A 57671-nucleotide genomic window follows, 5' to 3' on the forward strand; every position below is an offset into this window, starting at 1 on the left:
TGCCAAGAAACTAGAAAGTTTGGATGTGACTGTTGCGGAATGGGTGATCCTTAGGGAAATGTATTCTTATAAAACCAATACTTCCCCGAGTGTAATCGCAGAAATCACCGGTCTCAGTCGGGGAGCCGTTTCGAAACTGATTGATAGGCTATTAAACAAAGGTCTTGTGAGTCGCGAAGAAGCAAGTGAAGACAGGCGTTACCAAGATATCAAACTGACCAAAGCCGGTGTAAAACTTGTTCCCAGACTCTCAGAAGTTGCCGATGAAAACGATTCTACTTTTTTTTCTCTTCTATCCAAATCAGAAAAAGAAGAACTAAGGAAGACTCTCATAAAACTAACTTCCGCCCATAAACTAAATTTAACCCCCATCGAATGAGGAGAAAACAATGAAAGACCTAATCACAAAACTAACAGAAGCGCAAAAATTTGCGATGTCCATCCGTCCGAAAGTAGGTGGGTTTCCTATCTTAGCGGAAGTTCTTAGGGAAGCCGGTGTTCTTATGAATCGATGGTATCTACCGTCCCTCCAAGCCGTCTACCAAATGAAAGAAGGCTCTGTCGTCCAACAAGGAACACCACTTGTCACAGGAGTCCATGAGATTCCGAAGTTTCACCGCGATAATCTAATCAATGCTATACGTGCCGACCAAGAAGGAAAAAGTACATTCCTCGAATTTTTAAAAGCAGCTTGGGAAGCTGGTGTTGTCGGGTATGATGTAGATTTTACGAATCGAAACGTAATATACTATGGTGCTTTGGGCGAAAGTTATTTAGAAGAGTATCCGGCAGTGACGTTCGAAAGATAATACTGGTTATACTTCGAGATCCCTGATGTTTTAAGTCCAATTTTCTAATTTAAGAGATTGGATTCTAAAAAACTCTTTTTCGTTATTTGTGACGAGAATTCCGTTTTTACTTGTACGGTTTTTGTTTGATTTGGAAAGTGTAAGTCCTGTCTTCGGAATGGATCAGCACTTGCGAATAAAATCCTAAATCCAGAGAACGAAACTTCGAACGAAAGATGGAAGCTTCTTCATCAAAGATTTCTTTGCGGCAATCTGAGACTAAACCTTTCCATTTTTCTTTGGAAACTGAATGGTATAAAAAGCCGTTGGCGTTCGGGGGAATGGTTCTATTCTCCCAATGGATCTCCTCTTGGAAACAGAGAATCCCTAATCTTGTTTTGATTCGAAATTCCGATTTCCATTTGGGGTTAGGGAACTCGATGGGCAATTTTGTATTATTTTCTATAAATAAAAAATAGCCTTGGAACTTATCATCTTCTTCCCGGGAAAGACTTAAATAGGTTGGGTATCCGTCTACGATCTGTTTGTCGGACTGGGTGCGGTTTTGAAAGCTACCTGGATTTAAGGCCCGAAATCCAATATAAAATATCAAAACAACAAGGACTAAATCAATCAGGAGAACAATCTGCCTCCATCTTGTTTTTTTATTTTTATCCCCAATTTGTTTGAGGTATTCTCTAAATTCTTCGGGAGAACGAGAATGGTATCCTTTTCCCATTTACACTAACTCCACAAGGGATTTTAGAATTTGGTGGGCCGAAGGATAGGGTTCTTCCAACTGTTTGGAATGATCCAAAAAGGATAAGGCCAATTGTACAGATTCGGGAATACTCAATTCCAAACTAAGGTATCTTGCTAAAATCCCTGACAACAAATCTCCCGTTCCCATCGTTGCCAACTTGGGATTCGGAGATTCCCAAATATAGGAGGGACCATCGGGACAAACAAGTAGACTCACAAAAGATTTTAATAACACATACACCTTGTTTTGTGGGCAAAATTCAATTAACGTATCATAGGCGGACTGGATGGAACCGTGAGTTTTACCCGTCATTCGATTCAGTTCACCCACATGAGGAGTGAGGAGGATTTGGTTTCCCTTGGGGAGTTTGGTTCCAAAACTGGGAATGGCTCCCGCATCTAGAATCAGTTTTTTACCTTCGGGGAGAGTCCAACCTTCTAAATCTTGCGGGTACTGGGTAAGGCCAGGTCCCACTACGATCGTTTTTGTTTTCGTAAAAAAGGGATCACTGGTAAGGTCTGAAAAAGAAGAGGTTTTTGACATTTTAGAAAGATCTTCTTTTAAAACATAGGAACTGATTTGAGAAGAAGGGGAGAAAATTTTACTGATCCCACCACCGAGCCTGGAAAAGGCTTCTTCGGAAAGTAAAATGGCTCCTTCCATTCCTGTTTCTCCACCATAAAAAATGGCAGAACCGGCGCTATATTTATGGTCTTTATTTTTTCTTTTTAGGGACTGGATTGCCGATTCAGGATCTGGTTCCAAATAATAACGATTGGAAAATGTAACTTCATTTAGGTGGGTTTTGATGGGAAATCCAATGGACTCGTAGTATCTGGGAATGATAGAATCCTTTTCATAAATAAACCCTACATTTTCCCATTTTCTTGTCCCAAGTTCTTCAATGGAATCCGCATACACAAATACATTGGTTTTTTCCTCTTTTCCCAAAATGTATGGATTCCAACCACTGGCTGTGTCGAGAGACAAACGGTAAAAAAAGACATCCGATTCATTGATGGTTTCTATCAACTCTTTCAGTTCTTCGGAAAGTTCTCCTTGGAACCCAGTGCCAAGCAGGGCATCCACGAGAAGGACGGAATCTTCTTCCGCTTCTTCCCATTCCTTATAAAACTCATCTAAGTTCCCAGTGGAACCGAGTGTTTTTGAAACTAAAGATTCGTAGAACTTTCCCGCTTCGGATTTGTTTGGTGCTGTGGAAAAACATTTAACTTTATATCCTTCTTGGTAAAGGGTGTGGGCAAGGGCATATCCGTCCCCGCCGTTTCCGCCAGTGCCGCAAAGAATCCAAATGGATTCGGCAGTTTTCCATAAATCTTCATTGGCATGGAAAACAGAAAGGGCTGCCATCCCCATTAAGGTCTCTTCATGAAACCCAAGGTCTCTTATGGCAAGGGAATCTAAATGTTTCGATTCTATATTGGTGAATAGGGGTTTCTGTTTCATTTAGATCCAACGATAAACTTCGAGAGCACCTGCACGAATCCGTACCGAATAAATATTATCAAAGGCATCGGTGTAGGTTTCTCTCCACTGACCGCGTGGACTAGAAAAAGGAATTCGTTTGTTATTGATATGGTTTCCATCTTTGTCATGGACTTGGAGCCTTGCCGCATTCCCTCCGTCCTCTGTTTCCCAAATATAAAACTCTCCGTTGTTACGAATGGAAAATAAAATCTCAGATGGGTCTTGAATTTCTTTTAAAAATTCCGAACTTTTGGAATCAAAAACAAAACGAAAAATCCTTCGGAATTTAAATCGTTTGTCCTTTTTGGAATAATAACTAAAAGAGCCGAGAACATACTCTCCTTCTGGATGGGGAAGGAGTTTATCGAGAGTGATATCAAATTCTTTGGCATCATTACTTGCAAATATATCAAGTCCCGATTCTTTTAGATTTCCTTTGAGTTCTCCTTCTTCAAAATACGAAAGTCGCATTTCCTCGGCAATCCGATGGTAAACAAATAGTTTGTCTCCATCTCCCGGTAAAATATACTCAATATAACGAAATGGCTCTGTATTTTTTCCAGAGGCCCCTAACATAAATTTCACGACACCTTTTTGAGAAATTTGTACAAGAAACGATGGAAGCACCGTTGTCCCTTGGGTAGAAAAAGCACCACTGTAGGTTTTATAGAGATTTTCCGACCCTTGAGGAAGTTCCATTCCCTTGGTGGAAATTCGGTTTTGTACAATCAGGTCGCCGTCCTCATTCATGGCGACAATGCCGATCCCACCAAATCGGAAAGGATAATGTGGAATTCCAGAAATGGATTTAAAATCGGGGTTTCCTATGGTGGCATCGAGCCTTCCGTTTCTGTCAAAAAGTTTGATTACCGCTTGTTTATTGTCAGCAAGTGCGCTAATATTTGATGAATTAGGGATGGTTAAGGGGACGTTGGTCAGTACTTGGTTTACCACCACACCTTCAAAACTCTCATTGGTCCCACCGAGGGGGATTCGAAAGAGGATTTCTTCTTTCAGGTTCTCGACTCGGAATCTAAGGCAGGAAGTGGAAACGAATAGGGTGAGAAGGAAATAAAAGGTTCGCATGGTGCAACATCCATTCCCTAATTTTTTATTTACAGGACAACTCGCTTTTCCTAGCTTGACAGTAGACATGTTAAATTTTAGCATGAGCTGGGTCTCTTATACAGATTCCTTTGGGAATCTTTTGGAAATGGTTTGGTATATACCGAGGAAAACATCAGAGAACTTATTTTACGCGTTCTCGCTCCACCTCTAGCGCTTTTTTCGCTCCAAGTACAGAATCGGAAAAACCACGCCCTCATTGAGATAGAACTTGATCATCTCACAGACAAAACTGGCTCTGCTAGTTTGGAAGACTGTGAGAATGTGTCTAGGAGACTCAAAGAGGAGCTGGATTTATGGGGAGATGAATTTGATTTCACTCTCCAAGTCTCCTCCGCGGGAGCAGAACGTGTTTTGCGCCTGCCGGAGGATTTAAGTCGTTTCCAAGGACTTTTAGTTAAACTAGAAGTACCGCTGGAAACAGGGAAATGGGACAAACGATTGTATCGTTTGGGACCGGTTTCGGGGGATTCTGTTGAGCTTACGCTTTACGATCGTAAAACTCGACACAAAAAGAACCAAAAATCGGTATTGATGCCCATCGCAGAAATACGAAAGGGAAATTTGTATTTAGAAATTTAAGACTATGGCGACAAAACAAGCAACGAAAGAAACTGGGCTATTCGAAGCCATCCAACAATTCTGTCAGGACAAATCTCTTGATAAAGACCTCGTATACGGTGTCATCCGCGACTCCCTTCTTGCCGCCTATCGCAAAAAAGTCGGTTTAGAAGCGGAAACAGATGACCGTTGCCAAGTCGACTTTGGATCCGACAACAAAAACGAAATCATCATCTCCGTACTACGTGATGTGGTAGAAGATAAAACAACAAACCCTCTAGAGATCTCTTTGGAAGACGCGCAAAAATTGGACCCAAAAGCAGAAGTGGGAACCCAAATGAGAGTGTTTGAAAAACCTCAAGACCTTTCTCGGGTTCTTTCCAGCCAAGCCAAACAAATGGTATTCCAACGTTTGCGAGATATGGAAAAAGAATTACTCTACCAAGAGTATAAATCCAAAGAAGGGGAACTCACTCACGGGTACTTCCAACGTTGGAAAAAAGACATCATGTCCATCGACCTGGGTAAGGTAGAAGGGATCATGTTAAAAAAAGACCAAAACCCTGGGGAAAAATACCGCCAAGGGGATCGTCTGAAAGCCATCATTTCTCGTGTAGAACTTCGTCCCCGCGAACCAATGCCTGTCATCACACTCTCTCGTGCTTCGGGTGACTTTGTGAAAAAACTCTTCGAAATGGAAATTCCCGAAGTTTATGACGGCATCGTAGAAATCAAAGATGTTGCCCGCATTCCATCTTACAGAACCAAGGTGGTTGTTACCACAAGTAAGTCTGATGTAGATCCTGTGGGAGCTTGTGTAGGAATGAAAGGGGTTCGGATCCAAGCCATCGTTCGTGAACTTGGAAACGAAAGAATCGATATCGTCCTTCATTCAGATGAACCTAGTGTATTCATCGCCAATGCGATCTCACCGGCAAAACCAGTCGAGGTACATGTGGACAGAAAAAGAGGAGATGCTCTTGTCATCGTTCCTGATGAATCTCTTTCTCTTGCCATCGGAATCAACGGGTCCAACGTAAAACTTGTATCCCAACTTTCCGGTTTCAAAATCGACATCAAAACCGTATCCCAATACAACCAGGAACTAGCTTCACCAGAAGCTCGTGAAAAACTGGATCGACTCTTCAATGCCCAACAAGAAGCAATGGAAGAATCAGAAGACCAATATGATGGTGCTTCAGAAGAAGGTGATGAGGACTCTGAGTTCACTCCACTTTCTGAAGTTCCTGGTCTTACCCCAAGGATCGTTGGCCTTCTCGAAGCCGGCGGGATCAAAAATGTGGAAACCCTTCTCGAGTTCAGCCAAGAGGAACTTTCGAAAATTTCCGGAATCGGGAAAACGACAGCAGAGCAAATTTTACGCCTGCTTCGTGAATCTATCGAATGGGTAGAAGAGGGTTAAGTTTTAAGGCATAATATGGAAGAGCAAAAATCGATTAAAGAAACCCTCCAGCAGGGAGCCAGTGGTGACAAAACCAAGAAAAAACTTGTCATCAAGAAAAAAGCGGCACCTGCAGATGAGAAAAAAGAATCCAGTGCGAACACGCAAGCACAAGAAACAGCAAAACCTGTTTCGACTCCTTCGCAAACTTCGGACAAAAAGAAGGATTTGAATGAACTCATTCGTGAGGAAGCTAAAAGACAGGGACTCGGTTCCGGTCCGCAAGCTCCTTCCCAAGCATCACCTATTGTGTCCCGGCCAGAAAGAAAACCGGAACCACAACCAGAACGAGAAAGACCTCCGATGGATCGTAAACCCGAATCCATCCTTTCTGGTGATACTTCTTCCCCTAACTACCGTTCCGGCGGTGGTTCCGGCCAAGGTGGCCAACAAGGGGGAGGAAACCAAGGTTATTTTAGAAAAGAAGATCGTAACCCTATTGTATCTCGTCCTACGACTCCGCGTCCGCAAAGACCGGAAGGACAGGGCGGCGGTTACCAAGGAAATCGCGGGCCTGGCCAAGGTGGTGGCGGCTACCAAGGAAATCGCGGACCTGGACAAGGTGGCGGTGGTTACCAAGGAAATCGCGGACCCGGACAAGGTGGCGGTGGTTACCAAGGAAATCGCGGACCTGGACAAGGTGGCGGTGGTTACCAAGGAAATCGTGGACCTGGACAGGGTGGCCCCGGTGGTTACCAAGGAAACCGTGGAGCTAGACCCATCGGCCAAGGTGGACCTGGTAGTGGCACGGGAAGACCTCCTGGCGATGCTCCGTTTGGTGCACCTGGTGGACCTCCCGGTGCCGGTGGTGCCAGCGGTGCCAAAAAGAAAGTATTCGATAAAGAAAAGGGCGGAAGAGAAGAAAACGAAAACACAAAGTTTTTCAAACAATCTTTCCGCAAACAAAAGGCACAAGCAGCTGCGCTTGCAGCAGTCCCTAAAGAAATCTCCATTTTGGAAAACATCCAAGTGGGAGAGATTGCTAAAAAATTGAATTTAAAACCTGGTGAAGTCATCAGTAAACTCATGAAAATGGGGATGATGGTGACCATCAATAACGTGATCGATGCAGAAACTGCTTCTATCCTTGCTGACGATTACGGTTGTAAGGTGAAAATTGTTTCCCTTTACGATGAAACCGTCATCGAAGAAGAAAAGGATGATCCAGCAGATTATATCACACGTCCTCCTGTTGTGACGATTATGGGTCACGTGGACCATGGTAAAACGAAACTCCTTGATACCATTCGATCTTCTCGAGTGGCAGAAGGAGAATCGGGTGGAATCACTCAGCACATCGGTGCTTACCAAGTAGAAACAGAACGCGGAAAAATCGCCTTCCTCGATACACCTGGTCACGAAGCCTTTACTTCGATGAGAGCACGTGGTGCCTCCGTAACCGACATTGTTGTGTTAGTGGTTGCAGCCGACGACGGGGTGATGCCTCAAACGATTGAAGCCATCAACCACGCCAAAGAAGCAGAAGTGCCAATTATTGTTGCGGTCAACAAAATTGACCTTCCAGCCGCTAACCCAGAGAAGGTAAGACAAGAACTCTCTAACTACGGTTTACAACCAGAAGAATGGGGTGGAACAACCATCTTCTGTGATATCTCTGCTAAAAGTAATATTGGTATTGATAAACTTCTTGAGATGTTAATCATCCAAGCAGAACTTCTGGATCACAAAGCCAACCCAAAACGAAAAGCAAAAGGAACCATTGTGGAAGCAAAACTCGATCCAGGTCGTGGTGCTGTGGCTACGGTTCTTATCCAAAACGGAACTCTTCGTGTAGGTGATGCATTTGTTGCAGGAGTGCATGCGGGACGTGTTCGTGCGATGTATGACGACCTTGGTCGTTCCATCAAAGAAGCGGGCCCATCCTTTCCAGCTCTTGTGACAGGACTCGATGGGGTCCCTGATGCAGGTGCTCCCTTTGATGTGGTGATTGACGACAAAGAAGCAAGAACCATCTCTCATAGCCGTCAAGATTATGAAAGACTCGGCCAATCAAAGAATGCGGCTACTCGTGTGACACTCGACAATATGAGTGAGATCATCAAACAAGGTGCTCTCAAAGAACTCAAAGTGATCATCAAAGCAGACGTTCGCGGATCTACAGAAGCGGTGAAAGAAGCACTAGAAAAACTTTCGACTGCCGACGTTCGCCTCAATGTAATCCATGCGGGAACAGGTGCGATTGTGGATTCTGATATCATTCTCGCTTCCGCATCGAATGCAATCGTGATTGGTTTCCATACTCGTGCGAATCCAAAAACGGTTTCCCTTGCTGAGAAAGAAAAAGTCGAAATCAAATACTACAGTATCATCTACGATGTAGTGAACGAAGTAAAAGCGTCCATGGAAGGAATGCTCGAACCGGAAAAAGTGGAAAACATCATTGGTAAAGTTGAGATCAGAGATGTATTCAAAATTTCCAAAGTGGGTAACATTGCAGGTTGTATGGTGAAATCTGGTAAGGTAACCAAACAAGCCTATGTTCGAGTTGTTTCGAGCGAAACCGGTGAAATCACTTGGGAAGGTAAGATCAAAAACCTCAAACGTATGAAAGACGATGTGGCTGATGTTCTGACTGGATTTGAGTGTGGTATCTTACTCGATGGATTCAATGACTTCTCTGTGGGTGACGAAATCGAAGCATACGAGATTCGCGAGATTGCTCGTAAACTGTAAGGTAGCGTAAATGAATCCTATTCGAATGAAAAAACTCGAATCGGAGATCATTCGCCTTATCTCCACGGCCATATTGGAAGGTAAGGTAAAAGACCCTCGGGTTTTTTTGCCGAGTTTCCACCGAATCGAAATTAGTGAAGACTTAAAGTATGCGAAAGTATACTTTACTGCTCTTTGTAATAACAACGAAAGAAAAAAACTCACACAAGGGCTTGTCTCTTGTGCTGGTTTTTTATCTTCGCTTGTCGGTAAAAATTTACACTTACATACCAATCCAAAATTTAGTTTTGTCTGGGATAATAATTACATCAAAAGTTTGGAAGTGAATCGTCTGATTGATGAGTCTGCTCCGAAAACTCTTTTTGAAGAACTCCATCCAGACCAGTCCGAATCTAATACGGATTTAGAAGAGGATTCGGATACTTAAATATCCTTTTCATCCCAAACAAAATCTGATGGTGATGGAATTAACCAAGAGTAAAGTTAAGGAACGTAAAAAAAGAATTCTTTTTAACGTTTTTGTTGTCTTGCAACTTACTTTGATTTGGTGACAATTCTTATGTCTAAACCCTATCATTCTGGATTTTTATTTGTTTATAAACCACCTGGAATCACAAGTTCCGATTTGGTTTTGAAAACCAAACGGATCTTAGGTCAAAAATCCGTGGGCCATACAGGAACCCTTGACCGGTTTGCAGAAGGACTTCTCATTTTACCATGTGGGGACTATACTGCTTTCTCCCAAGTATTTCTCGGAAAAGATAAAACTTATCTGGCCGAGGTAATCGTGGGACTTCGCACCGATTCAGGTGACCCAGATGGGGTTGTGGAAGTGGATGAAAGGGAGACGATCCTACCTCGTTTTGAATCCGAATTTCCGATCAATCGTTTGGATGCGGAACTAGAATCTCTCACCAAACAAAAGACGCAAAAAGCCCCGAAAATTTCTGCACTCAAAGTCGGAGGAAAACGTCAGTCCGACCTTTTTCGAGAAGGTACAGTGGTAGAGGAAAAAGAACGTGCCATAACCATCCATTCCGTAAGGGATATCCAAAGGACGAAAGAGGGGTTTTCCTTTCGAATCCATGTAAGTTCTGGAACCTATATCCGCAAAATCATCTTAGACCTTTCTGAAAAATGGGGAATACCTCTTTCTCTAGGGAAACTCGTCAGAGAATCCATTGGTGAATACGATTTGAACGGGGTGAAGACCTTCGACCAAATTTCTGACAAGGACCTCAAGAATTGGAAAGAAGTGTTCCCGCTTCCCACACGCATCGTGGATGAAACTGAAAAAAAAGCTGTGATCCACGGAGGATACATCTGGGACAAACTTCCAAAACCTGTCGAAAACGGTTTTTATATCGTGGACGCAGACGAAAAAACCATCCTTGCTTGGTGTGATTACGAAGGGAAACCGGACCACATTCCTTACCGGTATCGGAAAGTATTTTTTGACCCTTCTGCAAAAATTATGTTTTCTAAATGAGACCTTATTAAAATCTGGACACTAGTATGATCACAAAAGAACAAAAACAGCAGATCATTGCTACATTCGGTAGCAAACCAAACGACACAGGTTCTGCAGAAGTACAAATCGCTCTTCTCGACTCTCGAATCAAAGACCTTACTGAGCATTTCAAAGCGAACAAGAAGGACTTCCACTCTCGCCGCGGTCTAATCGCAATGGTGAACCAGAGAAAGAGTTTGTTGGAATATTTGAAAAAATCCAACGTAGAAAGTTATAAAAAGCTGATTGAAAAACTCGGCCTTAGGAAGTAATTCCTATGGCTACAGAGTTCACTGGTTCTTGGGGTAGAGACTCTATCACCATTGAGACCGGCAAGTGGGCAAAACAAGCTCACGGGTCGGTTGTATACAAAACCGGAAATTTGGTCCTGCTTGCCACTGTTTGTGCAGCTGACGAACCAAAAGAAGGACAAGATTTTTTCCCACTCACTTGCGAATACACGGAGAAAGCTTACTCGGTAGGTCGTTTTCCAGGCGGTTACTTCAAACGTGAAGCAAAACCGGCAGAACACGAAGTTCTCCTTTCTAGAATTTTAGATCGTCCCATTCGCCCTATGTTCCCTGAAGGTTACTTCTCGGAAGTTCAACTTCTCGTACAAGTATTATCAGCAGACAAACAAGTTTCTGTCCAAGGTCATGCGATTAACGCAGCTTCGGCGGCACTTTCTGTATCATCGATTCCTTTTGCGGGTCCCATTGCCGGTGCTCGTATCGGTCGAATTGGTGGTGAGTTTATCTTAAACCCAACGAACGAAGAAATTACAAAATCCGATTTGGATTTGGTTGTTGCGGGAACTAAAGATGCCATCGTCATGATCGAAGGGGAAGCAAACGAAATCTCCAAAGAAGATATGATGGCAGCCCTTCGTTTTGCACAAGAACAGTTGAAAGTGGCTGTGGCAATGCAAGAAGAGTTGGCTAAGAAAAATGGAACTGTCAAAAAGGAAGTTGTTTTAAAAGCTCCTGATAAAGAACTCCATGCAAAAATTCGTGAGTTCGCGTTTGATCGTTTGACTGCTGCTAACAAAAATGCAGACAAAGCAAAACGTAACGATGACATCAAAGCCATTAACAAGGAAACAGTAGAACATTTTAAAACTCTACTCGCTCCAGAAGATAAATCAAAAGATATCAAACATTTTTTACATGAATTAGAATATGAAGTAGTCCGCGAACTTGTGCTAGGCGAAGGAATTCGTTTTGACGGTCGTAAAACCAACGAAATACGTCAAATTTCTTGTGAGATCGATGTGCTTCCTGGACCTCATGGTTCGGCAGTTTTTACCAGAGGACAAACACAATCACTTGGGGTCATGACACTCGGAACCACTTCCGACAACCAAAGATACGAAACTTTGGAAGGTTCTAAAGAGAAGAACTTTATGTTGCATTACAATTTCCCAGCTTTCTCTGTGGGAGAGGTGCGACGTAACTCAGGTCCTGGCCGACGTGAAATTGGACATGGAAACCTAGCAGAACGTGCGATCAAAAAAGTCCTTCCTTCTCAGACCGATTTCCCTTATGTCATTCGACTAGTTTCTGAAATTTTAGAATCCAATGGATCTTCCTCAATGGCATCCGTATGTTCGGGAACCTTAGCCCTAATGGCTGGGGGAGTTCCGATTTCTGGTCCTGTGTCTGGAATTGCCATGGGTCTTTTCAGTGATGAAAAAGGTCGTTTTGCAGTTCTTTCCGATATCGCCGGTATCGAAGATCATTTTGGAGATATGGATTTCAAACTCGCAGGAACCAAAAAAGGGATCACTGCTTTCCAAATGGATCTAAAAGTCAACGGACTTGGTTTGGAAGTTTTACAAAAAGCCATCGAACAAGCAGAAGTAGGTCGTGACCATATCCTAGGGGAGATGAACAAAGCCATTTCTTCTGTGAAAGGTAATTTGAGCCTCAATGCACCACGCATCACTCAAAAACAAATTCCAAAAGATCGAATTGGTGAACTCATTGGCCCAGGTGGTAAAATGATCCGTGCGATCATCGAACAATCTGGATCAGAAATTTCTGTGGATGACACAGGTAAAGTGACCATTGCTTCACCAAGTGAAGAGTCTAAAGCAAAAGCCATCGCCATGATCGATGGGATTTTTGAAGAAATCGAAGTAGGAAAAATCTACGATGGCGTCATCAAACGAATTGCTGATTTTGGTGCCTTCGTGGAAATTCTTCCTGGTAAAGAAGGTCTCTGTCATATCTCTAAATTGGATGTGAAACGAGTGCAATCGGTTCGTGATATTGTTTCCGAAGGGGACAAAATCCAGGTAAAGGTAATTTCCGTTGATAAAATGGGAAAAATCGATCTTTCTCGTAAGGATGTTCTTTTAGACAACTAAACAGTCCCCAAACAACTGTTTGGGGGGAGTAAAACCAATGGCATCCGTCATCGAGTGTAAACGAACCGTTTTACCCAATGGGTTAACGGTTCTCTTTCAACCTATGAAACACGCATCCTCTATGGGGGTGGGTGTTTTTTTAAAACAAGGCAGTCTTGCCGAAACTAATTCCGAACATGGTTACTTTCACTTTTTAGAGCATATGCTCTTTAAGGATACCGAACGTAGAACGAGTAAAGAAATTGCGGAATCCATCGAAAGAGTCGGTGGAATTCTAAATGGTTCGACTGGTCGTGAATACACACAGTACTACGTGGTCGCGATCAAAGACCAAGCAGAACTTGCTTTTGATATTCTTTCCGATATGTTATTTCGTCCTCTCTTTCGCAAAGAAGACATCCATACGGAAAAAGGTGTCATTATGGAAGAAATGCGTTCTTATGAAGACGCTCCTGATGACTTTGTTTATGATTATTATTTTCGTAATATCTTTGAAAAGTCACCTTACGGACGTGATATCATAGGTACCAAAAAATCTGTCACTGGGGTCAGTGAAAAATCCATCCGGACATTCTTTCAAAAACACTATTTCCCTAAAAATATGGTGATTTCCGTTTCAGGAAATTTTACTTGGGAAAAAATTTTGGACCTAACTAATAAATATTTTTCTTTTGAAAATCCAAAGGGAAAAAATCCGACGGAACTTATCATTCCAGCACCTAAAAAAAGTTATTCGAAGCATTTGGAGCGCCGGAAAATCGAACAGTTCCATATCATGCTTGGTGTGAATGGAAACAAACGGGATTACCGAACCGTAACTGTCACCCAACTCATTTCGACAATCCTTGGTGGGGGAATGGCATCTCGTCTTTTCCAAAACATCAGAGAAAAAGAAGGACTTTGTTATAGCATTTATAGTTTTCCTTCCTATTACAAAACTACGGGATTATTTTCTATTTCTTCTGCGACTTCCAAAGAAAAGGCAGCACGTTGTGTGGAACTCATTCTAAAGGAACTCGAAAGTATTTCCAAAAATGGGTTTTCCAAATCGGAACTTGCCGATGCAAAATCTAACCAAATGGGTTCGATTGCCATAGGATACGAACTTCCCGAAAACCGAATGAATAATATTGGTCTCCAAGAAATTTATTATGGTAAGTATTTTTCTTTGGAAGACCGAATGAAATCCATCAAGTCTGTGACCTTAGAGGAAATCAATGAAACCGCTAAACAGTTGTTTGATTTAAAGAAAGTGCATTTGTCTTGTGTGGGAGATATGTCTGAATCTCAGTTTGCCAAAATCCCTGTCCAGTTTGGTGGTTAGGTGAAAAAGGCCGGAAAGAAGCCAGAATGAAGACTGGAAAAAAACAAACTTCACAAAGAAGATACGAAGCAGGTAGGATCTTTGGCAAGAACCTTCTGGCCTGGAACCAATAAAAAGAAAACAAAGCAAACAAAGGACAAAATGAAATTACCTGAAATCCAAATTCAGATCTTAAAAGAAGGAGCTGTCATCCCTGAATATAAAACCCAAGGGGCTGCGGGGATGGATTTGTCTGCTTGCCTCACTGAAAACCTCATCCTTCCCCATGGCGAAGTGGTTTTTGTTCCGACAGGTCTTGCGATGGCCATTCCGGAAGGGTATGAAGGCCAGATTCGTCCAAGGAGTGGATTTTCTACCAAAAACCGGATTTTGATGCCAAATAGTCCCGGAACCATCGATTCTGATTATCGGGGAGAGATCCTTATCCCACTTTTAAACTTAAGTGGTGCCGACTTTGTTTTGGAGCCGGGTACTCGGGTGGCCCAAATGGTCCTTCACTCGGTAGCCCAACTTCCCATCCAAGTTGTGGCCGAACTTTCGGCTACAGAAAGGGGAGCCGGCGGATTTGGGAGCACGGGAAAATAAGACATAATTAGAAAAAAAAGACACTTAGCTTTTTTTAAACTCTACCGATAGGAAGCTGTAGAGGTGCCTTTTTATGATGCGATCCCTTTGGACCGGTGCTACCGGGATGATTGCCCAACAATTCCATATTGATACGGTGGCCAATAACCTTGCCAACGTAAACACCACTGGTTTTAAAAAGAATCGTGTGGACTTCGAAGATTTAGTGTACCAACACCAAGTGCTTGCGGGAACTCCAGCCACCTCTGTTTCCGAAATTCCTACTGGTGTGAATGTGGGGCACGGGGTAAAAGTCGCCGCCACACAGAAGTTATTCGAAATTGGATCTTTCCAAGCCACAGGAAATAAACTAGACCTTGCTCTAACTGGCGAGATGGCGTTTTTTAAAATCCAAATGCCCGATGGCACTTTCTCTTACTCAAGAGATGGATCTTTTAAAATTGATTCGAACCAACAAGTGGTGACCTCTAACGGTTACTTACTCGAACCACCGATCATCCTACCTGAAAATGCAATTCTCAATACCCTAATGGTTTCCGAGGAAGGGGAAGTGACTGTAAAAATCGGTAACGACATTCGACCCACAACCATTGGCCAATTGGAACTCTACCGGTTTGTAAACCCGGCAGGTCTCCAAGCAGTGGGGAAAAACTTGTTTCGTGAAACTGTGGCGTCTGGTCCTGAGATTCCAGGGATGCCTTCGCAAGAGGGATACGGAAGTGTCTTACAAGGATTTTTGGAAATGAGTAACGTAAAAATCGTGGAAGAGATGGTGAATATGATTGTGGCACAAAGGGCCTATGAATCCAATTCCAAAACCATCCAAACCTCAGATAACATGCTTTCTACGGCGATTGGACTCAAACGTTAATGAAACTTTGGGTTCTATTATTTTTTAGTTTGATTCTTTCTTTGCCAATGGTGGCAAAGGAAAAAGATTTTCGACTCTACTTAAAACCCAAAACCATTGTGGGTGCAGGGGAGATTCGTCTTTCTGATTTTACCAACTGGAAAGGAAATTGGAACCCAGTCATTTTTCAAAATTTACAATCACCAAAAATTCTGACTCCTGAACAATTGGTAGATGTTTTAAATTCTCGTTATAGTTCAGAAACAAAAGGAACAGGTGAATCTGTTTCCTTTGAAGTGATGGGAAAAGAGGGGATCTTACTTCCAAAAACCGCTACAGTTTCAAAAAAAGAATTGGAACGTTCTCTTTGGATGGATCTGAAAGAATCCGTAGAACAGACGATTGGTGAAGAAGGAGATTTGTTTCGGTTGAGTTCCGAAAAAGATTCTATCCTTACGATTTCTGGAACGAAACTCGTTTGGAGAAATACGGGTCGCACCCTCCACGGGGGGAAAAGGCTTTTCCCATTGGATTATTATTTTGAGGGAAAGATGATCCATTCGGAATCGGTTCCTTTTTTGATTGAAGAAAAGAAAAAGGCTTACTTTACAACAAAAGAAATCCCGGCAAAAACTGTACTAACAGAAGAAGATGTAGAACTTCGCTCCTTTTTTACCGCGGATCATAACAGGGAGTATGTGGAAGAAAGTCCTGTTGGGAAAACAGCCCTTGGAGCACTCGCCAGTGACACTACCATTGAAAAAAAACAGGTGAGAACTTTGCACACCATTGAAAGAGGACAAGAAGTACAACTTGTGTATACCACTGGGAATCTATTCTTAAAAATCAAAACTAGGGCACTGGCATCGGGAAACAAAGGGGATGAAATCCCTGTTCTCAATCTGGCTTCCCAAAAAATCATAAAAGCTAGAGTCCAAAATGAAGGGATCTGCCTTCTGGAAGAAATTTAAGGGGACTTCTGAATCATGTTGAAAGATAAACTTACAAAGATTCCAACGTTAGTTTTTTCTTTTTTATTTCTACTTATTCTATTGTTATTCTTTACATCTGCTTCTACTTTGTTTGCGGATTCTCTTTGGAAAGACAAGGATCCGTATTCGTATCCGAAAACCATCCAACCAGGGACTGTGGTAAAGGTAGTTTTAAAAAACGAGCTTCGAGTGGAATATGAGTCCGAATACAAAGCTACTTTTGATAACGATATCAAAACGGTTCCCGATAAAAAGTTAGTTCCTGACCTTCCAACTTATAACTCGAATTCCACATACATGCGTTCCAAAGTTGGTAAGTCCAAATCTCAAGGCAAAGTGGTAGGTGTCATGGCAGTCCTTGTTACAGGGATTGATCCGGGTACGGGGAATTTGGAACTTGAGGGAAGTAAGGTATTTAATTTATCGGAAGAAAGAATTAACCTTCGTTTGTCGGGAACTATTTCTCCTGAAGATTTAGACAAAAATCGATTCATTTCGAGTGATCTGATTGCCAACTTAAGAGTGGAATACCAAGGAACTTTAAATCCTAAAGAACTCACTAATCCGAACATCCAAATGAAACGGATCACAAATCCCGATGGAAGTGTAACGGAAAAAGCAGAACTATCAGAACAAGAAAAACAAGAAATCATTTTAAAGAATATCAAACGACTCTTAGGTGAAAGTGAGTAAATAGAATGTTATCCATGAATCAAAATCAAACTTACCTAGAGTTTAAAAAAGAAACTTTCCGATTTTTCTCAAAACCATTGGTAGCAAGTGTAATTTTCCTTTTGGGAACTCTCCCTAGTTTTGCTGTAGAAACGAGACTCAAAGATTTAGTGCGGATTGATGCAGTTCGCGAAAACCAACTCACAGGTTTTGGGCTTGTGGTTGGTCTTAATGGAACAGGAGATACTAAAAATCCTCTCACAGAAGAAGCCTTACAAAATTACCTCGCAGGTCTTGGTGTGAATACCAAAAAGAATCTAAGAGATGCCAAAAACACAGCTTCGGTGCTCATCACAGCCAACGTTCCTGTCAACTTAAAAGAAGGGGATAAAATTGATGTTTTGGTTTCGTCTCTTGGGGATGCACGTTCTTTGGAAGGAGGAGTGCTTTTGCAATCGCCACTCAAAGCAGGGAATGGAGAAACCATTGCTGTTGCTTCCGGCGTACTCGCGTTTGGTGGAAAAGAGAAAAAACGTGGTGGGGCTGATAAAAAATCAGGATCCAATACGGCTCTTGTTCCTATGGGTGCGATTTTGGAAAAATCGGTTCCCAATGCCCCTGTGACAAAATCAGTCAAACTCACACTTCTCGAAAAAGATTACACAACGATGGGAGCCATTGTGGATGCCATCACTGCTGAACTTCAAGTTGTGCCAGAAGTAGTCTCTCCCACAGAAGTCCTGGTTCCCCTTCCTCTAAAAACCACTGGCCAAACTTCCGCCGGAGAAATGGCAACAGGAGAACCTAAACTGGATTTGGCCTTTCTTGCTAAGTTAGAAAATTTAACGATCAATTCTTCGCCTGTGGCCCGTGTGGTGATCAACGAAAGGACAGGGACGATCGTGATGGGAGCAAATATTGCCATTGATGAGGTGGCCATTTCCCAACAAGGTCTGACCATTCAAATTGCCAGTAGAGACAAGGCTCGGTATTTTTTTCCCATCCAAGAAGAAGGCAAAGGCGAATCTGTTTTTGTTTTAAAAGAAACCACCCAAGTTTCGGATGTGGTGGGAGCTCTCAACAAGGTGGGGGCTTCTACCCGGGACATTATTTCGATTCTTGAGGCTTTAAAGAAACAAGGGGCTTTAAAAGCAGAACTTGTGATTCAGTAATTGGAAAATCTGCCGATAGATTTAGTAGACATAATATGGACATTCACAAAATCCAAGACTATTCGAATCGCCTAAGCCGCTCCCAGGATGAATCCATCCTCACCCGGATGAAGTCCTATGCGGATGAGATGAAACCATCGAAAAAGGATGGAATTTCTGATTTTCAGAATCTACTAGAAAACCACGAAGAAATTATGGGGAAGGTGAGTTCATCTTCCTTACGAGTCCCACAAAATATTCGTGAGGAGATCAAAGAAGATCCTTATAGAAAAAAACTGTATGATGCATCCGTAGAATTTGAGTCTGTATTTGTGAAGATGATGTTAAAGGAAATGAAAAACACCATTCACAAAGAAAAACTCATTGATGGTGGTTATGCGGAAGAAATTTTTGAAGACATGTTATACGACGAGTATGCAAAAAACATTTCCCAAAACGAATCGATGGGACTTGCCGAAGAGATCTACAAACAAATGTCAGCCTCTCTCCCACCTGTGAAAAAAAATCCATATTTCTAAAGCGAATTTCTAAAGTCAGTCTTTCTCAAAAACTCAGAAAATAACTAAATCAACAAATTCTTTCGTTTGATTTGGTTTTATTTAAACCAAATCTTTAAACGAGATTTTTTTAAGTTCTTCTTTTAGTTTTTCTTCCAACACATTTAGGCTTTCATTCAGTTTGGGTGAAATTTTCATTAGTTCTTTCGGTGCCCCCATTTTGAAACTAGAAGTTTCTTCGTATAAAGCTACCAAATCAATTTGTTCTTTTAGTTTCACCGGCGCTATCCGTTTGTCTTCGGTGATTTCCAAAAGTTTAGCTCCATTTAACTTTTCTAGAATCTCATTTAACTCTTTTTCTGGCATCAAAAGTGTTTTTCTGAGATTTGATAATTTGATGAGTTCTCCTTTTTTGGATTGGTGGTCATAGGTGAGAGCCAATACTTGGATGGTTTTGTAAAACTCATACGATAGATTATTATCAGTATCTTCAAACGGATGTTTAGGAAGGATGTAACGATCAGGGAATTGTAAAGTGGCAGTGACTTCTGCACCATATAAAATGATGAGTGAGATGGAATAAATGGCAAGTAGGGCAATGGGGATGGCCGCAAGTGCTTTATACACTAACATTGTTTTTTCGGTAAAGGATGTTAGGTAAATGTTGATAAACCCCCAAAAGAAAATGATAAGAATGATTCCAGTCACCGCAGCTCCAATCGAAGAGGCTTTGATGGGAACTTTAGTATTGGGGATGATATTAAAAATTAATAAAAAGAAAAGCCAAAGTGCAAGGAGTGGTAGGAGGATTTGAAAAATGGAATACATGGAGAAAAATCTTTTTCCGCCTTGGTATTTTTTCCAAATGGTTTGGCCTTTTTCATCTTCTTCAACTCGAATGATTTTATTAAATTCACCTACACCAACAATGCCTAACATTCCTTCATTGAGTGTTTCTGCTTCGTTTTGAGATTCGATTTCGATGCCATCATCCCTTTGCAAAGTGGATTCCTCTAAGGAAACTTCCTTTTCTTTTGTCTTTTTCGAGAGTAAAATCATATCTAGAATCATACCCTCTTTTCCTTTGTAAGCCGTAGACCAATTTTCACCTTCATCTTCGGATAATAAAATATCACCGAGAGAAGTTAAGATGAATATATCGTAATCTTGTTTTTTGGGAGAAGTAAAAACCCAAACTCTTTCATAAGAATATTTTCTGTGGCTTAAGTCAGTCCAGGTATAACCTCCATCAGTGGTTTTGAATATAGCTCCGTTATCACCAACGAGAAAACCAACATTTCGAGTGAGGAAGGCAATGTCATTCAAAGGTTTGGGAGAAATTTCCTGTGGGAAAAAAGTGGTCCCTCCATCGCTTGTTTTCCATAATCTACCTTCCCGGTCCAAGATAAACCCATCTTTTTCCGTAAAGAACCTAACACGAATTGGTGTTATATTCGGATCTGTGAAACGTTTGATTTCTTTTAAAGTTTTTCCAATTTCGTAGCGAAGTGTACGAGTGTCTTTGGTGAGAATGAATAAAGTGTCAAAATCGATAGCACCAAAATCTGCAATTGTAATCCCTTTTAATGAATGGAGTTTCCAAGTTTTTCCTAAGTCGTTGGAATATAAAAAAGTTCCGTCTTCGGAAATAGTAAATAAATCATTACCAACACTTCGAATTCTAAAAAAATTTTCTTTTGAGATGTCTGGTTTTTTACAGGTTCCGGTTTCCACAGTATCAAAATCAACGCAGAGCATGTTTTCAAAATCGATGCTTGCATTAGGAATAAAGGAAATGGATTTGTTGAGTTCTTTGATGGTTCCTATATTACCTTTTTCTCCAGCCACCCATAGTTCTCCTTGTTTGGTGGAAACAATTGACTTTAAGTGAGGAGGGCGAACCGAATCAGAAATTTTATCTGTGATATTTTTCCCGACAACAAATAGAAGGGGACCAAAAGAAATTAGGAAAAAGTAAAAAACGAATTTGTTGATCACATTTCTGTGCAGGTCAATTTTCCAAATGATATGGAAGGCTTTTTCTAGGGATCTTAAAACTGCCGTTGCGGAAAAAATAAAAACAACAAAACCTACAGCTCCAATTTGAGATGCCGTCGATATAATGTCCGTCAACGTTTCTAGATAAGGAGTGATATCGAATTGAATATTGTTTCTAAGTAGGTAGGCGTTGATGTCATCTACCATTTCCCCTTGCCTAGTTTGGATTCCCGAAGCCACGGTAATCAGCGCAAGGGCTACCGTTAAAGTGGGGATCAGTGTCACAATAGTTGTATACGCAAGACTTGATCCTATGATGAGACAATCGTCTTTCATAAACCTGTGAACCGAAACTAACAAAACGCGAATACTTAGGATGAGTTTTCGTTTCCAACCATTTTCTTCGGGAATGGCTGTCAGTCTGACAAGTAAGGATGGTTTTGTTAGAGTGTTCATGATGTTTCCTGTTTTTTAAAAGCGTACAAAACGTAACTAGAGGTGATTGGGTATCCGTTTTTTTTCCACTTGGACTTAATGTGGTAATACGAAATACGAATCCATTGCAAATAATCTTTCCAGTTTTGAAAAGAACCCTTTGATTTTTTTAGCTTTGCTAACAATGGAAAATCTACTCCGAAGTAAGATACAAAACGACCAAATCCAAGGTTAGTCAATATTTTTTTTAGGATGGTGTCTGAGTAATAAAAAACATGACCGGGCATGTAATAATGGTAATTTGAACCTTCTGATTTTGCCTGCCATCCGTCAAAATTCGCGGTTTGGAGGAGAAGGAGGCCACCCGGTTTTAGGATTCTTGTGAGTTCTTTAAAAAAAAGTTTGGGATTTTCAATATGTTCAATCACTTCAACAAGGGTGATGACACTAAAATGATTGTTTGGAAATTTTGCATCCATTAGTCTTCCGTTAAATGTAGGAATTCCTATTTCATTCGCATAACGTGCGGCATACTCTGAGATTTCAACACCTTGGATTGAAAATCCTTCTTCTTTAGCCATTTCTAAGAATCCACCAAAGGAAGAACCTATATCTAAAAAGTTGCCGGTTCCTATAAACTTTTTTATATTTTGAATCCTTGCCTTCCAAACATATTGAAAATATTTTTTATGATCCCTTTCATCAATGTATGTATACTCCGCTTTCCCTTGGTAATAATCTTTGGAATAAAGTTCTTTTTGATTGGGTCGAGGGAAGAGTGCTTGGAGTTTACAAGTTTTACATTCAACTATGGACAATCCTGAATACTTACCAGTTGTAGTATAAAGTGGTTTCCAATCACAAGTTTGGTTTAATGGGCATTCTTCAGATAAAGAAAGATTTTGATTCATTACTTTTCAGCAAGGAAAAACCAATGGCAAATTCGTTCCTCTAGTTTTCCCAGGGGAGTTCTTTCCGAATAACCAATAGATACTTTGGAAAAAATGGATAAAAAACTTTTTAAATCTTTTAGGGAATAGGTTTCTGCATAACCACCGTTTAGATCTGCCAAATTCATTTTGCCTTGACTGAGACCTAAATGAGTATCTCCGTCCGCACGAATGGATCCCAAAAGATAACCACCTTCGTCTAGTGATTCATATAAAGATGATAAAAGATTTTTGGCATCCTCTCTTGGGTTATAATGAAAAACTCCCCAACTGACAATGAGCCCAAATTCATTTGGAGAAAAGGGGAGATTCATACCTGGTGTATGTAAAAAACGAATGGAAGAACTTTCCTCATTTAACAGGTCAATGGTGGTTTTTGCTGTGTCACAGGCCGTGACCAAATAACCTTCATTTTGCAAAAGATAGGAATGTCTACCTGATCCACATCCAAAGTCTAGGGCTTTTTTATTTTTTGGTTGGATCCGGGATAAAAGACGGACTAAATTTTCATCAGGAAAGGCCAGTTTGGATTTGGGCCTTTCATAGTGTTCATCCCAGACATTTTTCATGAGTCAATTCTTTGAAAAATGGAATCTAACCAATCTTTGGTGGAAATGGATAGTTTGGTAGAGATTCCAAACACTTGGGTTCTTTTATGGTTTCCTTCCAATTTATCGAGTGTCGCACCCGTTTTGACTAATTGTTTTTGAAAAAAGACAGTTTCACCTGCGTTTGGTTCTAAGACGACAGGTTCTCCCATTTTTTTTTGGCGTTCTGGGGGGAGAGTGAACACTAGGGCAGATTTGGTGATTCCATCTTTGGCTTTTTTTAAAAAACCAGGCCTTGTTTTTTCACCAATGGTCACAGAAAGTAAATCATTAAAGTATTTATATCCGTAGTGTTCGGGGATTAATACATCGGCTAAAAATTCGCCGCCCACTTCTGGAGCAGATTCGATGAGAAGGCATTCTTTATTTTTTGTAATTTTGAATTCCGCAACAAAAGGTCCCGTTTTTAGTTTGGTTGCCGTGACAACTGCCTGACAGATCATTTTGATTTCTCCCGCCATATCGATATGTTGGGAAGGTGCTACGTGGGCCACCTCAATAAAGTTAGGTTTTCCCGTTGTGATTTTATCTGTGAGGGAAACCAAATAAAATCGTCTAGCAATCACAAATCCAAGCACCGTGATTTCATCTCCATGGATGAATGGTTCTAAAAGGTAACTTTCGCTAGTTTTTAAACGTGTAAATTTTTTATAATCCGCTTCTGACTCAAGGACCGTAATCCCTTTTTTCCCAGAACCTTCTTTGGGTTTGGCGATGAGGGGAAAACTTAACTCAAATTTTTTTTCTTTAGATTTAGAAGATACACTTGATTGAAGTGATGCGGGAAGAGGGATTCCATACTTCTGCACGGAGTTTTTGAATTTTTCTTTATCCAAAAACAAATTCACTGTATCTCGGGGGTTTCCACGGAGTTTTAATTTTTCTGCTAAATAGGAAACGGTATAGATGGCCTTTCCAAATGACCGTGATCCCACTCCCATCAGTTTGAAAGGTAGCGGGACTCGGCTCATCGCATGTAGAATTTTCCTATACTCATGAGTCGATTCTAATATACGAATGTCCGATCCCACAAGACCTGGAGCTTCAGGGTTTGTGTCCACGGAGATGACTTTGAGTCCTCTTGCTTTTGCTGCTTGGATGAGAGGGATTTGGTTCTCTCCGGCTCCAATGGAGAGGTAACTACCGGTCAGTTGTCTCATCTATGAACCGCGAGAACCGCCTCTCCTTTGTACGCCCGTATTACCGCCACCAGTCGTTTGGTTTCTACCGAAGGTAGGTTTTGCGACCGCAGGGCTTCCTTTCTTTTTGGCAGCTTCATTTTGCGATTTTGTTAGTTCTTCCTGGTTTACGAGGACGATGGCCTTTCCTTCGACTTCCTTTCCATTCAGAGCAGAAATCGCCTTGGAAGCATCGGCATCTGCCATTTCCGCGGTTCCATATCCCAAAGATACCTTTGTGATTTTGTCCCGTTTGATTTGGAGGTGTTCCACTTTTCCATGCGCAGAAAGAAGTTTTTCGAGTGCTTCTTCAGTGAGAGACTGGGGTAGGTTTCCGATGGATAACTTCATGTCCTTCTTTTCTCCTAAAAATTAAAGAAAACTTCAACTCTTTTTTGACTATGTCGCATTTTCTCTTGGGGAATCTGCAGATCTTGTCGAAAGAAAGTATAGGTAGGAACTTTATGTTACGAGGACTCTATACTGGTGCCAATGGGATGATTTCCCAACAAGTGCGAATGGATGTAATTGCCAACAATTTGGCCAATGTTGATAAAACTGCATTTAAAAAAGATACCACAGTCTTCAAAACCTTCCCCGAAATGTTACTCCATCGTTACTCTGAAGATGGGATTGGAAAAACTCCCATGGGTTCCTTTGATACATCCCCAGTGGTCGGTAAACTAGGGTTTGGTGCCGAAGTGAACGAAGTTTACACTCGCTTTGAACAAGGGGCTGTCAAAAAAACTGATAATATCTTTGATTTGATGGTCCAAGACCAACCCGGAATGGAAAAACCTGCCTTTTTTTCTGTCCTCACGAACCGTGGCGAACGCCTCACTCGGAGTGGAAGTTTTGTTTTGGATAAAAATGGATTTGTCGTGACCCCGCAAGGATTTCCTCTTCTCGGCGAAAAAGGTCCCATCCAAGTAAACCAAGGAAATTTCCTTGTGAAAGAAAATGGGGAAATTTATATCAATGCCAAACTCGGAACCGCTCCCAAAGACGGAACCAATTTCAGCGAAAACAGATTCGAAGACCCGGTCCTACTCGATAAATTAAAAATTCGCACGGTCGAAAACCCACGCCACCTAGACAAAGAAGGGGACTCGTTTTATTCCGACACTCCTGAATCCGGCGAACCCACTGCCTTTCCTGAACTTCTTGCCCCACAAGTATTACAAGGATATCTCGAAGCATCAAATGTTTCTGTGGTGACTGAGATGGTAGATATGATTGAAGTCAACCGCGCCTACGAAGCCAATTCCAAAACCATGCAAACCCAAGACAGTTTACTTGGTCGCCTATTCGAAATCATGCGATAGGATTTTTTTTTGGGGAGGGGGGAATCCCCGAAAGACTTCCTTCTTGGTTATAGGACTGATGTTTTTCTAGATATTATTGGACCTGTCAACTTTCGGGGACCGGGCTACTCCGGGGTGCGCTTAACGCTCCCGTCTGACATCTGTCAGACCAAGCCCTTCGTATCCCTTTCCCGTTTGAGACAATAGAGAACTTAACTCCTGGTTCCCCCATCCACACGGTATACCGAACCCGTAATAAAACTGGATTCCTCTGAGGCTAAAAAAGCGATGAGGTTTGCCACTTCTTTGGGTTTGCCAAGCCTTCCCATTGGAATATTTTTTTCCATAGTTTCCTTTCCTCTTTCTCCGGCCACATCCAAGATGGCGGTTTCTGTCCAACCGGGACAAACCGCATTGATCCGGACCCCAAACCTTGCCACCTCCATTGCCCCCGTTGTAGTGAGTTCAATCACACCAGCTTTGGCCACACAATACGGCCCAAGAGAAGGGGATGCCCCAAGTCCTGCGATGGAGGCAACATTAATGATGGACCCTCCTAAACGGTCACCAAGCATCAGTTTTGTGGCATATTTTTGACACCAGAATACACTGGTTAGGTCCATAAGTAACAACCGGTTCCAAACTTCTGTAGTCACTTTGTGCATAAATGTGGGTTTGTTAGCGATCCCTGCATTGTTTACCATAATATCCAATCTTTGGTTTCGAGATTTGAAGATTTCTACAAGGGAAATGATTTCTTCTTCAACGGTAACATCACATTTAATAAATTCAGCGGACCCACCAAAATCTTCTATTTCCTTGGCAACACGTGAACCTTCCTCTACATTGATATCAGAAACAACCACGTGGGCACCCTTTTTTGCCAGTAACAAACAGGTTTCCTTCCCAATTCCAAGGGCACCACCGGTAACGATCACATTTTTCTGCTGTAAGGTTTTTTCCATACCAAACTTTTTTGGTTTAGAGAGAAAGGGGCAAGTAAATATCTAAACTTGCATCTTTGAAAATTTGTTTAAAGTGATCCGATCGTTCTATTTTTTCATATAAATATTCGGTAGCCTTGATGGTCTATTTTCTTAGAAGTGGAATATATCCATGTAAATAATAATATTATAATATTGATATTTACAAAAATTGCAAATATTAATTCCAATGAAAGTATTTAGAGATAGTGAAAAATGCCACAATTTTACAAATATCTCTCCTATTTCCTTTTCGTTTAGTAATAGTACTTAGAAGAAAAGAAAATTTTTAGAATCTATCTAATTTACCTAGTATCCAAAGAATCCTCAAATAAAGGATAGGATTAAGTAACGTATAGGAATCAAACATTGGGACTCGAATCTTTAAGACATTTTTTTATATTAGATGCAGATCAATTGATCTTTGTGGAAGGTTCCTATAATTATTGGTTGGTTTTTCTTTCTATTTTCATTTCTATTTTTGCTTCTTGGATTTCTTTGTATATGCTCAGCCGTTTTTCCAACGTGGAGAGCAAATACTCACGGTTAGCAATTTTATTCACATCTAGTTTGTCGATGGGCGGGGCAGTTTGGTCCATGCATTTTATTGGAATGATGTCATTTGATTTATGCACAAAAGTGACTTATGATAAACTAATTACAATTCTCTCTATCCTTCCCAGTTTGTTTGCCTCCTATTTCGCATTGCGAACATTAAATAAAAAAAGTATTTCTAAAATGGAATTGGTTTCAGTAGGGATCCTTGTTGGCGCAGGAATTGGATTTATGCATTATATGGGAATGGCTGCTATGGAAATGCGCCCAAAATTACTGTATGAACCATATTTGTTTTTGATTTCACTCATTGTTGCAATTTCCCTTGCTATCCTTTCTATTTTGATTCAGTTTCGATTGAAGGAAACTAAGTTAAAAATAAAAACCAAGTATTTAACTTTGATTAGTGGGATTGTCATGGGAAGTGCCATTTCTGGAATGCATTACACGGGAATGGCTGCTGCTCGCTTTGTCGTTGAATCCAATCAGGTTTTAGATCAAACAAACTCGGATCAGTTTTTTTTAGCCGCCCTTGTCAGCTTTGGTAGTATTTTTGTTATTGGATCTGCTGTCGTTACCATTGCATTTATCAGTTATAAAGATCTTTTTCATAATCTATTAAGAAGTGAATCTAGGTTACGTGCGATCATTGAAACGGCAGCTGATGCCATTGTTATGATTGATACTAAAGGTATCATACAAGAGTTTAATATTACCGCTGAAAAGATGTTTGGTTGGAAGGCAAAAGAGGTAATTGGTCAAAATGTTAAGATACTAATGCCAAATCCCTTTCAGAGAGACCATGACAATTATCTTTCGAACTATTTAAGGACAGGGGAGGCAAAAATCATTGGAATTGGTAGGGAAACGATTGCTGTTCGAAAAGATGGGACAACTTTTCCCATTCGTTTGGCCATTGGACATACAAAACTTCCCCAAGATGATGTCTTTGTTGGTTTGATTAGTGATATTTCGGAAAGAGTAGTGATCGAAAATGCTCTTAAGGAAAATGAAGAACAGCTAAAATCATTTATACAAAATATTCCAGGGATTGTGTATCGCTGTTTAGTGGATGAAGATTGGACTTCTGTTTTTATCAGTGATTCCATTCTGAATTTATCAGGTTACCCTGCAAGTGACTTCCTTGAACCAAACCGTAAACGTTCGTTTAACGATATTATCCATCCTGAAGATAGGATTCATGTCGCCAATACCATTCAAAATGCCGTCGATACATCCGATACTTTTGTTTTAAACTATCGTATCATCCAAAAATCGGGAGACATTCGTTGGGTCTTAGAATACGGCGGACTTGTTTTGGATGAAAACAAAAAAGTAAAGTTTTTAGATGGGGTGATCTTAGATAATACAGACAGAAGGATGATCGAAGAAGCCCTAATTGAATCGAAAGAAAAAGCAGAAATGGCTGCGATAACCAAAACAACTTTTTTAGCAAATATGAGTCATGAAATTCGAACTCCTATGAATGCGATTCTTGGTTTCACAGAGATTCTCCTTTCTGGTGATTTGATAGGTAACCAAAAAAAACAACTGGAGACAGTTAAAAATTCCGCAAAATCATTGTTACGTTTATTGAATGATGTTTTAAATTCGGCAAAATTAGACAAAGGTGCCGTGGAACTAGAGATTTTTGACTTTTCACTAGTATCTCTTGTTGACCAAGTTTGTTCTGCAATGAGTATCGAAGCGAAACGAAAAGGTTTACGTTTTCAATACAAAATCTCGGAAGGTATCAATGATTATTATAAGGGAGATAGTCTTCGCATTAGACAAATTTTAACCAATCTGATAGGAAATGCGATTAAGTTTACTAAAGAAGGATTCATCCAACTGAATGTTTCTCAAATGGATGGAGAGATTTTATTTCATATCGAAGATAGTGGCATTGGAATCGCATCTGATCGATTAGAAAAAATATTTGATCCCTTTACGCAAGGTGATGTGTCGATGAGTCGAAAGTTTGGTGGAACAGGTCTAGGGACAACAATTTCAAAACAATTAGTCGAACTCATGAAAGGAAAAATCTGGGTAAAGAGTGAACAAGGAGTAGGGACCCATTTTTACGTTTCTATACCCTTAGAAATGGGAAATCCAGTTTTAGATATCAATGAGACGATTCAGTTAAATTTTGAGTTACCTAATTTAAAAATTCTGATAGTCGATGATGTGAAACAAAATGTCGAGTTGATTCAGTTACTTATGGCAGCTAACGGACATGAGGTCGAAATTGCAAATAATGGACGAGAAGCGTTAGAAGTTTTTAAATCAAAACAATTTGATTTGGTTTTAATGGACATCCAGATGCCGGAGATGGACGGATTGGAGGCGACAAGGCAAATCAGGTTGTATGAAAAAGAAAAAAGTAATCGTGTTCCGATACTTGCTTTGTCTGCGAGTGTATTTGAAGAAGATCGGCTGTCCGCAAAGGAAGCCGGTATGGATGGTTTTGTATCCAAACCAATAGACATTCATGATTTATTTTTAGAAATAAAAAAGGTCATTTCGCACCATCCTTTGCCAAACGTAATTTCTCGGTCCAACCAAATGCAAAAAGAAGATGTTTTTCAATTGTATCGGGGAATCCAACTTTTTGGATCTATAAAAAAATATATAAAAATGTTAAATGGTTTCTTTTTAGATTTTCAAAAAGAAATTCAAGAATGGAACGATCTCTCCCAAACTCCAACAGACCAACAAACATTTCTACATAGATTGAAAGGTGTTTCTTCCAATTTGGGAATTCTTCCGATTGCCAAGGAAACCAATCGTTTGGAGAAAAAACTACTAGTTTCGAAACTTAACACGGAAGATTTTGAAAGTTTAAAAGGAGTTTTTTCTGAGGTCTACCTTCAGTTTCAATCGCAATTTTCGTTTCCTCTCAAAGAGGACCATAAAGTTGAAAACATTCATCAAGAAATACCTAACGAAAATCTAAATCAGATTAGAGAAAGGATACAAAGATTAATAATATCTTTTTCCCAAGGATCTTATCTTCAGGACGAATGGCGAATACTCTCGCAATTATTACGAAATACAAAATTTAATCAGCATATTTTAGAAATTGAATCTTCCATCAGTCAGTTTGATTTCGACACTACGGTTTTGAAGTTAAACCACTTGGAAATTCAGATTTTTGGAGAATAATAGGGAAATGAATACGAAACCAAAAGTATTAGTGGTAGATGATGAACCTGCTAACTTACAGATATTAAATGATATTTTGCAAAATGATTATACTTTGTTTTTTGCTAAAGATGGAGAGAAGGGAATTGAGCTGGCTATATCACAATTGCCAGATATCATTTTACTCGATGTAATGATGCCAAAGATGACAGGACATGAGGTTTGTAAGATCCTGAAATCCAACGAAAAAACAAAATTCATTCCGGTGATTTTTGTGACAGCATTAACGGAAGTTGGTGACGAGGAAAAAGGATTTCAGTTAGGAGCTGTTGATTATATTATCAAGCCAGTAAGTCCCCCTATAGTGAAAGTTAGAGTTAAGAACCATTTATCTTTAGTTGATGTAAATGAAGTTAAGGCCACTAGATTACAAATTGTACAACGTTTGGGAATGGCATCTGAATACAAAGACAATGAAACTGGTATGCATGTAATTCGAATGAGTCATTATTCCCAAACCTTAGCATTGGCCCACGGTTATTCTAATGAAGCCGCCGAAGAGATTCTCAATGCAGCACCTATGCATGATGTGGGAAAAATTGGAATTCCTGATTACATCATCCAAAAACCGGGAAAACTTACACCTGAAGAATGGGAAATTATGAAACGACATCCCGAGATCGGGGCTGAAATTATTGGAGATCATCATTCAAGTTTATTAAAGTTAGCAAGATCCATTGCCATTACCCATCATGAAAAATTTGATGGAAGCGGATATCCGTATCAATTGAAAGGAGAACAAATTCCCTTAGAAGGTAGAATCATTGCAATAGCAGACGTATTTGATGCTTTAACTACTGTTCGTCCCTATAAAAAAGCATGGGAAGTTGTAGACGCTGTGGATTTTTTAAAAAAAGAATCTGGATCACATTTTGATCCTGATTTAGTCCAAAAGTTTATCTCGGTTTTGCCGAAGATTCTTGAAATCAAAAACCAGTGGCCAGAGGAAATTTAATCAATTCACAAAATTTAGTCTTATTCAAAATTTGGTAATCCTATGGACTATTATGATCATATAGAACTTGCCATTCGTTTTATGGAGTTGAATTTAACAGAAAACATCCGAGTGGAGGATGTATCTAAAAATGCTTTCCAATCGAGATGGCATTTTCAAAGAATTTTTCGTTATGTGACAGGATATTCTGTTTATACATATTTAAAAAAACGTAGGTTAACAGAAGCCGGTAATGATTTGATTTTGGGAAAAGAAAAAATCATTGATATTGCTTTAAAATATCATTATACAACCCCTGAATCTTTTCTCCGTGCTTTTCGTACTGAATACGGAATCAATCCTTCAGAATATCGAAAAACAGCAAATCATATCAATTTTCCCAAACTGGAAATAGAACCTTTACGAAATAAAGTTCGCATTGATGGATCAAATATCAAAACTACCGTCATTACCAAAAACGAATTTTTTCTAATTGGAAAACCTCATCGGACTACTATGCAAAAATGTCAGAATGAAATTGACATACCCAAGTTTTGGGGTGAATTTATGGGAAATGGTTTTATGGAATCTATTCCTAACCGAATTGATCATTCCTTAATGGGAATCTACTCTAACTGGGATTATGCGGAAAATTTTGATGTGATCATTGGTGCGCAAGTGAATTCGCTCACGAAAATACCTGAAGGATTTGTTTCTCACAGGATGAAACCAGCAAAGTATATGGTTTTTACTGTTCCAGGAAATACTAATGAAGACATCCTCAATGGTTGGAAATATATTTATGGAACTTGGATGCCAAATACTGGATACGAAAGAGAATTTAGTGACGATTTCGATTTATTCGATGACCGGTTCCAATCAAATACTCATCCAGAATCAGAAATTTACATCCCCATTCAGTAAATATCATTTCAACATCCTAGTTTCTGTTGTCTGGAGGAACTAGGTTTCAATTTGCTGCATTTTCCTTCTACTTCCTTATAAAAAAGCACAAATAGTCAAGAACCCAAATCCAGTTTGCGTTAGGATTTATTTATGGAACAAACTGCAACAAACCAAATTCATTTAGAATCAATGGTCCTAGTTGGGATCACAACACGAACTTCTAATGCCAAAGAAATGGCTGGAAAAGGAAAAATTGCCGCCCTTTGGCAAAGGTTTTGGGAAGAGGGGATTCTTTCCCAAATTCCAAATCCTTTGGTCTCTTCCGAAATTGTAGTGGCTTACACCGAATTTGAAACGGATGAAAACGGGGAATACACCATTTTAATTGGTACAAAAGTCAGCACTCTAGATTCCCTTCCGCCTCATTTAACAGCCATCCGTGTGGCCGCATCTGATTATCTTCATGTTCCCACAGATTGGGGTCCCATTTCTGAAATTGGAATCAACACCTGGAAAAAAATTTGGTCGGAAGAAACATACCGCAAAAATCGGTCTTACAAAACGGATTTGGAAATTTACGGTACCAATGCCAAAGACCCCAACCATTCCCAGTTTGATATTTACTTAGGAATCCGTTAGTGTGCTTTTCTGATTGAACTAGTGTTAGTAGGCCTTAAATCCCGTGGGCCTTTCACCACGGGCATAGGCGGCACTTGCTTTTTTTTCGTCTTTAAGGAGCCTACTTTTTGCAATGAAACGTACCCACCAAGGAATGTTTTTGATCGGACTTCCTGTGGAGTGAGCCAAAAGATAAGCTTTCGAACATTTTTCAATCAACTCACAATTGTATATGGCTTTCTCTCGAGTGACACTGGTGATGACCACGGCCTCTTCATCCAAAAAAGCATTGGCTCCTCCGAGGACAATGGAACTAGCTTCTACGGTTCCATCAATGCGTTTGGGAATGGGAAAAACGGGTGCTCCTAATTGGCGGCACTGTTCATCGAATACTAATGGGAGAGGATGGTTCAGTGTCTTTAATAAAGAACTCCACTCTGGCTGAAAGGAAACAATGGCCCCGATATCAGACCTTAAAGCATATAAACTGGCATGAAAGCGTATTTGATGGAGAGTCTCTTCGTTCTTCGACTGGATTTTGATCGCTGCGGTTGGATTTTCGATTGGGAATTCACTTATTTCCACGTTTGATTTTTTTCCTTCTCCCCTGTGGATGAGAAGGAAACTTCCTTTGCCCGGAAGACGAAAGGAAAGATCGGCTTTATGAGTTTGTAATAAACCTTTGGAATCTAAGCGGTGCCATAAATGATTTAATTCCTCAGCATCAGTTTGTATCTCTGATTTTGAATATTGTTTTTTGGTTGTAGATGATTTCATTTTTTTTCCTTATATCAAATTCGCAAATTGATATTAGAGAGCCTCCATTAACTGGGCTTTCATTTCTTTTGGCATCAGGGAAACATTTGGATTTTTTTCGATTCTTGTTTTTAGAAAATGTGCCGCTTCCTTTTCTAATAACTTTACACTTGTGATTGCTTGTTCCAAAGTCAAAGCTCCGCAAACCAAACCATGGTTACGCAAAAGATAGGCATTGGTCTCTTTGATAATTCTTTTACGAAAAGCTTTGACAAGAAAGGATGTACCAGAAGGAGCATAGGATACAATTCGTACAAAATATCCAATATTCTTTTTTCCTTCTTGGGATTCAATATCCATGTCCAAACCAAGTAAAGATACAGCACTTGCCAGTGGTTGGTGTGTGTGTAAACTCACTTCAATCTCAGGTCTCAAACTAAAAAAGGATGCGTGAATTCCACTTTCGGTTGTTGGTTGTTTGGTTCCTTCGACCATCTTTAAATCTTTAATTTGTAAAATACAAAGATCATCAGGTTTCATTGTATAATAATCGGTTGCGGAAGGCGTGACTGCCATCAATTCCGAATTGATTCGAACGGCTAAATTTCCACCTACTCCTGCTAAAAAACCCAAATCAGCTAACTTAACACAGGCGGCAAGCATTGACTTTTTTACTGACTTTATTTTTGATTCGATCATCGACTGTTTCCTTTCTAACTGCATGGAGTAAATCAATACCCGACATTTGTCGATTTTAATTTAGATTCTGATGGGCATGTGTCGACTAATTTTTAATGAATTATTAGTTTTTTGGATTGAAACTTTTCAAAAACTCGGCTTTCGTCGACTTTTAGTGGTCACTCGTATGCCAATATCCAACGAAAGACAGGAAAAAGAGAAAACAGAGGACCAAAACCGCAGGTTTCTCCTCGTACAATCATTAAGGGAATTACTACGAGAAGAGGAACCTGCTTCCATCACTTTTGCCAAAGTTTGTGCCCGAGCAAAAATTCCTAGAGCCTCTGCTTATCATTTTTTTCCCAATATGGGTGCTTTGTATCTCGGACTTCGTATGGTGCATTCCCAAATGGTTTCATTGCGATTGGCAAAGGTAGACACTTCCGATTTTAAAACTTGGCAGGACTATGTCCATTTTCTTGCCAGAGAGGCGGCAGCAGTGGTGAGGGAAGACAAAGCATTGATGCGCGTGGTTTATGGGGTACGGAATGAAGAAACTATGCATGTGGGAAAAGTTTTAGATTCATCGATTACCAAACTGGCTTTATCACAAGTGGAGGCTCGTTTTTTACTCCCTGATTTCCCTGATTTAAATCGTAAGGTGGGCATTGCTGTTTCCTTGATCGATTCCGTCTTTCGGTATTCCTTTCGGGAACAAGGTGAAATCACAGAGGAGATGGTAAACGAAGCAGCCAGGGCGGCCATTGCCTACCTACGTTTTTATTTCCCAGAATACTTACTTTACCGCCAATAGAAAGACCGAAGCGGGAATTCTGAATTTTCTAAAAAATAATCGACAGTAGTCGGTTTTTTGTCAATTTACTCCTTACGCCAAAAAACACACTAGTGCGGGATCTTATTTTCTACTTTTGAGAAGAAGGACTTGAGGTTTTGTACATTTGCGAAAAGGGAGAAGGTTTATGTTAGGAGCTAATGGTCGTTCCATCATCAGGAAATTAAAAAAGATTTTGTCTGAGTTTGTATCCTCTGTTTTGGGATCAACGGATCGTTTTGTGATGAGACACAGAATTTTGAATGGAACCCTCCTTGCTGGAATTGTCGCTATGGGAGTGGGCCTTTCTTCTGAATTTTTCCGCGAAGGTTTTGAGATGGGTGGGCTCATTGCTTTATGGATGGCATTTGGTTTTGCATGTGTCTTTTATTATTTAGCTAGGTTCCGCCATTTATTTCAGATCTTGATTTTACCTACCTTTATCATCAGTTCCTTAACTGCTTTTTTGCAGATCAAATACAGTGGTGGGATTGTCAGTGCGAATGTAATGTTACTTGCTCCGATCCTAGTATTAAACATGCTCATCCTCGGAAATAAATATGATTGGATCGCCATTGTATTTTTTGTATGCGCATTGTTTGTAGTTAATTACGTCCAAAACATCCATCCTGAATGGTTTTATGATTATTCTTCTGAAAAAGCAAGAAGTGAAGATTTTCTGATCACAGGTGTCTCTATATTATTTTTACTGGGACTGATGTTAAGAACTCTCAACAGGTCCTATGAAGATGCGATTGGTGAAGTGAGCCGATTGAAATACCAACAAGACGGAGATTATTATCTTACCTCTCTTCTCACACGTCCACTTTCTGGAATTCGTATTCGATCGAAATCCGTTTTGTTCCAAACTTACATCAAACAAAAAAAATCGTTCCAATTCAAAAATAGGGAATATGAATTGGGTGGGGATATTTGTGTCGCTGACCAAATTGTTCTTAGGGGACGTAGTTACTGTGTTTTTGCGAACGGAGATGCGATGGGAAAATCCATGCAAGGGGCAGGGGGTGTGCTTGTTTTTGGGACAGCATTCCGAGCACTCATTGAAAGGACCCATAGAGAAGGAATTCTTTCTGGATACTTCCCTGAACGTTGGTTACATACCGCTCTCAATGATTTCAACGATATATTTGAAGGATTTGATGGTTCTATGTCTATGTCATTGCTTCTTGGTTTGGTAGATGAGGAAAATGGTTTTTTATATTATATAAATGCAGAACACCCATTTCCCATTCGTTTTCGTGAAGGAAAGGCAAGTTTTTTATCGGAAAAAGCCACTAACTTTAAATTGGGAATGCAAAAGGATAAAGCTCTCATCGAAACTTGTTGGATTCGTCCAGGAGATACGATCATCATTGGATCTGATGGGCGTGATGATTTAAGTATAGGTTTTGATTCCAAATCCAATCGTGTGATTAATATGGATCACACTTCAATTTTAACTCAGGTGGAAGAAAGTGACGGAGATATTGAAAAACTAGGCCTTCGACTTCAAAATATTGGAGAACTGACGGATGATCTTTCCTTACTTAGCATTCGTTTCCAACCTCAAACTACAATCGATATAAAAACCAGAGAATCCGGTTTGGAAGAACCAATTCGCCTAATTCAAAGAAACAACTTCCCGGAAGCTCTAAATTTGTTGAAAAATTATGCAGATTCTTATGCATACGACCCTGCTGTGTGGAAATTATTGTACCGAGTATATCGAAAATTGGAAAAACCAATAGAAGCGGGCAAAGCGGCAGAAATATTTTCCAACAATCACCCTTCTGGTTTACAAATGATATTGGAAGGTGCAATCCAATATGCCAAAGCAAGTTTGATTGACGAAGCCATTGATATGGCAGAAAGGATTTATAGTCGTAAACCTGACGTAATTCCCGTGATCAAAATCCTCGTGAGACTTTATAAAAAGTCTAATCGACCTGAGAGGGCAAGCGAATATGAAGAAGAAATTCATCGTTTAGAAAATGATTCTCTAGACTCCTAAGGAGAAAATTAGATTGGAATTCGTATCTTTTGGGTTAGGTGAAATTTACCTTTATAGACCTTTAGTGGGAAGATTTATCTTCTATATTATGAAAAATCAGATTATTTTCTAATAATTCTCCTATCTTCTATTGATGAAAACAAAAATGAATTTACTTTTAAGAATCCAAACATTGTTATCGTTTCCAGAAGGAAGATTTGATACTATCTTCATAAGGTTACATGTATGGAAGAAAACGAAACAATAGAAATTCCACAGATTCAAGAAGAACCTGCACCGGAAGTAGTAGTTGTGGTTAAAAAAGCAGCTCCTAAGAAGAAAAAGGCCGCAAAAAAGAAAGCAGCAAAGAAAAAAGCGGCTCCTAAAAAGAAAAAGGCCGCGAAGAAGAAAGCTGCTAAAAAGAAAAAAGTGGCAAAGAAAAAAACTAAGAAAGTTCTCGCTAAAAAGAGACCTGCGAAAAAGAAAACTGCTAAAAAAAGAGCAGCGAAGAAAAAAGTCGCAAGAAAGAAAAAAAGACGTTAACTCCCTTTGGGGTAATAGATTCGAACTTGGCCCAAATGATTGGGCTTTTCCTTTGAACCTATTATCCCACTCTAAAAGGAATTAAATTCTTTAGTTCCTGATTTCTACCCTTTCCCATTCATATCGAATGTCATAAAGACAAATTCCAATTAATGAATTGTATTAGTATTCGTGATTCCTTTTCCTTTTAACCATTTTTGTTGGTTCCTTTTTCCTATCCATAAAAGTGCCGGTGACAGTTTTCCCATAAGCCAAGGGAAAACAGCAACCAACCTAGAGATAAGCCCATCCGAGTAAGGAACATAAATTTCCAATGTCCCTTTTTTGATTCCCTTTATGACTGCACGAGCCACTGCATCTGGAGATTGTACTGGATTCACCCAATTAAGTGCCGTGCCACCATTTAAAGCTTCATGTAGGAGCATGGGAGTATCCACGGCTGTCGGATAAATCCCTGATACTTTAATTTTCGTATGTTTTAGCTCTTCGAAAAGTGCGGTCAAAAATCCGCGCAGTCCAAATTTTCCCGCAGAGTAAAGAGAAGAATCTGCTAAAGCAATAATTCCTCCAATCGAAACAATGGATACGATAGCACCTTCATTTCGTTTTAACATCAGTGGAAGGATTCCATGTGTAATATGAATGGGACTGATTAAATTAATCCATATTTGTCTTTGAATGTCACCGATGGATTGGCTAATAAAAGGACCTTCTTTGGTATATCCAGCATTGTTGATTAAAACACTGATTTCTGGATAATCTTTCTGAATGGAGTGAATTAGATTTTGAATTTCCTCTGGGTTTGTTTGATCGCAGACAAAGAATCGAGGATTCCCATTTAGTTTTTCTTTTACCTGAGACATTTTTTCTAAACTGATATCGGAAAGCAGCAATTGGTATCCTTCGTTTTCCAAACGAATTGCAATGGCTTCCGCAATGGCACCGCCACCGCCGGTAATCAAGGCAATTTTTTTCTTATGTTTCTCTAGGTTCTTCTTCATTGGGAAATTCCTGATGTAGGTAACCGATTTTCTGTTCCAGAGGAAACAATGGGGGATTTTAGAAAGTTAAATTGTCCAGGTTTTAGTTCTAACCAACCCATTTTCTTTTGTATTTTAGATCTATAGTTTTTATAGGCTACTTGATTGACATACACGGAATGGCGTCCCGTATTTAAGTATTGAATTTTACCATTTAATAAGGGCCTATCAGTTTTGATTAGGTTGGCAAAACGAAGATACGTAGGATGATTCTTCCGTTTTGCTTCAATGTAGGATGCAATTAAATTTGCCATTTCATCAAACATCTTGTAGGCTCCACCATCGGTTTCCATATAACCTAGAGCGTATAAATTTTCGAAATTTCGATTAAACAAAGTTAAGTAGAGGTCAGGTCTTCCATTTTTCCATTCGAAATATTTACTATCCATATACGGAATCGACCAGTTATATCCGGTTGCAAGAATGATAATGTCTATTTTTTCCTTGGATCCGTCTTTAAAAACAACTGAATCACCTTCAAGTTTTTCTATATCCGGTTTTGCAATCACATCGCCATGTCTTAAGTTATGGATTAACTGGTCGTTGATGATAGGGTGAGTTTCAAATATTTTATGGTCAGGCGCTGGTAATCCCAGTTTCGTTAGGTCACCAACAAGATATTTTAATAACCTACCGAATACAAACTGTGAGACCCAATTGGGAATCCAATGCGCACCATCTCCAAAAACATCTGCCGGTTGCCCCAAAATATGTTTTGGTATAAAATGATATCCCCGTCTAACGCTGATAAATGCTTGTTCGGCGTTGGCTCCTGCGTCACATGCTATATCACAACCTGAGTTACCTGCGCCTACAATAAGCACTCGTTTTCCATGAAAAAGAGTAGGAGATTTATAATTTACACTGTGTAATATTTTTCCTGTAAAATTTCTTTCACCCTCTAATTTTGGTTGGTTTGGTGACCATGTGATTCCGCTGGCACAAACAATTCCGCCAAACAAATACTTTTCGTTGGAACTTGTTTCAACAATCCAACATCCATCTTGTTCTTTGATTTCTTTTATCGAAGTGTTAAATTGAATCAATGGGTAGAGATTATAGGTTTTTGCAAAATCTCGGTGGTATTTTAAAATTTGTAGGTTGGATGGATAGTCTGGATAATTTTCAGGCATCGGGAAATCAAAATAACTAGATAAATACTTTGAAGAAATAAAGTGAGCACTTTCATACATGGGAGAACCTGGATTATTGATATCCCAAATTCCTCCAACATCGTTATGTTTTTCAAAAACTTGAAAAGGAATCCCTTTTGCTAATAGGGACCTCGCCATTGTTAGGCCTGCGGGTCCGGCACCCACGATACAAATTGTATCCGATTTATCTATGGTCCCAGTAGAACCAGATTGTTTGTTTTTTACGAGATCCATATTCCCTCACATTCCTAATATGATCAATGATCATATTTATGAGATCATTGATCATAAATTAGAATCAGTCAAGGCCAAATTTAGTAGGTTGGGAAAAAAAGAAGTGCAAATTATGATAAGAAATTTCTCCTTTTCTTATGAGTCTTGAGTTCAAAATCCCTGTCCAAACGAGAAGTCGCGACCGAGTCGAACTCATTTTAAAAACTGCTAGGGAATTGATCGGTGAAAAAGGAATCGATGCTGTGAGTATGCGTGAGATTGCGCAAACAGCAGGAATTCAAATTGGCTCTTTATACCAATACTTCCCAGGAAAAAGTGTATTATTGTTAACAATCATGAATCAATATTACGATTTATTGTATGATGAAACAAAAAGAATTTTAGAGCCAGTGCGAACCACTGCTGAATTAGAAGTTGCCGCTGAAATTGCTTTCAAACAATTTATAACAATTTTTCAAAAAGACCCGGCCCTTGCCAATCTTTGGGCAGGTGCTAGGGCCATTCCGGAATTAGTATCCGAGGACAATCGTGATACATATAGAAATGCGGAATTAATTGTAAAAACTACCTTACGTTGCCTACCTATCTTAAAAGAATCAGAAGTCAGACCATTTGCTTTGTATTTCAGTCACACCATTGGTATGATCATCAGGTTTGTTCGGGAAATTGAAGTGGATCATGGTAAAGCAGTTATGAAGGAAACTCTAGAGATTCTAAAATTAAGGCTAAGGGAGTTTGAAAAATTAGCAAAAGAAAAATCCAAACAAAAGAAGAAGTGAAATTGATATACAAACACTCGTTTGGATTTTAATTGTGAGGATGTAGCTTTTTGTAACATCTAATCGCTGTTTTTGGCTTGCGATTGAATCAAAACCTATAAGATATAAGGATGAAAAAACTCATTCCTCTATTTCTATTATGGGCACTCGTATCTTGTTCAAGTTTGCCCTACACAATCGAAGATCGTAAATTCGACAAAGCTAAACAAATGATTGAAGAAGGTGCCGATGTAAATCAAACGTCTGATTGTTTTCATGCGCTTACCATTGCTGCTATGGAAGGTGATGAAGGTCTCGTGAAACTTTTGTTAGATAAAGGTGCTAAGGTCGATAATCGCTCTAAAGAATGTGATTATACGGATCGAATTGGACCGTTCCGTATGAAATTTCGTTGGGGTGCAAGGACAGCCCTTGACCGAGTGGCCAATGCAAAAATTGCCAAACTACTTTTGGCAAAAGGGGCCAATCCAAACATTGCAGGATATCGTGAATATACTTTTGGCCCGGATTACGACACTGCTTTATGGAATGCGGTACGTAACGCTGATTTTGAGCTAGTAAAGGTTTTGGTAGAAGCCGGAGCTAACCCAAATGTATATAACAAGTCTGGCAAAAATAGCATTTGGGAAATGGCAGAAGCTAGAAAATCCCAAGGGAAACCAGAATTTCTTTCTTACCTACAATCCAAAGGAATGAAAAAACTTGAAATTACAGATGCCAAAGCCAAAACAACGGATGGCAAAATCCTTACTAAATACAAACACATTGCCACTGGAGCTGTCACGGAAATGCCAGCAGATATTGCAAAAGGTGTGTATGAAAATCCTAAAAATTATTCAGCACTAACAATAAACGCTGCCGATGGAGCTTACTACCATTATGCGGAATTTGTTTGGGCAGAAACGGGACAAAATTTATATGAGTGGTATTTACTCCGCAGAAAAAATACGGGCACTTTGAAATAAAATTTTAGTCCAGAGTATTTGAAATTTTGATTTCTACTTTTGGTTCTTTGTTTTTGACTTAGAAAGTTTTGACAAATAAAATCATCAGTAGAAATCAAATTAAATTTTTTGATACTTCTTTGCTTGTTTTTTGTTTTCTGGATCTAATTCGATGGCTTCAGGATGAAACACAATATTCCAGTACCGAACCACGTAGGCAACAACACCTGCAGTCAGTACAAAAAGTAAAACATAAGCGGAGATGACAGGATGGAGTAAAAAAGAATAAGGAGCACCAAACTGTAAAAAGTAAGGTAATGACATATACCAAATCACAGATACTGCCACAATTCCCACACCAAATTTTCCCCACCAGTTAGGTCGACCTTGTAATCCACGTTTTAAATACAAATACCCTCCAAGCCAAACACCAAGGATCTCTCTGATAAAATATACAATAAGAATCCAACTCGGAAAATCAAAATGAATGGTAACCACAAAGAGACCACCGAGGGTAACGAGTTTATCACAGACTGGATCTAAGTATCTACCTAGAGTCGTTTCTTGGTGGAGGAGACGAGCAAAGAGTCCATCGAGGTAATCGCTCACAACGGCAGCCAATGCATAAAAGATCGATGCAGAAAAAGCGCGTAAGTTCGCTGGATCATGTGCATAAGCATAAGTGCTTTGGAAAAAAAAGGGGAGTAACAACACCCGAAATACAGATAAAAAATTGGATAGGGTAAAGATACGATCCTGGAAAAGGTCTTTGGCTTTTTTTTCTTCGATTTGCATAGAACCAGTACCAGATTCTAAAAATTCTAACGAAAGGCAAGAAAACAAATGAAAACTGTGTTGACTCTCGGAGTCGATTCTATAGTTTGGTTTTTATTCCGATGGAGTTGTAGCTCAGTTGGTTAGAGTGCCTGCCTGTCACGCAGGATGTCGCGGGTTCGAGCCCCGTCAACTCCGCCATCGGATTTCTTTATTTTTCCCTTTCACTCAATATATTCTTCTTTTTCTTTTTTGAATAGAATTTGATTTTCTTCTTCTAAAACTCTTGCCACTTGCACAATTTTACTTCTTGCTTCGTTTATCTCTCGTAAGGTGACTCGTGGTTTCATGTCCAGGGCATCTAAAATATCTTCTGACCTGTTTTGGCTCATATTGTTTAGGAATTTTTTCCTGATTTCATCTCCGGCACCACGGATGGCAAGAGAGATGGCCGTATCATCAGCCAAACGATTGATGAGGATTCGCATTTCTTTGTTATCCAATGAAAGAATGTCTTCAAAGGTATAAAGTTTTTCGCGAACTTGGTCGGCCACATCGGGAGAAGATTCTTCGAGTTCTGATAGAATCGTTTCCTCTGCCCCTTTTTCCATAAAGTTCAAAATGTTCGCAAGGACATGAGCTCCACCAGCTTCGGAGTATTCCTGTTTGTCCCTTTCTTCGTAGCGTTTTTTGAGGATCCTTGCGATGTTTTGGATCACATCGGGATGGGTTTTGGATGTGGTGGCGAGTCTTACGGCAATTTTTGCCTGTTCTGGTTTTGGAAAGAGTTTCAAAACATCGGCTGCCTTTTTTGGATCCAAATGCGATAAGGTCACAGCAATGATTTGAGGAGACTCGGTTCCAAGCATTCCCTGTAAAACTCCTGGTTCCACTTGGTTTAAAAATTCAAAATCGTTTTTAGTTTCTTCTTTATGGATTTTTTTTAGGATCACATTGGCTTTTTCAGCGCCCACTGTATGTTCCAAAAGAGATTTGGCAGTGGAGAGGCCACCAGATGTGGTTTCATTCAAATCTTCAATGGTATTATGAAATTCCTTTAAGATGACTTCTCTTTCTTCTTTCGAGATGGACCTGATTTTGGACATTTCCAAAATCACTGCTTCGAGCATTGTATCATCCAGGTGTTTCAGAACATCGGCTGCTCTTTCTTTGCCAAGGGATAAAAGGAGGAGGGCGGCTTTTCTTACGCCAGGAGTGGCGGATGTACTGTTCTCAGGCTTCATGTGACATAATTCTCCCAGTTTCCTGATACTGTCAAAAAAAACTTACTTAATGAGACAAAATTTTCTAAAGGTCTCATAAAATCGTACGATACCCTTTGTAAGTTACAAAGATAAGGGAAACAAAACCAGATGGACAAAGCTCACAAATTTAAAAGTACACTCGAAAGATACATCCACTACCGAGGAATCGATATCGTTCTCCACTTGAAAGACGGACAAAGCATTGAACTTGATAAAAATCGCCAAATGATGGACGATGTAGTGATCGGGAACTTAGCTAGTGGTGTGGTTCGCATTCCCGTCGCTGACATCCAAAGTGCCGATTTTTTCGCAGCATAAAACTTAAACATCACGAATCAACTACAAGAGTCAGATCACACCGGCCATAAGGCTCGGTTGTTCTAAAAGACTCTTGAGAGTCCTTAAGAATTCGGCCCCGACAGCACCATCGATTACTCGGTGGTCGCAGGAAAGGGTCAAAGACAAAACCCGGCCAGCTACCACGGCCCCGTTTTCCACAACAGGTTTGTCTTCCACAGAACCAACAGCTAAGATCCCACTTTCTGGTTCGTTGATGATGGCTGTGAACCGACTGATTCCATACATTCCTAGATTAGAAATGGTAAAGGTTCCATTCGAAAATTCTTCTGGTTTAAGTTTTCGTTCTCGGGCACGTTTTGCTAGTTCCTTCACCTCTTTCGAAATTTCTAAAATGGATTTCCCATCTGCACCACGGATAACGGGTGTTAAAAGACCTCCATCCAGAGAAACTGCAATTCCTACATCCACTCGACCAAATTGTAAAATAGAATCTCCTAGGAAACTGGCATTGACTTTGGGATGAAGCCTTAGGGCGGCAGCAGTGGCTTTGACGATGATATCGTTTAAACTGACTTTGACTTGTAATTCTGGTTCTAGATGTTTTTGAAATTCCAAAAGCTCTGATCGAAAAGATTCCATCGCTTTTGCATTTACATCCACATTCAAATAGAAGTGGGGGAGATTTTGTTTGGATTCGGTCAGACGTTTTGCTATGGTTTTTCGCATTCCATTCAAAGTCACAACTTCATCTGCGCGCGTTGTGCCTTTACTCGCAAATTGAGTTGAACGAGACCCTTGGCTTAAAGTATTCAAAACATCTTTTTTAGTAATCCTTCCCTCTGGCCCTGTTCCGATCACGGTATGCAAATCAACTCCGTGTTCAATGGCAATTGATTTGGCTAGAGGAGAAGCAAGAACACGAAGTCCTCCTCGGTTTGCCTCGATGAACTCAGCAACCGAGGAAACCGATGTACCTGAGGTAACCGCGGCAACCGCGGTAACCGAGTTTATCGAGGTTTGTTTTGTTTCTGATTTATTAGAAGATGGTAAAGGTGGAGTGGATACCGAAACGGAAGGTTGGCTCGTTTGGGTTTCCTTGGAGTGTGCCGTTTCCACCTTTGTTTGGTTAGGTTCATTTTTCGGGATACCTGCGAGTAGAGAAGATATGTCTTCGCCTGGTTTTCCAATGACTGCCAAAGCCTGTCCCACTTTTAATTTGGCTCCTTCGGTATGTAGGATTTTTAAAAGTACACCCGATTCAAAGGCTTCCATTTCCATTACGGCTTTGTCTGTTTCCACTTCGGCGATGATATCACCGGGAGAGACGGAATCTCCTTCTTTTTTTAACCATTTCACAATGGTTCCTTCTTCCATCGTAGGGGAAAGTTGGGTCATTTCTTGAATTTTTGCCATTGTTTGTTCTCCTACTGTAACATCTCTCGGATGGTATCGGCAACTCTTGTTGCGTTTGGCAAACTCATTCTTTCTAAGTTGGCAGCATAAGACATAGGCACATCCATTTGTGTCACTCGTTCCACGGGGTGGTCAAGGTAAGCGAAGGCATTTTTTTGGATAAGATAAGCAATTTGAGCTCCAAATCCGGCAACTGGCCATCCTTCTTCCACGACGACGGCTCTGTTTGTTTTTTTTACGGATTCATAAATGAGATTTTCATCTAACGGACGTAAACTGCGAAGATCCACAATTTCTACAGAGATACCTTCTTTTTCTAAAATGGCCGCCGCTTCTTCAGCAAACCCGAGGGCTCTTGACCAAGTTACAAGGGTAATGTCTGTACCTTTTCTTTTGATTTCACCAAGACCTAAAGGGATGGTGTATTCCTGTTCGGGAACTTCTCCTTTGGATCCGTATAACACTTCTGATTCGATAAAGATGGTGGGGTTATTGTCTCTGATGGAAGATTTGAGTAGGCCGTAAGCATCTTTTGGTGTGGCAGGACAAACTACTTTAAGGCCTGGGCAATGGGCATACCAAGATTCGAAGGCCTGGGAGTGTTGGGCCCCAAGTCTTCCTCCCGCACCACCGGCACCACGAAAGACAATCGGCATGGGGAATTGGCCCCCACTCATATAATTCATTTTGGCAGCGGAGTTGATGATTTGGTCAATGGCAACAAGGGAAAAGTTCCAAGTCATAAATTCAATGATGGGACGTAAGCCCACCATCGCCGAACCCACTCCAATCCCCGCAAATCCATTTTCGGAAATAGGGGTGTCGATCACTCTTTCTTCCCCAAATTTATCTAACATTCCTTGGGAAACTTTATAAGCTCCTTGGTAATGTCCGACTTCTTCTCCCATTAAATAGATGGACGGATCTTTTTCCATCTCTTCTGTCATGGCCCGGTTTAGTGCTTCTCTGTAAGTGAGGATGGCCATTTATTTATCCTCCGCATACACATACTTGTGTAGTTGGGAAAGGGGAGGTTCAGGTGAAGTTTCCGCAAATTGGTAAGCCTCATCAATTTGGTTTTGGATTTCTAAATCCATTTTGTCTAATTCTTCTGTTTTAATCCCACCTAACTCTAGTTCCTGTCTTGCACGCATCAGAGGGTCTTTCTTTTTATAGGCTTCTAATTCTTCTTTCGTTCTATATTTAGCAGGATCCGACATGGAATGGCCCCGGAAACGGTATGTAGAAACTTCGATGAGAGTTGGTCCTTCGCCGCGACGTGCCCTTTCGACTGCCACTTGAACATGGTCTCTTACCTTTCTCACTTCATCACCTTCGATATGATCGCGAGCCATATCGTAAGCATATGCTCTCACAGATACATCTTTGACAGCAAGAGCACGGTATTCAGGAGTTCCCATCGCATAATGGTTGTTCTCACAAATAAATACTACGGGGAGTTTCCAAATGGCAGCGAGGTTCAAACCCTCATGAAAGGATCCGATATTGGCAGCTCCTTCTCCAAAAAAACAAATCGTCACAGAATCTTCTTTTTTAAATTTAGAGGCAAATGCAATCCCTGCGGCAAGAGAGATATGCCCACCCACAATTCCGTGCCCGCCCATAAAGTGTGCGTTACGATCAAAAAAGTGCATTGAACCGCCGTTACCTTTTGAAATACCTGTGCCTTTTCCAAATAACTCTGCCATCAATGGTTTGGGATTTAAGCCCCTTGCCAAAGCATGGCCATGGTCTCTATATGTCGAAACAATATAGTCCTTTGGGGTGAGGGCCGCAATGGAACCAACTCCCACTGCCTCTTGGCCGATGTACAAATGTAAAAAACCACCAATCTTTCCTACGCTATAGGCTTTGGCAGCGGCTTCCTCAAACTTTCGTATAAGTACCATTTGTCTGTAGAACTCTTTCAACTCGCTCACAGATTGTGAGTCTTTTGGGATAGAAGAAACCAACTAGAACCTCCAAAACGACTAAAAAACTACACTATTTAGACGCAGAAGGAAAGCAAAAATCTTGCTCTCAGAAGGATCGTAAAAGACAGTTTCCTTAGGACCTTTATGAAAATTACGAATGCTGGAATCGAATTCTTAGAATTCAATGAATTTAAAAATTTTGCCGTTGATTATGATTTGTTAGGTTCTGTTTCTCTCAGTGAACCTGTAGTTGATAAAAATGGTAGTATCCTCATCAAAGAAAAAGTTGCCATCAAGGAAAATATTTTAAAGAAGCTGGAAGGTATGGAAGGGAACTACATTCCTTCTTTTAAACTCGCTATGTCCAAGGATTTGATGAGAATGCTTCGGATGGTTCTTTCCAAAGCAATCCTCAGTCGAATCGAAGACAGATCCAACGAATTCATTTATCATTTGTATGAACAAAATGCGGAACGAATGGCAAGTCTCAAAGGGATCATTCAAAACTCATTTTATTCTAAATCTTTGGCATTGTCTTTTTTTCGAATTTTACTGGTTCATAAGGAATTTTTTAATCATTTAGCTGATTTTGGTCTTTTAAGTTTAGGATCTGTCATTCAAAAACAATATGGTTTTAAAATGGTGAACAGGTTCAGTTTCCTTGCTGGTCTTTGTGCCGATATCTCTGTATCGAAAGAAGGATTGTACAAACAAAGTTTTTTTGGTCCTTCTTTAACTTCTGCAGTGAATCTTTCTTTGGAAATTGCCAGAAAACTAAACTTACCAGAGGAAGTGATCAGTGCGATTAACAATCATGGTTCGACTGGATTTGAGATTCCAGGTGTTGTTCCTGCTACTGTTAATGTAGAAGACCTTCGAAAACACCAATTGAATATAGATCTTTTGGCGGGAAGTGGCATGGAAGATGATGCCAGTGACGATGAGGAAGAGGCAGGCGAATATGCAGATGATACTGCCGCCGTTACTTTGGAAGCACTTAAAATTGCTCGTTATATCATGGAGAATTTGAAAGTATCCACTGAGAAAGAACATGTATCAGAAAAACTCCTTGTGATGTTTACTTACAATGCAGAGAAGGGGCTTTTCCGAAAAGACTTGGCTGATCCCATGACCAGTCGGTTTAAAGAATTTGACCAGGCGATCAAACGCATCCGAACCATTGCTGAAATCGAAAACAAATGTAAGTTCCAAACTTCTGCTTGGGCCTATCCCAAACCAAAAGCTGCACAAATTCTTTGTCGCGATAAAAATTACCAATGCCCTTGGATTGTGAATGGTTGGGATTTAAGGATCATCTCCCCCCAAGATCCTTTTGGCCATATTGGGACTTCCTTAGATGTGGGAACCTATCCTAAATGTGCTTTAGAGGAAGAACTCCATGCAAAAATTAAATACACAGATAGTTAGTGAAATGAAATTTCGTATTTTTTTGTTAGTTGTTCGCACTTGAACTGTAATGAAGAAGGATTAGAAGAATTTTTTTTAATGAACACTAGAAAATAAAAAACCAACCGAGTTTTCGGTTGGTTTTCTTTTCACAGAAAAGATGATTAGAAACCTGCTGGTTTTTTAATGTCTTTTGTGGCGTCATTGATGGCACCAGTTGCTGCTTTTTTAGCTTCTGCTTCTGCAGTTTTCACTGCTGCATCTACTTTTTTCTCTACTTCTGTAGTTACTTTTTTCGCTGCATCTTCAACAGATTCGATTTTTTCTTCAACAACAGGCTCTTCTTTTTTGCAGAAAGCAAGTCCAGAAGCCATAGTCACACCAAGAATTAAAACGAGTAGTTTTTTATTCATTGAAAGTTTTCTCCTAAAATCTTTTAATTCTGCCAAAACTAATAGATTGAGATTTCCTTTGAAAGAAATTTCTGTTTTTGTTTCGAAAATTATGACTTCGGAACGAATGTAAGAAATTCTTCTACTTCCTTTTTGCTTCCAATAACGAGCGTTGTTCTTTCATGAAGTTCCTTTGGGGTGAGGTCAAGGATCCTTTCTCCCTTCACTGTCACCGCCATTCCTCCTGCTTGTTCTGCAATAAAGGCCATCGGTGCTGCTTCATACAATAATCGTAATTTCCCGTTCGGATATTTGGAGGACTTTGTATCATTCGGATAAAGGAAAATTCCTCCTTTGAGAAGGTTTCTATGAAAGTCAGCTACGAGAGATCCAATATAACGAGCTGTTTTTGGTTTTTTTCCGCCTTCAATCGATTTGATCTTTTGGAGGTAAGTTTGTACTTCCGGAGACCAATACGATGCGTTTCCTTCATTGGCGGAATAAATATCTCCTGATTCCGGCATCTGCATATTCGGATGAGAAAGTAAAAATTCCCCTACACTTGGGTCTAGGGTAAATCCCGATACACCTGTTCCAGTAGAAAGGACAAGCATGGTGGAGGATCCGTAAATGATATAACCTGCACAACGTTGCAAATGGCCTTTTTGTAATAAATCTTTTTCGGTTCCTGGTTCTTTGGAATTGGGTTCAAGTCTTTGGTGGATGGAAAAAATGGTTCCAATGGATACGTTTGTGTCGATGTTCGAAGATCCATCTAAGGGGTCGATTGCCATCGTATACTTTCCAATATTGTATCCACCAGGAATCGGGATGATGTGTTCGTGTTCTTCGCTGGCAAGGACACAAAGGTGGCCACAAATTTTTAGGGACTGGTTGAAGGCATTGTCAGCATACTGATCCAGTTTCATTTGGGTTTCGCCTTGGACATTGGTATCGTCCGTGGCACCGAGTATATCATCTAAAAGTCCGGCTTTTCTGACCTCGCGACCTACGATTTTGGCAGCGTAAACTAAGTGGCTGAGTAGGGCTGTAAATTCTCCAGAAGCATGTGGGATTTTGAGTTGCTCTTCTAGGATGAATTGCGATAGAGAGATGAGTTTTTTTTGTTTCGGTGTTGCGTTCACAGGTTCCCCGAGTCGTTTTTACTCCATTTTGGGGGGATAACGCCAGGGGCAATCCTTTCTCCTTTTGATTGGGCCTTGCTCTACCGATACTAAACCTAGAATCCGATGATAGATCCAACAAATGTAAATCCATCCCCATCCATGCAAATGACAGATTATCATTCCCGTAGGCTTGGCATCAGTTTTGCCAGTGTGGGAGCTCATTTAGGTTGGGTGTATCTTTCCTCTGAGATTGTTTATGAATTTGGCCAATCCGAGAAAGAAGAATGGCTTAAAGAGCTTGTTTCTTCCCAATTTGCGGATTTAGTGCAGCATTTGGAAGCTCTGGATCCAAAAACCCTGGGAACGTTTTCAGAAAGGGAACGAGATTTTAAAATCAATATCATGCGCCTTCCCGAGGGAGAGGTTCCTGTTTTTGTTTTGGTGGTGCAGGAAGTCGAACCAGAACTTTCCGAACGCAATTGGGAAGATCTATCCAACCAAGTCCTTACGTTTTGTGCCACAGGAATTTCTTTGCGAGAAAAGAACATACTCGATTTCCATACCATCACAGATCCCATTCGAAAAAAAATGGAGCGTGCTTTTTCTGGCGATGTCCATTCGGGTGTCATTGCTTTCTTTCACCTCCAAGACCTTTCTCCCTTTTTTAAACCACTCGGTGTGGTCAAAAGCAGGGAAATCCTAAGGGAAGTGACAGCCACCTTACATAAAGAAACCAAAGAAAATGAATTCAATTTCCAATTGAACCCTCGTTCCTATTTCCTATTCTGCCCAGGGGAAACTTTGGATGGGGCCAACCACAGGTTTGGGTCCCTTTATTTTCCCTCCAAACATTTGATTTTGGACTATAAACTGAAGATTTTCCCTATCGACAGGGAGATTTTAGCCGATGATTCGAAGTTTTCTTCTATTTTTATCGAAAATTTCTGATTTGTTTTTCGGCTGAATTGACAAATCAGGGCGGTTTCCGATACCGTCAAAACTAGACCATTTTTACAAAAGGACAGTTGTTTGTCTATGACCCCACAAGTAGGGATTTATTTAAAAGAAGGGGAATCCATTGAAGCGGCGCTTCGTAGATTCAAAAGAGATTGTGCGAATGCTGGTATTATGAGCGAAATCAAACGTAGAGAATACTTTGAAAAGCCTAGCGTTGTGAAAAAGAAAGCTGTGGAAGCAGCCAAACGCAAACGAGACAAAAAGAAAAGACTATTCGCTAAAAAAGATAAACTTTAATCTTTAAGTCGGTTTTCCAATGACCCTGCAAGAGACGATCAATACCGATCTAAAGACGGCGTTAAAGGCCAAGGATGAAACCGTCCTAGGTACTTTGCGTCTCTTGAAAGCGGAAATTCAATATGAGTTAACCAAAACTGGTGCTTCCGAATTAACGGATACTGCAGTCATGCAGATCCTAAAAAGCAATTTCAAACGTAGAAAGGATACGGCTGTCGAATATGACAAAGCCAATCGTCCTGATTTATCGAGTAAAGAAATTCAGGAAGCAGAAGTCATCTCTCGTTATATTCCAAAAGAAGTCTCCGAAGAAGAAATCTCTAAGGCAGTAGAAGAAGCCATTGGAGAATTAAACGCAAACGGGACCCAGGATATGGGAAAGGTGATGGGTAAAGTAATGGCAAAATTTAAAGGACAAAATATAGACGGCTCCAAGGTATCCTCTCTCGTTAAACAAGCACTTACCGCCCGTTAATACTGTTATACTGTGAATCCTTACCAAAGTTTTAAAGAAAGAGTTCGCAGAGAAGTCTCCATTGATTCTTATATCAACCGGTTTGTACCTTTACGTCGTATGGGAAGAAACCTCGTTGGAATTTGTCCTTTCCATAATGAAAAAACTCCGTCTTTCAATGTAAATGCCGAAGGTGGCTTTTACCATTGTTTTGGGTGTAAGGCTTCCGGTGATTTGTTTCGGTTTGTGATGGACTACCAAAAGGTGGACTTTCTCAAATCGTTAGAAATTCTTTCTGACTACTCTGGAATTCCCCTTGTAGAAAGAACCAAAGAAGAAGAAGAATCAGAACGAAAAAAAGAAGCCCTCTATCAAGTTTCACAAAAAGCCTTAGAATACTTTCAAAAAAACTTAAACACACAAAGTGGTGAAGTGGCTCTCAAGTATTTAGAATCTCGCGGATTGTACACAGAAGATTTGAAGGTTTTTAAAATTGGATTTGGACTTCCTGGGTTTGGAAATTTACGGACGGAACTTTTTAAAACTGAAGCCGAAGTAAAACTTGGCGAACAGTTAGGTCTTCTCAAACGACAAGACCAAAACAAAGATCCTTATGATTTTTTTCGCAATCGCATTATGTTTCCTGTGATTGATACAAGGGGCAGAGTGATTGCCTTTTCCGGTAGGATCCTCGGCGAATCAGAAGAAGCCAAATACATCAATAGCCCTAACTCACTCATTTATGACAAAAGTCGCACGTTTTATAATTTAAATTTGAGCCAAGATAGCATTCGAAAAACAAGAGAAGCTGTCATCGTGGAAGGAGTGTTTGATGCCATTGGACTTTTCCGGAAAGGAATTGAGTTTGTGGTAGCACCGCTCGGAACAGGATTTACGGAAGGGCATGTTCGGATTCTAAAAAACATGGCGGACAAAGTGTACTTAATGATGGATTCGGACAAAGCAGGAACGAAAGGTGCTTTCCGTGCTGTGAATCTCCTTTCGAAAGAAGGTGTTTCGGTAAAAGTCTGTCATATCCCGGAAGGAAAAGATCCTTTTGATTATTCCCTCCATCATAACAAACAAGAAATCAGAGATTTATTGGAATCGGCAGCACCTGCCTCCCAATTTATGATCCGTGAGATCCTTGCGGGAGCAGGTCCCACTTCTTTGGCAGAGGAAAAACAGGCAGGTGTCAAAAAACTTTTTGAATTCCTAAAACCAATGGAAAAGGAAACAGACAAACAGGTCTATTTAGAAGAGGGGGCTCGCCAGCTCGGACTTTCATTTTCTTCGCTTTTTCAGGATTTTCGGGGCAAGCCGGGTGTAACTTCGACCCCCTCTCCGGTCGATACTAAAAAAGAACGTTCTGTGACCAAACCGGGAAAACTAGCTCCCATTTTGGTTTGTGAACGTAAGATGATCGCAATGCTCATCCAGAATATGGAACTATTTAGTTTCGCTGATGATTTGCTTGGCTTAGAGTTTCGAGATGAAGTATCTGCTTTTTTTTGGGACTATTTATATACGAAGTATTTGCAGAATGAGAACCTAACAGCTGCAGAAATTCTTTCGAGGGAAGAGATTCCTTCGGATTACCTGGGGATGATTGCCGAACATTTTACGGCCGATGAATCGACAACACCAGGACTGTTTAAGGGTATGTTTCTTTACCATGCGGATTTGTTGGATGACGCAAGGATGGAAGAACTTGTCAAAGAGATGGCCAAACCTGACTTAACGATTGAAGAAAAGAACAATCTTTTGTCAGAACTTTCACTTTTAAAAAGTGAAAAAAATAAGAGATCCGTGTATCTCCGAACGATCCAAACGTTAGAAGTATAAAGAAGGATAGAGGTAGAATGGAAAATCTAGCAAGCCTACCAGAAGTACAAAAGATCATCTCGATCGGAAAAGCAAATCGAGAGGTATCTTATGATGAAATCAATGAAATACTTCCGGATAAAATTTTAAATTCCGAAAAGATTGATGATGTCTTTACTTTGTTACACGAGATGGGGATTGAAATTGTAGAAGAGTATTCTAAAAAATCCTTAGAAGAATCAAGTTCCCTCACAACTACCAAAGAAGAAACAACGAAAGAAACTAAAGAGAAACCAGCACGTAAAAAAAGAGAGTCAAACGTTTCCTCTAGTTCTGAAGATCCCATTCGCCTTTATTTAAAAGAAATTGGTAAAGTATCCCTGATCTCAGGGGAAACAGAAGTCTTTTTAGCCAAAAGAATAGAGAAGGGTGAAAAGATTATCGAAGAAACAATTTTAAGTTCTTCGATCCTTCGCCAAAACTTTGCAAAACTCATTCCAAAAATTAAGTCTAAAAAAATCAAAGTTTATGACTTGGTAAAAGTGGACAAAATGTACGCACTCAACCAAGAGCAAGCGGACAAATTAGAAAAAGTATTTTTTGAAAACATGGAACTCATCCAACAGGATGAAAAAGTACTGAACGAATCCACAAACCGCATTCGTAAATATTCTGAAAATTCTAAGAAGTTTAAAGAACTCAAAGAAAAAATCGATTTATCCACTGGCAAAATTGATGAAGCCATTCGTAAAATTGGAGTTTCTCAAAAAGAAATCCAAAAGATCTCCCAAAAGATCAAATCAATGGTATTTCGTGTTAAGGAAATCGAAAAACATTTCCTTAAAATCAAAGCCAAATACGGACATGATGTTCGTGAAATCAAAGCTCTCAACCGTTTCATCGAAAAAAATGAAAACTTAGATGAAATCGAAAAAATGATGGGTTGCGATATTGATGAAGTCAGAGAAGTCATCAAAGATATTCGCAACAACGAAAGAAAACTCCGTCGTATGGAACAGGAAGCTGGTTCTCCTGTTGGTGAAATCAAAGACTGGGGCGAAAAAATCATCAAAGGCGAAAGAGAAATTGCACAAGCCAAAAGAGAACTTGTGCGAGCTAACCTTCGCTTGGTGGTATCCATCGCAAAACGTTACGCCAACCGAGGAATGCATTTCTTTGATTTGATCCAAGAAGGAAACATTGGTCTAATTCGAGCTGTTGATAAGTTCGAATACAAAAAAGGTTATAAATTTTCTACTTACGCCACTTGGTGGATTAGACAAGCCATCACTCGTGCGATTTCAGACCAAGCTCGTACCATTCGAGTTCCGGTTCACATGATCGAACAGGTGAACAAAGTGATTCGCGAAACTCGTCTTTTTGTCCAAGAGTTTGGTCGAGACCCATCCAATGATGAAATTGCCGAACGACTTGGTTGGCCAGTCCAGAAAGTAAAAGCCGTTAAAAACGTGGCACGGGAACCAATCTCACTTGAGATTCCTGTGGGTTCTGAAGAAGATTCAGAACTTGGAGATTTTATCGAAGACAAGGAAGTGATCTCTCCACTCAACTCAGCGGCGTCTTCCATTCTTTCCGAACAAATCCGTCAGGTTCTTCAAACCTTACCGGCTCGGGAACAAAAGGTCATTAGGATGCGATTTGGTTTGGATGACGGGTATGCACAAACTCTCGAAGAGGTGGGATACCAATTCAAAGTGACTCGGGAAAGGATTCGTCAGATCGAAGCAAAAGCACTTCGTAGGCTCCGCCACCCAAGTCGTTCCAAAAAACTCAAAGACTATATCGATTAATAGAAATTGTTTTTCGCTTGATCGAAGTTTCGTTCAGATTCATGGTTTGAAAGTCCATGAGTCTGAACCACTCCACTTATTTTTCTTTAAACCTTTTCAGAAGAAATTCCATTCGAATCTTATCTCCATTCCTCTTTATATTAGTTTTCCTTTGCCAATGTAAAGGATCAGAAAAACAGTTTGATTACTCTCGAACCCAAAGTGTAGGGCAAGTGAGCCCTGAAGAACCTTGGAAATTCAGTCCCGAATTTGCATTGGATACCAAAACTACCACGGCATTTTGCGCCAATACAAAAGAAGTTGGCTCCGGGTTTACTTTATATTTACAATCTTATTCGCAGTTCTCCGCTTTACAGATATTAAATGGATTTCATAAGTCTGCAGTTGATTTAAAATCAAATGATATTATTAAAAAGCTTAGAATCACAACATTCGATATGGAAACGGAAGACTTAAAATCCAAATTAAAAATCAAATCAACAATGGATTTGGAACTAAACAGACCCAAATTTGGGAAATCGGGTTTTCAAGTTTTGGATTTGGATTCCACGTTTCAAGGGAATGTGATTCGTTTGGAGATTTTAGAAACCTATGGTTTGGGTTCAACGGGACGTGTTTGTATTTCCGAACTGCAATTGGGAGAAATAAAGAAAGATAGTTTTGTTTCTTATCCTTGGGTCTCTTTTGACAAAATCAAAAGAACCATTGAACAATTTGGAAAAGCAGAAAGACATTTTGCCGGCTTTCGGCAACTAGTTTTGGCAAATGAAAAAGGAACCATTTTATTTTATGACCAAGGAACCATCCTTCCTGTTTTTTTTAAGGCCGACCAAACCTTTAGTTTTTCAGAAATGTATGGAGAAGGAGATCCTTTAGGTTTTTTACCATCCATTGTGGGAACTTATACCATCCTCCAGTCTTCAGAGGAAGGACTAGAGTTAAATTTAAGTTATTACGATGGTGGTGGTATCGAAAGAAATATTTCTTGGATTTTTAAACGTGCGGAAGTGGGGGATGAAGATTATGAAAATTTCAAAACCAAACTGGGAACTCGGTTTTCAGAAGTGTTTAATCCCAAAACACACTACCTTCTTGTTTTAAAAGAAAAGGAATCAGGAAGAACTTTTTATCATTATGAGCTACCGAAACCAAAGTAGATGGGATGAATTAACATCCAATCTACTTTGCTCGCAATATTTTCGTTAAGCGATTGTTTTCTTTAAATCTTTAATATGACCCAGTAGTTCATTTAAAGAAGATTTTTTCTCTGTTTCTTTCCAACCTAGCTCTTTGGTTAGGACATTGGCCACAGGAACTGCTAAAGACTCCGCCAATTTTAAGTCCAAAAATACAAGTCTCCATCTTCTGGATAGAACATCAGTCACAGAGAGAGCAAATTCCTTTTTTACAAAATGTTTGATTTCTTCGACAAAGTAACCCGTACCTTTTTTGATTTCTTTGGGCTGTTTTCCAAGGATAAAGGAAACTTCGCCACCGTACGCATCCACCAAACGAACTGCTGTTTCATAGGAAAGGTCATACATCGTTTGGATTTTGGCCACTAAGTGTTTGGAATAACCTTCGGCACCAGGGAAGGCAAAACTTGCAGTGACACAATTCATTTTAGCTGGAAGATTCCCGACTGAAATCAGTTTGTCTGTAAGGTCTTCCGCCATTTTTCGAAAGGTAGACCATTTCCCACCTGACATGGTAACAAGACCTGAATCAGAAACAAGAATGGCTTCTTCGCGCGAGATGGATTTTGTATCCTTTTTATCTCCTGTGGAGATTAGGGGACGTAGACCAGAGAATACCGATTCAATATCATCTTTGGTTAACTGAGTATCCAAATAATCATTACCGGTTTTTAATAAAAATTCTACTTCTGAAGCAAGAGGAAGAGGTTCTTCCTCAATTTTTTGAATAGGGGTATCTGTCGTTCCTAGTAGAACTTTTCCTTCCCAAGGGATGACAAAGACCACACGCCCGTCTGCGGTTTTTGGAATGATCATGGCCGTGCGACAAGGTAACTTTGATTTGTCGAAAACAAGATGGATTCCTTGGCTTGGTGCTAGGACATTTTCTGCATTCGGATCATCTAATTTGCGAAGGGAATCAATCCAAACCCCAGTGGTATTGGCAACCACTTTGGCTTTGATATTCAATTTCTTTTTTGTGATTAGGTCTTTGGCAGTCACACCAATGATTTTTCCGTTTGCATCTTTTAAGAAGGAGGTTACTT

General features: G+C 40.1%; 55 protein-coding genes and 1 tRNA gene (2 of these 56 running past the window's edge). 35 read left to right on the forward strand and 21 right to left on the reverse strand.

From position 1 onward, the window contains the following. Together EHR07_RS05285 and EHR07_RS05290 are read left to right on the forward strand one after the other, a co-directional pair. Positions 1–379, forward strand: partial view of a MarR family winged helix-turn-helix transcriptional regulator gene (locus EHR07_RS05285; protein ID WP_135744114.1) — the 3' portion only. It extends 92 nt beyond the left edge of the window; only the last 379 of its 471 coding nucleotides appear in the window; the start codon falls outside the window, past its left edge; it ends in the stop codon at positions 377–379. A gap of 10 nt (positions 380–389) precedes the next feature. Continuing rightward, positions 390–809 (forward strand): DUF1398 family protein, encoded by a 420-nt coding sequence (locus EHR07_RS05290; protein WP_135744115.1) that lies wholly within the window; start codon positions 390–392, stop codon positions 807–809. A 106-nt stretch (positions 810–915) separates the two neighbouring features. On the opposite strand, the gene EHR07_RS05300 is transcribed toward EHR07_RS05290, so the two are convergent. The 3 genes from EHR07_RS05300 to EHR07_RS05310 are packed head-to-tail and all read right to left on the reverse strand — an operon-like array spanning position 916 to position 4125. Beyond that, the gene (locus EHR07_RS05300; protein ID WP_135744116.1) at positions 916–1527 is read right to left on the reverse strand and encodes a hypothetical protein; all 612 of its coding nucleotides are present in this window, start codon (positions 1525–1527) and stop codon (positions 916–918) included. Next, the gene (locus EHR07_RS05305) at positions 1528–3018 is read right to left on the reverse strand and encodes an NAD(P)H-hydrate epimerase (protein ID WP_135744117.1); all 1491 of its coding nucleotides are present in this window, start codon (positions 3016–3018) and stop codon (positions 1528–1530) included. It abuts the gene before it with no gap. Continuing rightward, positions 3019–4125: an LIC_12708 family protein gene (locus EHR07_RS05310; RefSeq protein WP_135744118.1), complete on the reverse strand. Its 1107-nt coding sequence runs from the start codon at positions 4123–4125 to the stop codon at positions 3019–3021. A gap of 132 nt (positions 4126–4257) precedes the next feature. Between EHR07_RS05310 and rimP the strand changes: the two genes are divergently transcribed. The 14 genes from rimP to EHR07_RS05380 all read left to right on the forward strand — a co-directional run bounded on the left by rimP (position 4258) and on the right by EHR07_RS05380 (position 18872). Next, the gene (rimP, locus tag EHR07_RS05315; RefSeq protein ID WP_135744119.1) at positions 4258–4746 is read left to right on the forward strand and encodes a ribosome maturation factor RimP; all 489 of its coding nucleotides are present in this window, start codon (positions 4258–4260) and stop codon (positions 4744–4746) included. Positions 4747–4750: 4 nt separating this feature from the next. After that, entirely contained in the window at positions 4751–6148 is a 1398-nt protein-coding gene (gene nusA, locus EHR07_RS05320; protein ID WP_135744120.1) for a transcription termination factor NusA, read from the forward strand. A 15-nt stretch (positions 6149–6163) separates the two neighbouring features. Continuing rightward, on the forward strand, positions 6164–8881 hold the full coding sequence (gene infB / locus EHR07_RS05325) for a translation initiation factor IF-2 (protein ID WP_135744121.1): 2718 nt from the start codon (positions 6164–6166) through the stop codon (positions 8879–8881). A gap of 10 nt (positions 8882–8891) precedes the next feature. Next, on the forward strand, positions 8892–9308 hold the full coding sequence (gene rbfA / locus EHR07_RS05330) for a 30S ribosome-binding factor RbfA (RefSeq protein ID WP_135744122.1): 417 nt from the start codon (positions 8892–8894) through the stop codon (positions 9306–9308). 132 nt (positions 9309–9440) lie between these two features. Continuing rightward, a complete protein-coding gene (gene truB, locus EHR07_RS05335) occupies positions 9441–10370 on the forward strand; it encodes a tRNA pseudouridine(55) synthase TruB (protein WP_135744123.1) in 930 nt (309 codons plus the stop codon). A 26-nt stretch (positions 10371–10396) separates the two neighbouring features. After that, a complete protein-coding gene (rpsO, locus tag EHR07_RS05340) occupies positions 10397–10663 on the forward strand; it encodes a 30S ribosomal protein S15 (protein WP_100742754.1) in 267 nt (88 codons plus the stop codon). Between the two features lie 5 nt (positions 10664–10668). Beyond that, a complete protein-coding gene (gene pnp / locus EHR07_RS05345; RefSeq protein WP_135744124.1) occupies positions 10669–12759 on the forward strand; it encodes a polyribonucleotide nucleotidyltransferase in 2091 nt (696 codons plus the stop codon). 37 nt (positions 12760–12796) lie between these two features. Beyond that, complete coding sequence (locus tag EHR07_RS05350) at positions 12797–14083, forward strand: M16 family metallopeptidase (protein ID WP_135744125.1); 1287 nt, start codon at positions 12797–12799, stop codon at positions 14081–14083. 141 nt (positions 14084–14224) lie between these two features. Beyond that, positions 14225–14668: a dUTP diphosphatase gene (gene dut, locus EHR07_RS05355; RefSeq protein WP_135744126.1), complete on the forward strand. Its 444-nt coding sequence runs from the start codon at positions 14225–14227 to the stop codon at positions 14666–14668. Positions 14669–14741: 73 nt separating this feature from the next. After that, the gene (flgG, locus tag EHR07_RS05360) at positions 14742–15539 is read left to right on the forward strand and encodes a flagellar basal-body rod protein FlgG (protein WP_100790205.1); all 798 of its coding nucleotides are present in this window, start codon (positions 14742–14744) and stop codon (positions 15537–15539) included. Continuing rightward, on the forward strand, positions 15539–16489 hold the full coding sequence (gene flgA / locus EHR07_RS05365) for a flagellar basal body P-ring formation chaperone FlgA (RefSeq protein WP_135744127.1): 951 nt from the start codon (positions 15539–15541) through the stop codon (positions 16487–16489). Before flgG ends, flgA begins: the two co-directional genes overlap by 1 nt. A gap of 15 nt (positions 16490–16504) precedes the next feature. Further along, the gene (locus tag EHR07_RS05370) at positions 16505–17203 is read left to right on the forward strand and encodes a flagellar basal body L-ring protein FlgH (protein WP_238777761.1); all 699 of its coding nucleotides are present in this window, start codon (positions 16505–16507) and stop codon (positions 17201–17203) included. A gap of 14 nt (positions 17204–17217) precedes the next feature. Then, the gene (locus tag EHR07_RS05375; protein WP_238777763.1) at positions 17218–18354 is read left to right on the forward strand and encodes a flagellar basal body P-ring protein FlgI; all 1137 of its coding nucleotides are present in this window, start codon (positions 17218–17220) and stop codon (positions 18352–18354) included. Positions 18355–18389: 35 nt separating this feature from the next. Beyond that, positions 18390–18872, forward strand: a complete 483-nt coding sequence (locus EHR07_RS05380) for a rod-binding protein (RefSeq protein WP_135744129.1) — start codon at positions 18390–18392, stop codon at positions 18870–18872. An 81-nt stretch (positions 18873–18953) separates the two neighbouring features. Here EHR07_RS05380 and EHR07_RS05385 read toward each other — a convergent pair whose 3' ends face one another. The 5 genes from EHR07_RS05385 to EHR07_RS05405 are packed head-to-tail and all read right to left on the reverse strand — an operon-like array spanning position 18954 to position 24371. Beyond that, the gene (locus EHR07_RS05385; RefSeq protein WP_135744130.1) at positions 18954–21305 is read right to left on the reverse strand and encodes a YhjD/YihY/BrkB family envelope integrity protein; all 2352 of its coding nucleotides are present in this window, start codon (positions 21303–21305) and stop codon (positions 18954–18956) included. After that, positions 21302–22195 (reverse strand): class I SAM-dependent methyltransferase, encoded by an 894-nt coding sequence (locus EHR07_RS05390; RefSeq protein WP_135744131.1) that lies wholly within the window; start codon positions 22193–22195, stop codon positions 21302–21304. Before EHR07_RS05390 ends, EHR07_RS05385 begins: the two co-directional genes overlap by 4 nt. Next, positions 22195–22803, reverse strand: coding sequence for a class I SAM-dependent methyltransferase (locus EHR07_RS05395; RefSeq protein WP_135744132.1), 609 nt, complete (start codon positions 22801–22803; stop codon positions 22195–22197). The genes EHR07_RS05390 and EHR07_RS05395 overlap by 1 nt, the downstream gene beginning before the upstream one ends. After that, complete coding sequence (locus EHR07_RS05400; RefSeq protein ID WP_135744133.1) at positions 22800–24002, reverse strand: ATP-grasp domain-containing protein; 1203 nt, start codon at positions 24000–24002, stop codon at positions 22800–22802. The genes EHR07_RS05395 and EHR07_RS05400 overlap by 4 nt, the downstream gene beginning before the upstream one ends. Next, positions 24003–24371 carry an RNA recognition motif domain-containing protein gene (locus EHR07_RS05405; RefSeq protein ID WP_135744134.1) on the reverse strand — a complete coding sequence of 123 codons (369 nt, stop codon included), beginning with the start codon at positions 24369–24371 and terminating at the stop codon, positions 24003–24005. Between the two features lie 113 nt (positions 24372–24484). Between EHR07_RS05405 and EHR07_RS05410 the strand changes: the two genes are divergently transcribed. Then, a complete protein-coding gene (locus EHR07_RS05410) occupies positions 24485–25345 on the forward strand; it encodes a flagellar hook-basal body protein (protein ID WP_100790507.1) in 861 nt (286 codons plus the stop codon). A gap of 191 nt (positions 25346–25536) precedes the next feature. Here EHR07_RS05410 and EHR07_RS05415 read toward each other — a convergent pair whose 3' ends face one another. Beyond that, positions 25537–26289 carry an SDR family NAD(P)-dependent oxidoreductase gene (locus EHR07_RS05415; RefSeq protein WP_135744135.1) on the reverse strand — a complete coding sequence of 251 codons (753 nt, stop codon included), beginning with the start codon at positions 26287–26289 and terminating at the stop codon, positions 25537–25539. Positions 26290–26676: 387 nt separating this feature from the next. Here EHR07_RS05415 and EHR07_RS05420 point away from each other — a divergent pair, with 387 nt between their 5' ends. The 4 genes from EHR07_RS05420 (at position 26677) to EHR07_RS05435 (ending at position 32545) form a co-directional block, all read left to right on the forward strand. Then, positions 26677–30027 (forward strand): PAS domain S-box protein, encoded by a 3351-nt coding sequence (locus EHR07_RS05420; RefSeq protein ID WP_135744136.1) that lies wholly within the window; start codon positions 26677–26679, stop codon positions 30025–30027. A gap of 7 nt (positions 30028–30034) precedes the next feature. Continuing rightward, positions 30035–31021, forward strand: coding sequence for a response regulator (locus tag EHR07_RS05425; RefSeq protein ID WP_135744137.1), 987 nt, complete (start codon positions 30035–30037; stop codon positions 31019–31021). Positions 31022–31063: 42 nt separating this feature from the next. Beyond that, positions 31064–31924: an AraC family transcriptional regulator gene (locus tag EHR07_RS05430; protein ID WP_135744138.1), complete on the forward strand. Its 861-nt coding sequence runs from the start codon at positions 31064–31066 to the stop codon at positions 31922–31924. Positions 31925–32056: 132 nt separating this feature from the next. Continuing rightward, complete coding sequence (locus EHR07_RS05435) at positions 32057–32545, forward strand: GyrI-like domain-containing protein (RefSeq protein ID WP_135744139.1); 489 nt, start codon at positions 32057–32059, stop codon at positions 32543–32545. Positions 32546–32569: 24 nt separating this feature from the next. On the opposite strand, the gene EHR07_RS05440 is transcribed toward EHR07_RS05435, so the two are convergent. Both EHR07_RS05440 and EHR07_RS05445 read right to left on the reverse strand, forming a co-directional pair. Next, positions 32570–33301, reverse strand: coding sequence for a class II aldolase/adducin family protein (locus EHR07_RS05440; protein WP_135744140.1), 732 nt, complete (start codon positions 33299–33301; stop codon positions 32570–32572). Between the two features lie 33 nt (positions 33302–33334). Then, complete coding sequence (locus EHR07_RS05445; RefSeq protein WP_135744141.1) at positions 33335–33979, reverse strand: class II aldolase/adducin family protein; 645 nt, start codon at positions 33977–33979, stop codon at positions 33335–33337. Between the two features lie 166 nt (positions 33980–34145). On the opposite strand from EHR07_RS05445, the gene EHR07_RS05450 reads away from it, so the two are divergent. From EHR07_RS05450 to EHR07_RS05460, 3 genes are all read left to right on the forward strand, one after another. Beyond that, positions 34146–34772 (forward strand): TetR/AcrR family transcriptional regulator, encoded by a 627-nt coding sequence (locus EHR07_RS05450; protein ID WP_135744142.1) that lies wholly within the window; start codon positions 34146–34148, stop codon positions 34770–34772. Between the two features lie 166 nt (positions 34773–34938). Beyond that, positions 34939–36801 (forward strand): PP2C family protein-serine/threonine phosphatase, encoded by a 1863-nt coding sequence (locus tag EHR07_RS05455; protein ID WP_135744143.1) that lies wholly within the window; start codon positions 34939–34941, stop codon positions 36799–36801. Positions 36802–37026: 225 nt separating this feature from the next. Beyond that, the gene (locus EHR07_RS05460; protein ID WP_135569813.1) at positions 37027–37323 is read left to right on the forward strand and encodes a hypothetical protein; all 297 of its coding nucleotides are present in this window, start codon (positions 37027–37029) and stop codon (positions 37321–37323) included. Between the two features lie 149 nt (positions 37324–37472). On the opposite strand, the gene EHR07_RS05465 is transcribed toward EHR07_RS05460, so the two are convergent. Both EHR07_RS05465 and EHR07_RS05470 read right to left on the reverse strand, forming a co-directional pair. Next, positions 37473–38324 carry an SDR family NAD(P)-dependent oxidoreductase gene (locus EHR07_RS05465; RefSeq protein WP_238753878.1) on the reverse strand — a complete coding sequence of 284 codons (852 nt, stop codon included), beginning with the start codon at positions 38322–38324 and terminating at the stop codon, positions 37473–37475. Next, the gene (locus EHR07_RS05470) at positions 38321–39751 is read right to left on the reverse strand and encodes a flavin-containing monooxygenase (RefSeq protein WP_135744144.1); all 1431 of its coding nucleotides are present in this window, start codon (positions 39749–39751) and stop codon (positions 38321–38323) included. The genes EHR07_RS05465 and EHR07_RS05470 overlap by 4 nt, the downstream gene beginning before the upstream one ends. 137 nt (positions 39752–39888) lie before the next feature. On the opposite strand from EHR07_RS05470, the gene EHR07_RS05475 reads away from it, so the two are divergent. Both EHR07_RS05475 and EHR07_RS05480 read left to right on the forward strand, forming a co-directional pair. Next, complete coding sequence (locus EHR07_RS05475) at positions 39889–40530, forward strand: TetR/AcrR family transcriptional regulator (protein ID WP_135744145.1); 642 nt, start codon at positions 39889–39891, stop codon at positions 40528–40530. A gap of 110 nt (positions 40531–40640) precedes the next feature. Further along, positions 40641–41495, forward strand: a complete 855-nt coding sequence (locus tag EHR07_RS05480; protein ID WP_135744146.1) for an ankyrin repeat domain-containing protein — start codon at positions 40641–40643, stop codon at positions 41493–41495. Between the two features lie 99 nt (positions 41496–41594). On the opposite strand, the gene EHR07_RS05485 is transcribed toward EHR07_RS05480, so the two are convergent. Continuing rightward, on the reverse strand, positions 41595–42269 hold the full coding sequence (locus EHR07_RS05485) for a CDP-alcohol phosphatidyltransferase family protein (protein ID WP_135744147.1): 675 nt from the start codon (positions 42267–42269) through the stop codon (positions 41595–41597). A 103-nt stretch (positions 42270–42372) separates the two neighbouring features. Between EHR07_RS05485 and EHR07_RS05490 the strand changes: the two genes are divergently transcribed. Then, positions 42373–42449 (forward strand) — tRNA-Asp (locus EHR07_RS05490). Positions 42450–42472: 23 nt separating this feature from the next. On the opposite strand, the gene fliG is transcribed toward EHR07_RS05490, so the two are convergent. Further along, entirely contained in the window at positions 42473–43492 is a 1020-nt protein-coding gene (gene fliG / locus EHR07_RS05495) for a flagellar motor switch protein FliG (protein ID WP_135744148.1), read from the reverse strand. Between the two features lie 129 nt (positions 43493–43621). Between fliG and EHR07_RS05500 the strand changes: the two genes are divergently transcribed. After that, positions 43622–43831: a hypothetical protein gene (locus EHR07_RS05500; protein WP_004788926.1), complete on the forward strand. Its 210-nt coding sequence runs from the start codon at positions 43622–43624 to the stop codon at positions 43829–43831. A gap of 30 nt (positions 43832–43861) precedes the next feature. Here the strand turns inward: EHR07_RS05500 and EHR07_RS05505 are convergent, their stop codons facing one another. The 3 genes from EHR07_RS05505 to pdhA are packed head-to-tail and all read right to left on the reverse strand — an operon-like array spanning position 43862 to position 47199. Next, positions 43862–45226, reverse strand: a complete 1365-nt coding sequence (locus tag EHR07_RS05505) for a pyruvate dehydrogenase complex dihydrolipoamide acetyltransferase (protein WP_135744149.1) — start codon at positions 45224–45226, stop codon at positions 43862–43864. A gap of 11 nt (positions 45227–45237) precedes the next feature. Next, complete coding sequence (locus EHR07_RS05510) at positions 45238–46212, reverse strand: pyruvate dehydrogenase complex E1 component subunit beta (RefSeq protein WP_135744150.1); 975 nt, start codon at positions 46210–46212, stop codon at positions 45238–45240. Beyond that, positions 46213–47199: a pyruvate dehydrogenase (acetyl-transferring) E1 component subunit alpha gene (pdhA, locus tag EHR07_RS05515; RefSeq protein WP_135744151.1), complete on the reverse strand. Its 987-nt coding sequence runs from the start codon at positions 47197–47199 to the stop codon at positions 46213–46215. 105 nt (positions 47200–47304) lie between these two features. On the opposite strand from pdhA, the gene EHR07_RS05520 reads away from it, so the two are divergent. Beyond that, complete coding sequence (locus EHR07_RS05520) at positions 47305–48588, forward strand: hypothetical protein (RefSeq protein ID WP_135744152.1); 1284 nt, start codon at positions 47305–47307, stop codon at positions 48586–48588. 143 nt (positions 48589–48731) lie between these two features. Here the strand turns inward: EHR07_RS05520 and EHR07_RS05525 are convergent, their stop codons facing one another. Together EHR07_RS05525 and fbp are read right to left on the reverse strand one after the other, a co-directional pair. Next, entirely contained in the window at positions 48732–48980 is a 249-nt protein-coding gene (locus tag EHR07_RS05525; protein ID WP_135744153.1) for a hypothetical protein, read from the reverse strand. An 89-nt stretch (positions 48981–49069) separates the two neighbouring features. After that, entirely contained in the window at positions 49070–50104 is a 1035-nt protein-coding gene (gene fbp / locus EHR07_RS05530; protein ID WP_135744154.1) for a class 1 fructose-bisphosphatase, read from the reverse strand. Positions 50105–50245: 141 nt separating this feature from the next. Here fbp and EHR07_RS05535 point away from each other — a divergent pair, with 141 nt between their 5' ends. The 6 genes from EHR07_RS05535 to EHR07_RS05560 all read left to right on the forward strand — a co-directional run bounded on the left by EHR07_RS05535 (position 50246) and on the right by EHR07_RS05560 (position 56586). Continuing rightward, the gene (locus tag EHR07_RS05535) at positions 50246–51034 is read left to right on the forward strand and encodes a hypothetical protein (protein WP_135744397.1); all 789 of its coding nucleotides are present in this window, start codon (positions 50246–50248) and stop codon (positions 51032–51034) included. An 87-nt stretch (positions 51035–51121) separates the two neighbouring features. Next, on the forward strand, positions 51122–51340 hold the full coding sequence (rpsU, locus tag EHR07_RS05540; RefSeq protein ID WP_002973784.1) for a 30S ribosomal protein S21: 219 nt from the start codon (positions 51122–51124) through the stop codon (positions 51338–51340). Between the two features lie 19 nt (positions 51341–51359). After that, positions 51360–51815, forward strand: a complete 456-nt coding sequence (locus EHR07_RS05545) for a GatB/YqeY domain-containing protein (protein WP_135744155.1) — start codon at positions 51360–51362, stop codon at positions 51813–51815. 12 nt (positions 51816–51827) lie between these two features. Then, complete coding sequence (dnaG, locus tag EHR07_RS05550) at positions 51828–53639, forward strand: DNA primase (protein WP_135744156.1); 1812 nt, start codon at positions 51828–51830, stop codon at positions 53637–53639. A 17-nt stretch (positions 53640–53656) separates the two neighbouring features. Further along, complete coding sequence (gene rpoD / locus EHR07_RS05555) at positions 53657–55429, forward strand: RNA polymerase sigma factor RpoD (RefSeq protein ID WP_135744157.1); 1773 nt, start codon at positions 53657–53659, stop codon at positions 55427–55429. 56 nt (positions 55430–55485) lie between these two features. Continuing rightward, the gene (locus tag EHR07_RS05560; protein ID WP_135744158.1) at positions 55486–56586 is read left to right on the forward strand and encodes an NADase-type glycan-binding domain-containing protein; all 1101 of its coding nucleotides are present in this window, start codon (positions 55486–55488) and stop codon (positions 56584–56586) included. A gap of 45 nt (positions 56587–56631) precedes the next feature. Here the strand turns inward: EHR07_RS05560 and EHR07_RS05565 are convergent, their stop codons facing one another. After that, a protein-coding gene (locus EHR07_RS05565; protein ID WP_135744159.1) for a glycerol-3-phosphate dehydrogenase/oxidase crosses the window boundary here: on the reverse strand, positions 56632–57671 show its 3' portion. 568 nt of this gene lie beyond the right edge of the window; only the last 1040 of its 1608 coding nucleotides appear in the window; its start codon lies beyond the right edge, outside the window — the gene reads right to left on this strand; the stop codon is at positions 56632–56634.

Origin of the sequence: Leptospira bandrabouensis (assembly GCF_004770905.1) — a bacterium.
Lineage (GTDB): Bacteria > Spirochaetota > Leptospiria > Leptospirales > Leptospiraceae > Leptospira_A > Leptospira_A bandrabouensis.

Excerpts from the sequence above, each read along its gene's own strand:
- EHR07_RS05290 (WP_135744115.1), top strand. The coding sequence starts at position 390 with ATGAAAGACCTAATCACAAAACTAACAGAAGCGCAAAAATTTGCGATG.
- EHR07_RS05300 (WP_135744116.1), bottom strand. The coding sequence starts at position 1,527 with ATGGGAAAAGGATACCATTCTCGTTCTCCCGAAGAATTTAGAGAATAC.
- EHR07_RS05305 (WP_135744117.1), bottom strand. The coding sequence starts at position 3,018 with ATGAAACAGAAACCCCTATTCACCAATATAGAATCGAAACATTTAGAT.
- EHR07_RS05310 (WP_135744118.1), bottom strand. The coding sequence starts at position 4,125 with ATGCGAACCTTTTATTTCCTTCTCACCCTATTCGTTTCCACTTCCTGC.
- nusA (WP_135744120.1), top strand. The coding sequence starts at position 4,751 with ATGGCGACAAAACAAGCAACGAAAGAAACTGGGCTATTCGAAGCCATC.
- infB (WP_135744121.1), top strand. The coding sequence starts at position 6,164 with ATGGAAGAGCAAAAATCGATTAAAGAAACCCTCCAGCAGGGAGCCAGT.
- rbfA (WP_135744122.1), top strand. The coding sequence starts at position 8,892 with ATGAATCCTATTCGAATGAAAAAACTCGAATCGGAGATCATTCGCCTT.
- truB (WP_135744123.1), top strand. The coding sequence starts at position 9,441 with ATGTCTAAACCCTATCATTCTGGATTTTTATTTGTTTATAAACCACCT.
- rpsO (WP_100742754.1), top strand. The coding sequence starts at position 10,397 with ATGATCACAAAAGAACAAAAACAGCAGATCATTGCTACATTCGGTAGC.
- pnp (WP_135744124.1), top strand. The coding sequence starts at position 10,669 with ATGGCTACAGAGTTCACTGGTTCTTGGGGTAGAGACTCTATCACCATT.
- EHR07_RS05350 (WP_135744125.1), top strand. The coding sequence starts at position 12,797 with ATGGCATCCGTCATCGAGTGTAAACGAACCGTTTTACCCAATGGGTTA.
- dut (WP_135744126.1), top strand. The coding sequence starts at position 14,225 with ATGAAATTACCTGAAATCCAAATTCAGATCTTAAAAGAAGGAGCTGTC.
- flgG (WP_100790205.1), top strand. The coding sequence starts at position 14,742 with ATGATGCGATCCCTTTGGACCGGTGCTACCGGGATGATTGCCCAACAA.
- flgA (WP_135744127.1), top strand. The coding sequence starts at position 15,539 with ATGAAACTTTGGGTTCTATTATTTTTTAGTTTGATTCTTTCTTTGCCA.
- EHR07_RS05370 (WP_238777761.1), top strand. The coding sequence starts at position 16,505 with ATGTTGAAAGATAAACTTACAAAGATTCCAACGTTAGTTTTTTCTTTT.
- EHR07_RS05375 (WP_238777763.1), top strand. The coding sequence starts at position 17,218 with ATGAATCAAAATCAAACTTACCTAGAGTTTAAAAAAGAAACTTTCCGA.
- EHR07_RS05380 (WP_135744129.1), top strand. The coding sequence starts at position 18,390 with ATGGACATTCACAAAATCCAAGACTATTCGAATCGCCTAAGCCGCTCC.
- EHR07_RS05385 (WP_135744130.1), bottom strand. The coding sequence starts at position 21,305 with ATGAACACTCTAACAAAACCATCCTTACTTGTCAGACTGACAGCCATT.
- EHR07_RS05390 (WP_135744131.1), bottom strand. The coding sequence starts at position 22,195 with ATGAATCAAAATCTTTCTTTATCTGAAGAATGCCCATTAAACCAAACT.
- EHR07_RS05395 (WP_135744132.1), bottom strand. The coding sequence starts at position 22,803 with ATGAAAAATGTCTGGGATGAACACTATGAAAGGCCCAAATCCAAACTG.
- EHR07_RS05400 (WP_135744133.1), bottom strand. The coding sequence starts at position 24,002 with ATGAGACAACTGACCGGTAGTTACCTCTCCATTGGAGCCGGAGAGAAC.
- EHR07_RS05405 (WP_135744134.1), bottom strand. The coding sequence starts at position 24,371 with ATGAAGTTATCCATCGGAAACCTACCCCAGTCTCTCACTGAAGAAGCA.
- EHR07_RS05410 (WP_100790507.1), top strand. The coding sequence starts at position 24,485 with ATGTTACGAGGACTCTATACTGGTGCCAATGGGATGATTTCCCAACAA.
- EHR07_RS05415 (WP_135744135.1), bottom strand. The coding sequence starts at position 26,289 with ATGGAAAAAACCTTACAGCAGAAAAATGTGATCGTTACCGGTGGTGCC.
- EHR07_RS05425 (WP_135744137.1), top strand. The coding sequence starts at position 30,035 with ATGAATACGAAACCAAAAGTATTAGTGGTAGATGATGAACCTGCTAAC.
- EHR07_RS05430 (WP_135744138.1), top strand. The coding sequence starts at position 31,064 with ATGGACTATTATGATCATATAGAACTTGCCATTCGTTTTATGGAGTTG.
- EHR07_RS05435 (WP_135744139.1), top strand. The coding sequence starts at position 32,057 with ATGGAACAAACTGCAACAAACCAAATTCATTTAGAATCAATGGTCCTA.
- EHR07_RS05440 (WP_135744140.1), bottom strand. The coding sequence starts at position 33,301 with ATGAAATCATCTACAACCAAAAAACAATATTCAAAATCAGAGATACAA.
- EHR07_RS05445 (WP_135744141.1), bottom strand. The coding sequence starts at position 33,979 with ATGATCGAATCAAAAATAAAGTCAGTAAAAAAGTCAATGCTTGCCGCC.
- EHR07_RS05450 (WP_135744142.1), top strand. The coding sequence starts at position 34,146 with ATGCCAATATCCAACGAAAGACAGGAAAAAGAGAAAACAGAGGACCAA.
- EHR07_RS05455 (WP_135744143.1), top strand. The coding sequence starts at position 34,939 with ATGTTAGGAGCTAATGGTCGTTCCATCATCAGGAAATTAAAAAAGATT.
- EHR07_RS05460 (WP_135569813.1), top strand. The coding sequence starts at position 37,027 with ATGGAAGAAAACGAAACAATAGAAATTCCACAGATTCAAGAAGAACCT.
- EHR07_RS05465 (WP_238753878.1), bottom strand. The coding sequence starts at position 38,324 with ATGAAGAAGAACCTAGAGAAACATAAGAAAAAAATTGCCTTGATTACC.
- EHR07_RS05470 (WP_135744144.1), bottom strand. The coding sequence starts at position 39,751 with ATGGATCTCGTAAAAAACAAACAATCTGGTTCTACTGGGACCATAGAT.
- EHR07_RS05475 (WP_135744145.1), top strand. The coding sequence starts at position 39,889 with ATGAGTCTTGAGTTCAAAATCCCTGTCCAAACGAGAAGTCGCGACCGA.
- EHR07_RS05480 (WP_135744146.1), top strand. The coding sequence starts at position 40,641 with ATGAAAAAACTCATTCCTCTATTTCTATTATGGGCACTCGTATCTTGT.
- EHR07_RS05485 (WP_135744147.1), bottom strand. The coding sequence starts at position 42,269 with ATGCAAATCGAAGAAAAAAAAGCCAAAGACCTTTTCCAGGATCGTATC.
- fliG (WP_135744148.1), bottom strand. The coding sequence starts at position 43,492 with ATGAAGCCTGAGAACAGTACATCCGCCACTCCTGGCGTAAGAAAAGCC.
- EHR07_RS05500 (WP_004788926.1), top strand. The coding sequence starts at position 43,622 with ATGGACAAAGCTCACAAATTTAAAAGTACACTCGAAAGATACATCCAC.
- EHR07_RS05505 (WP_135744149.1), bottom strand. The coding sequence starts at position 45,226 with ATGGCAAAAATTCAAGAAATGACCCAACTTTCCCCTACGATGGAAGAA.
- EHR07_RS05510 (WP_135744150.1), bottom strand. The coding sequence starts at position 46,212 with ATGGCCATCCTCACTTACAGAGAAGCACTAAACCGGGCCATGACAGAA.
- EHR07_RS05520 (WP_135744152.1), top strand. The coding sequence starts at position 47,305 with ATGAAAATTACGAATGCTGGAATCGAATTCTTAGAATTCAATGAATTT.
- EHR07_RS05525 (WP_135744153.1), bottom strand. The coding sequence starts at position 48,980 with ATGAATAAAAAACTACTCGTTTTAATTCTTGGTGTGACTATGGCTTCT.
- EHR07_RS05535 (WP_135744397.1), top strand. The coding sequence starts at position 50,246 with ATGCAAATGACAGATTATCATTCCCGTAGGCTTGGCATCAGTTTTGCC.
- rpsU (WP_002973784.1), top strand. The coding sequence starts at position 51,122 with ATGACCCCACAAGTAGGGATTTATTTAAAAGAAGGGGAATCCATTGAA.
- EHR07_RS05545 (WP_135744155.1), top strand. The coding sequence starts at position 51,360 with ATGACCCTGCAAGAGACGATCAATACCGATCTAAAGACGGCGTTAAAG.
- rpoD (WP_135744157.1), top strand. The coding sequence starts at position 53,657 with ATGGAAAATCTAGCAAGCCTACCAGAAGTACAAAAGATCATCTCGATC.
- EHR07_RS05560 (WP_135744158.1), top strand. The coding sequence starts at position 55,486 with ATGAGTCTGAACCACTCCACTTATTTTTCTTTAAACCTTTTCAGAAGA.